Raw genomic sequence first — 56,357 nt, 5'->3', positions numbered from 1 at the left:
TTGATCGATACTCCAGTGACCAACCAACCGGAGCGATCAATGCAATTCCTCGACGATTCCCTGCACCCCGAGAATATGGACAAGGTGGTGATCACCGTGGCCCCGTATGGCCCGGAATGGATGCCGCAGGACTTCCCCGAAGACATCCCCGTCACCATGGAAGCGCAGGTCCAGAAAGCCGTGGACTGCTACAACGCCGGCGCCACGGTGCTGCACCTGCACGTGCGCGAACTGGACGGCAAGGGCTCCAAGCGCCTGTCCAAGTTCAACGAGCTGATCGCCGGCGTGCGCGCCGCGGTGCCGGACATGATCATCCAGGTGGGCGGCTCGATCTCGTTTGCGCCGGAAGACGACGGCCAGGCGGCCAAGTGGCTGTCCGACGACACCCGCCACATGCTGGCGGAGCTGCAGCCCAAGCCCGACCAGGTGACCGTGGCGATCAACACCACGCAGATGAACATCATGGAGCTGCTCTATCCGGAATACCTGAAGGGCACCTCGCTGGAACACCCGGCCTACCAGGCCGCCTATCGCGAAATGACCGTGCCGGCCGGCCCGGGCTGGGTGGAAGAGCACCTGCGCCGGCTGCAGGCCGCGGGCATCCAGCCGCATTTCCAGCTGACCGGCATCCATGCGCTGGAAACGCTGGAGCGGCTGGTGCGCGCCGGCGTCTACACCGGGCCGCTGAACCTGACCTGGATCGGCATCGGCGGCGGCTTCGACGGCCCCAACCCGTTCAACTTCTTCAACTTCGTGCATCGCGCGCCGGACGGCTGCACGCTGACCGCCGAATCGCTGCTGAAGAACGTGCTGCCGTTCAACATGATGGCGATGGCGATGGGCCTGCACCCGCGCTGCGGCATCGAGGACACCATCATCGACCAGCACGGCAACCGCATGACCTCGGTGCAGCAGATCGAGCAGTGCGTGCGCGTGGCGCAGGAACTGGGCCGCGAGATCGCATCGGGCCAGGAAGCGCGCGAGATCTACCGCATCGGCACCTGGTACGACAGCGCCGACGCCACGCTGGAAGCCAATGGCATGGCGCCCAACCGCAAGGCGGGGCAGAAGAACCTGCCGCAGCGCGCGGCGGCCTGACCGCCATCCCCGGAGCCAGCGATGCATCACGCCGAAGCCCTCGCCAATCCCTGCATCAACATTTGCCGGATGGATCTTGCCAACCGCTATTGCCAGGGTTGCGGCAGGACCCGGGTGGAAATCGGCCGCTGGCTGCGCATGAGCGAAACCGAACGCGCTCTGGTGCTGGCCGCGCTGCCGGCACGCCGCTCAACCAGCATCCATACTAGATAACGGAGACAACATGAGCACCCGCCCCGCCTTCCTGCTGCGCATCGCCGCCGCCGCGGCCAGCCTTGCGCTGGCCGTGCCCTCCGCGCTGGCCTGGACCGGCAAGCCGGTCCGGATGCTGGTGCCGGCCCCGGCCGGCGGCACCATGGACGTACTCGCCCGGCTGCTGGCGGACCAGTTGTCGGCCGACCTCGGCCACCCCGTGTTGGTCGACAACAAGCCCGGCGCCGGCGGCGGCATCGCCATCACCACCATGCTGGCCGCGCCCGCCGATGGCCAGACCATCATGGTCACCGCCAGCAATGTGCTGACCGAGATCCCGCATGTGCTCAAGCAGCCGTTCGACCCGCTCAAAGACATCAGGCCCGTCGCCGCCGTGGCGCGTTCGCGCATGGTGATGATCGGCGCGCCTGGCCTGCCGGCCAGGGACCTGAAGGGCCTGGTCAGCTACGCCCGGGCCAATCCGGGCAAGCTCAGCTTTGCCTCGTACAGCGCCGGCACCGCTTCGCACTACGCCGGCATGATCATGAACCAGAAGGCCGGGCTGGACCTGCAGCACGTGCCCTTCGCCGGTTCCGCGCCGGCGCTGACGCAGGTGATGGGCAATCAGATCGCGGTGATGTACGACGGCATGGTGACCTCGCTGCCGATGATCCGTGCCGGCAAGGTGCAGGTCTATGCCGTGGCGTCGAAGAGCCGCTCGGCGCTGCTGCCGCAGGTGCCGACCTTTGCGGAAATGGGTTACCCCGACATGGAGTTCAGCAACTGGGTGGGCGTGATTGCGTCGTCGAAGCTGTCGCCCGAACTGGCCGAGAAGATCCACGCGGCTGCCTACAAGGCCGCGGCTTCCGCCAAGGTGCGTGACCGGATGGAGGCGCTCGGCTATGAGCCGCTGCCGGCGCAGCCCCTGCCGCAACTGGGCGAATCCGTGCGCGCGGAGTTCGAGCGCAATGCCAGCATCGTCAAGGCGTTCAATATCCAGCCCTGAGTCAGTTCCCGGCAACGCAAAAGGGCAGCCTCATCCGAGGCTGCCCTTTCTTCTGCCTGCTGGCCGTCGCGCGGCACGTCGTGCATCGATTCGTCTAGAACGACAGCGAACCGAGCAGCAGTTGCCTGACGACCAGGGGACAGGCGTAAGCCTGCGGCGCCGCAGACACAGGGTTTGGTTGCACGTCCGCCTCCATCAGAACGGCACGTCGCCGATGATCCCGGCGCGCTCCATCTTGCGCACCGTGGGCGCATAGTCCTGCACCGCGTAATGCTGGGTGCAGCGGTTGTCCCAGATCGCCACGCTGTGCTTCTTCCAGCGCCAGCGCACCTGGTACTCGGGGACTTCCGCCTGCGCGCACAGGTAGTGCAGCAGATCGCCCGCGCCGGGCATGAAGTCCTTGCCGAAGCGGACCACGTCGTCGCGGTGGTAGTTGGCAAAGTGCGAGGTGAAGGCGTTGACGAACAGGACCTTCTCGCCCGTCTCCGGGTGGGTGCGCACCACGGGATGCTCGACCATCGGGAACTGCGCGGCCAGCGCGGCACGCTTATCCGGCGGCATATTGGCGCCGAAGGTGTGTTCGATGCTGTGCTTGGCGCGCAGGCCTTCGATGCGGGCCTTGATGTCCTGCGGCAGGCGCCGGTAGGCCTCGCCCATGTTCACCCAGATGGTGTCGCCGCCCACTGCCGGCGTTTCCACGCAGCGCAGCACGCAGCCCATCGGCGGCGCCTGGCGCCAGGTGGCGTCGCAATGGAAGGAGTTCTCGTAGTGCTCGACCTTGCTGTCGGGCGACTTGTAGATCTGCACCAGGCCCGGGTGTTCCGGGTCGCTGCCCACCACCGGGTGGTCTTCCAGTTCGCCGAAGCGGCGGGCAAAGGCAACGTGTTCGGCGCGGGTGATGTCCTGGTCGCGCAGGAACAGCACCTTGTGCTGCAGCAGCAGCGCCTTGATCTCGGCGAACAGGCCGGCGTCGCGTGACGCATCGGCCAGGCTGACGCCGAACAGTTCGGCGCCGATGGTGCAGGTCAGGGGTTCTGCATGCATGGTGTGGTCTCCTCTGTTGTTGTTCTCAGATGACGAAGATCGACGAACCGGTGGTGCGGCGCGCCTCCAGGTCCTGGTGCGCCTGCACCGCGTCTTCCAGCGCATAGCGCTGGTTGATGCCGATGCGGATGCGGCCCGCGCCCACGTGGTCGAACAACTCGCCCGCCAGCGCCTGCTTCTCCGCGGGGTCGGCGATGTAGTCGGCCAGCGCCGGGCGCGTCAGGAACAGCGAGCCCTTCATCGCCAGCAGCACCGGGTCGAACGGCGGAACCGGGCCCGATGCGGTGCCCACGCACACCATGGTGCCGCGCCGCTTGAGCGAATCCAGCGACGCCATGAAGGTGGTCTTGCCGACGCTGTCGAATACCACCGAGACCCCCACGCCGTCGGTCAGCTCGCGCACGCGCTTGGCCACGTCTTCGCGGGTGTAATAGATGATGTGGTCGCAGCCGTGCGCAAGCGCCACTTCGGCCTTGGCTTCGGTGGACACCGTTCCGATCACGGTCAGGCCCAGCAGCTTGGCCCACTGCGACACGATCAGCCCGACCCCGCCCGCCGCGGCATGCAGCAGGATGGTGTCGCCCTGGCTGAACGGATAGATGCGGCGCATCAGGTAGGCAGAGGTCAGCCCGCGCATGGTCATGGCCGCGGCGGTTTCGAAGGCGATGCTCTCCGGCAGGCGGATCAGCGGCGCGGCCGGCACCAGGCGCTCGGTGCTGTAGGCGCCCAGCGTGTTGACGAAGCCGGTGTAGGTGACGCGGTCGCCCGCCGCCACGTTGGTCACGCCCGGGCCGACGGACACCACCACGCCGGCGGCCTCCACGCCCATGCCGCTGGGCAGCGGCACGGGATAGGTGCCATTGCGGAAGTAGGTGTCGGCGTAGTTCAGTCCCACCGCCACGTGGCGGATGCGGACCTGTCCCGGGCCCGGATCGCCCACTTCCATCTGTTCGTAGCGCAGCACTTCGGGGCCGCCGGTCTCGTACATGCGGACAACGTTTGCCATGGTCTTGTCTCCTGGAATCTGGTTGGTGCAGAACACGCTGCAGCTGCAGGAAACTGTAGAGATTGCCGCCCCGGCCGGCTTTGCATTGGCTACCGATGACTTTGCATTTCATGCCATGCGGCTCTATGATCGCGGCTGCGGGCGGGCAGACCGCGCCCCCGACCGACATCTCACCGCAAGGCAACGCTGGCTTGGAAACCCTGATACGTGCAGCCGCACTGACCAACTTCCTCGAGGTTTCGCGTGACCTCGGCCTGGATCCGCAGCCGTTGCTGCGCCAGGCGCGGCTGCGGCGGGCCTGGCTGGACGATCCCGACCAGCGCGTCCCGCTCAGCGCCTGCGTGGCACTGCTGGAAGCCGCCGCGCAGGCCTCGGCCTGCCCGACCTTCGGGCTGCGCATGGCGGAGTCGCGCCAGCTGTCGGACTTTGGCGTGATGAGCCTCTTGATCAGCCAGCAGCCCACGCTGCGCGCCGCGCTGGCCACCACCATCCGCTACCGGCACCTGGTCAACGACTCGGTGGCGCTGCTGCTCGAGGATGCCGGCAGCGCCGTGATCATCCGGCAGGAAGTACTCAGCGACGCGCCCTCGCGGCAGGCCACCGAGCTGGCCATCGGCGTCGTGTTCCGCATGTGCGCGCTGCTGCTGGGCCCGCGCTGGCAGCCGATCGGCGTGAGCTTCACGCATGCGGCGCCGGCCGACCTGCGCATCCATCGCCGCCTGTTCGGTTGCCCGCTGGAATTCAACGCGGACTGCAATGGCATCATCTGCCGCGCGGCCGACCTCGACGCGCCGAACCCGACGGCGGACCCGGTCATGGCACGCTATGCGCAGCAGTTCATCGACACGCTGCCGCGCGCCAACCCGCAGTCCATCGGCCATGAAGTGCGCGCCGCCATCTACCTGATGCTGCCGATGGGCCGCGCCACCTGCGAGGCCGTGGCGCAGGGTCTGGGCCTGAGCCTGCGCACCATGCAGCGCCAGCTCGACGACGCGGGCGAGACCTTTACTGAGATCCTGAACGACGTGCGGCGCGAACTGGCGCGACGGTACGTGGAGAATCCGCGCTATTCGCTGCTGCGGGTGTCGCAGTTGCTGGGGTATGGGTCGGCCAGTTCGTTTACACGGTGGTTTTCTGCGCAGTTCGGGATGGCGCCCGCCAGCTGGCGCAGGGATCGCTCGCAGCGCTAGCGCGGGCGATGCCGTCAGCCTGGCGTGACCGCCGGGCGGCGTGCTTCGCGCAGCGCCAGCTCGGCATCCTTGATATTGCCCAGCGGCGCGAGAACGGCCGCATCGAACGGGCGCACCGGCTGACCCTTGCGCACCAGCACCGGCCAGTCCGGATTCGCCAGCGCGCCGCGTCCGAGTGCGACCAGCGTCGCGCCATCGTCCAGCAGGCCGGCTGCGCGCGATGGCTCATGCAGGCTGCCGTTGGCCATGATCGGCAGCCCCGGTGCGGCACGGCGTGCAAGCTGCACCAGCGTTGCGCCGTCGTCCGCGAAGGCGGGCTGCCAGGCCTGGTGCTCGGTCACATGCAGATAGTCCACGCCGCTCGCTGCAACGGCGGCGAAGACCGCGGCCACGCCCTCCGCGCCTTCGGGCCACTTGTAGGTGAAATCATTCACCTTCGCTTGCGAGATGCGCATGCCGACGACGAAGTCCGTCCCCGCCGCGGCGCGCACCGCGCCGATCGTCTCGCGCAGCAGGCGCGTGCGCTGCGCGATGCCGCCGCCCCACGCGTCCTGGCGCAGGTTGGTATGGCCGTTGAGGAACTGGTCGATCAGGTAGCCGTTGGCGCCGTGAATCTCCACGCCGTCGAATCCCGCTTCGCGCGCCAGCCGCGCCGCTTGCGCAAAGCCGTCGATGGCCTGCAGGATCTCGGCCTCGGCCATCGCGCGCGGCATCCGGAATGCGCCCGTGCCGCCATAAACGGTCAGTTGCAGGCCCCTCGGCTGCACGGCCGAAGGCCCGACCGTATCGTCGCGGAAGCGGTTGGCCTGCGACAGCGCCCCCGCATGCATCAGCTGCGCGACCATGCGCCCGCCCGACTGGTGGACCGCGTCCACGATGCCGCGCCAGGCCTGCACCTGCTGCGCATTGGTCAATCCCGGCTGGCCGGCATAGCCCTGCGCATAGGCCCGGTCGGTATAGATGCCCTCGCTGACGACCAGGCCAAAGCCCCCGCGCGCAAAACCCGCGTAGTAGCGGCGCATGGCGTCGGTGGGGACGCCATCGTCGGTGGCGCTGATGCGCGTCATCGGCGCCACCGCGAGCCGGTTGCGCAGCGGCACGCCGTTCAGCGCCAGCGTATCGAACAGTGAGGGCGCGGCGGGCGTGGTCATTGCGCGGCCTCCGTGACCACCGCGATGGCTTCGATCTCGATCATCGCGTCCGGCGAATACAGTGCCGAGACCTCGACGATGGTATCGGCCGGATAGGGGGCGGAGAACCACTTGCGGCGAAGTTCGACGATCTTCGGGAAGTGTTCCATCGACGTCAAAAAGATCGTCACCTTGGCCACCCGGTCCAGCCCCGAACCGCCCCCCTGCAGCGCACGCCTGAGATTGCTGAACGCCTGTTCGGCCTGCGCGTCGAAGTCGCCGCGGCCGACGATGGCGCCATCGTCGCCTACCCCGGCCTGCCCGGAAACGAACAGCAGGCCGCCGGCGCGGATGGCCTGGGACAGCAGGTAGGGTGCATAGGGATCGGGCTGGGTGTGGACTTGTTCCAGGTGCATTGCGGACTCCGGTGAATGGTTTAGTAGAATTCATCTGATCGACTGGCTCGCCGTCTGCTTGCCTGTCGATATTCGGAGTATCGAAGCTGCCATCGGCCGCGACAAATGGCCGCTTCTCAGCCGATACATGAGCCAAACTTATCCATGGAGACGCCTTGCGCAAACTGCCGGCCCTCGGCGCCCTGCGCGCCTTTGAAGCCGCCGCCCGCCGCGCCAGCTTCAAGCACGCCGCCGACGAACTGCACGTCACGCCGACGGCGATCAGCCACCAGATCCGCTTGCTGGAAGAGAGCCTGGGCGTGAAGCTGTTCGAGCGCCAGACCCGCAAGGTGCGGCTGACCGCGGCCGGGCACCAGCTGTTTCCGGCAGTGCGGGACGGCCTCGACGGCATGGAGCGCGCCGTGCTGGCGGTGCAGCGCAGCGGCCGCCCGCACGTGGCAACGCTGACTTCGACGGTGGCGTTCATGGCCAGGCGGCTCGCGCCGCTTGCCGGCCGGTTCCGGGCCGCGCATCCGGACTGGACGCTGCGCCTCGACGCCTCGGACCAGATCGTCGACCTGGACCAGGATGCCGACGCGGCGATCCGCTACGGCAGCGGCAGCTATCCGGGCCTGGTGGTCGAACCGCTGTTTCGCGACCGCTTTGCGCCGGTCTGCAGTCCCGCGCTGAAACCGGCCACCGCGCAGGACCTGAAGCACGCCACGCTGGTCCACTTCGAATGGAGCACCGCCGCGCGCGACGACGAGCGCGCGCCGGTCTGGCGCCATTGGCTGGCGCAGGCCGGCGTGGAAATCGCCGATCCGCAGGCGGGCCTGCGCTTCACCGACGAGATCCACGCGGTGCAGGCCACCATCGCCGGGCAGGGCGTGGGCCTGCTCAGCCTGACGCTGGTGGCGGAAGAACTGGCGTCGGGCGCGTTGGTGCAGCCTTTTGACCTGGCGCTGGAGAGTTTTCGCTATGACCTGGTGTACAGCGAGCGGGCGGCGGAGCGTCCGGCTACGCGGTTGTTGCGGGATTGGGTGAAGGCCGCGTTCGCCGCTTAGGGCCTGCCTGCGGTACCGTGACGCAACGTTGAACCACTGGTCAATATCGACCTGTCGCGCGGGAGCATCGATTGAACACATCCCCCACCGGTTTCTCGCCGTGGCTTCTGATTGACAGCCTGGCTGGCATGCGCGTCGCCTTCGACGCCAGGGCCTTCAAGCAGCCGGATCGACCGCGTCTAGCGGCGGGCTGCGTGCGCTGCGAGATCCCTCCGCCGTACACTATGACCCCCGTTCTCCGGAGACCCACCGATGCCCGCCCTGCGCACCCTCTACCCCGTAATCGAGCCCTATCAAACCGGCACGCTGGATGTCGGCGACGGGCACGTCGTCTACTACGAGCGCGTGGGCACGCCCGGCGCCAAGCCGGCGGTGTTCCTGCATGGCGGGCCCGGCGGCGGGATTTCGGCCGACCATCGGCGGCTGTTCGACCCGGCGCGCTATGACGTGCTGCTGTTCGACCAGCGCGGCTGCGGGCGCTCGACCCCGCATGCGGGGCTGGAGGCCAACACCACCTGGCACCTGGTCGACGATATCGAGCGGCTGCGCGTGCTGGCCGGGATGGAGCGCTGGCTGGTGTTCGGCGGATCGTGGGGCTCGACGCTGGCGCTGGCCTATGCGCAGAAGCACCCGCGGCGCGTGAGCGAGCTGGTGCTGCGCGGCATCTACACGGTGTCGCAGGCGGAGCTGGACTGGTACTACCAGTACGGCGTGTCCGAGATGTTCCCGGACAAATGGGCGCGCTTCCAGGCGCCGGTGCCGGAGGCCGAGCGCGGCAACATGATGGCGGCGTACCGCAAGCTGCTGACCGGCCCCGACCAGGACAAGCAGGTCGAGGCAGCACGCGCGTGGAGCGTGTGGGAAGGCGAGACCATCACCTTGCTGCCGGACGCGAGCAATAGCGCCAGGCATGACGACGGGCACTTCGCGCTGGCTTTCGCCCGGCTGGAAAACCATTACTTCACGCATCGCTGCTGGCTGGAAGAGGGGCAGCTGCTGCGCGACGCGCACAAGCTGGCCGATATCCCCGGCGTGATCGTGCACGGCCGCTATGACATGCCGTGCCCGGTGCGCTATGCCTATGCGCTGCACCAGGCCTGGCCGCAGGCCGATTTCCACCTGATCGAAGGCGCCGGCCATGCGTGGACCGAGCCGGGCATCATGGACCAGCTGATCGCCGCGACCGATCGCTTCGCGGCGCAGCAGTAGTCGCGCGCCGACCACCACCGAAGATCCCACCGGAGAGCACGATGGAGCTGTACGCCCACCCGTTTTCGTCCTATTGCCAGAAGGTCCTCGTGGCGTTGTACGAGAACGCGACCCCCTTCGAATTCCGCATGCTGTCGCCCGACCATGCGCAGCACATGGACGAACTCGGCAGGCGCTGGCCGCTGCGGCGCATGCCGATGCTGGTCGACGACGGCCGCGCGGTGTTCGAGTCCAGCATCATCGTCGAATACCTGGACCAGCATCACCGCGGCCCGGTGCGCTGGCTGCCGGAGTCGCCCGACGCGGCGCTGAAGGTGCGCCTGCTCGACCGCTTCTTCGACCAGTACGTGATGACGCCGATGCAGCGCATCGTGGCCGACTACCTGCGTCCCGCGGCGAACCGCGACCCGTACGGCGTGGCCGAGCACCGCAAGCTGCTGGACTCGGCCTATGCGTGGCTGGAGACCGAACTGGCGGCACGGCAATGGGCCGCGGGCGATGCCTTCACGCTGGCGGACTGCGCCGCCGCGCCGTCGCTGTTCTATGCGGACTGGGTGCAGCCGATCCCGCCGGCATGCGGCAACGTGCGCGCCTATCGCAACCGGCTGCTGGCACGGCCGTCGTTCGCGCGCGCGGTGGACGAGGCGCGGCCCTATCGCCCGCTGTTCCCACCGGGTGCGCCGGACCGGGACTGAGCGGCAAGGCCGGGCAGAGCCAGGTCGAACTGCGCCGCCATGGCGCGATAGCCGGCATCGCCCGGATGCAGGTGGTCGCCGCTGTCGAATGCCGGCAGCAGCGCCTGCGGGCGCGCGGGGTCGCGCACCGCCGCGTCGAAATCCACCACCGCATCGAACGCGCCGCCATGGCGGATCCAGTCGTTGACGGCCAGCCGCACGGCTTCCTTGCCCGGGCTGTCATAGCCGCGGATCGGCGTATCGCGCAGCGCCCCGGCAAACGGCGTGATGGTGGCGCCGATCACGCGCACGCCGCGCGCATGCGCCGCCGCGATCAGGCGGCGGTAGCCCGCGATCAGTTCGCCGGCCTGCGGCACGGCGTCGTGCGGCGCGAAGGTCGAGCCCGGCCACGCGACATCGTTGATGCCGATGGCCGCGATCACGGTGCGCACCTGCGGCTGGCTCAGCACGTCGCGGTCCAGCCGCGCCAGCGCGGACACGCCCATGCCGTCGCGCAGCAGCCGGCCGCCGGAAATGCCGGCGTTGAGCACGGCCACGCCGTCGGCGGCCAGACGCTGCGCCAGCAGGTCCGGCCAGCGCCGGTTGGTGTCGGGGGTGGAGCCGTTGCCTTCGGTGATCGAATCGCCGATCGCGACCACGGCGCCCGCGGCCGCCGGCGCTTCGACCTGCACCTCGCTCAGCAGCACGCGCGCGCTGAACGTCTGCGGCGCAGGCAGCATGGCTTGCGCGGTCGCGTTGCCCGCCGCCAGCCATGCGGTCTGGCGGCCATCCCAATGGAACGATTCGATCGCGGTGCGCTGCGGCAGGTAGAGGCTGAGCGCGAGTTCGCCCAGCGCCGGCGTCTCGAGCGCGATCGCATCGCTGGCCACGGACTGGCCCGCCGGGATGGTCACCATTGCGCTGCCGCCGAAGGTCACGGCGCGGCTGCCGGCGCGGTCGATGCGGCCGCCGCCGGCATGCGGTGCGAGCTGCGCGGCGCCGACCACGACCGGCTCCCGCCCGTAAGGGTTCGACAGCACCACGCGCACGCGCCCCGCACCCACGCTCAGCCGCACCACCTGGCGCACCGTCTGGTCCGCCAGCACGGCAGGCACGCCGGTCGGCAGCGGCAGGGCGTCGGGCTGCCATACGGGCTGCTGGCTCGCCATCCAGCTGGTCAGCCAGCCGCGCGCCTGCAACGGGCTGGCGAGCGCTGCGCTGCTGGCGATGGCGGTGGCGAGGGTCAGCGCCGCGGCGCGGCGCAGGAAACGAAGATCGGAAAACATGGGTCGGTCCTGGTGGGTGGACCGGCAACGGTGCCGGCATGGCGCCAAAATTAGGCCATTCCACTCATGCCAGGTAGCAGGCAAAATGGCATATTGCTCATTCCAATCCGGAATGATGACGAACAAGGAGCGGCATGGACACCATCCGGGCAATGCAGGTCTTCGTGCGCGCGGTGGAGCTGGGCAGCCTGTCGGCGGTGGCGCGCGAGCAGCAGTCGACGCAGCCGACTGTCAGCAAGATCGTCGCCGCATTGGAGCGCGACCTGGGCGTGCGCCTGCTGGCGCGCAGCACCACCAGCCTGGCGCCGACCGAGGCCGGACGGCGCTTCTACGCGCGCGCGCGGCGCGTGCTGGACGAATACGGCGAGGCCGTCGGCGAGGCGCGCGGCACCAGCGACCAGCCCGCGGGCCGCGTGCGCGTCAGCGCGCCCGCCAGCTTCGGCGTGCTGCGGCTCAATGCGCTGGTGCTGGCGTTCCAGCAGCGCTATCCGGAGGTCGAGGTGGAACTGCTGTTCGACGACCGCTTCGTCGACCTGGTCGAGGCCGGTGTCGACGTGGCGGTGCGCCTAGGCGCCACGCTGCCGCCGCATGTGGTGGCGCGCCGTATCGCGGTGTCGCAGCGCCTGCTGGTGGCAGCGCCGGACTACCTGGCGCGGCATCCGAGAATCCGGCAGCCGGCCGACCTGGCGCGCCACCAGATCCTGCGCTTCAGCTGGCTCGCCGCGGGCGACGACATCGTGCTGGACGGCCCCGGCGGGCAGGCGCTGGTGAGCGCGCCGTGCCGCTATCGCGTCAACAACTCGCTGGCGATGCGCGAGAGCTTTGTTGCCGGTGCCGGCTTTGGCATGACGCCGGCGTGGCTGGTGCAGGACCTGCTCGACAGCGGCGCGCTGCGGCGGGTGCTGCCGCGCTGGAGCGGCCCGGCGCAGGAGGCCTTCCTGGTCAGTCCGACGCGGCGCTACCAGCCGGCGCGGGTGCGGGTGCTGATGGACTTCCTGGCGGCCGGCATCGCGGCGCTGCCCGGCTTCGATGCGCCCTGACGGAACGCCGGCGGCAACTCAGCCGAACATGCCGCCGTTGACCGAAATCACCTGCCGCGTGATATAGCCCGCATCCGGCGACAGCAGGAAGGCAACCGTGGCGGCGACTTCCTCGGGCGTGCCCATGCGCCGCGCCGGGATCATGCGCAGCGCTTCGTCGCGCACGTGCGGCGCGACCATGTCGGTGTCGATCAGGCCCGGCGCGACGCAGTTGACGGTGATCGCGCGCTTGGCCAGTTCGATCGCCAGCGCCTTGGTGGCGCCGATGATGCCGGCCTTGGCCGCGCTGTAGTTGGCCTGGCCGCGGTTGCCCACCAGCCCCGACACCGACGACAGCGTGACGATGCGGCCCGGCTGGCGGCGCTGCACCATCGGCATCACCACCGGGTTGAGCACGTTGTAGAAGGCGTCGAGGTTGGTGTGCACCACCTCGTCCCATTCGGCGCCGGTCATGGCCGGGAAGGCGGCGTCGCGCGCCAGGCCGGCGTTGCAGACCACGCCGTAGTAGCAGCCATGCGCGGCGATATCGCTCAGCAGCGCGTTGGCGGCGTCTTCGCGGCGCGCCACGTCGAAGCACAGCACGCGCGCCTTGCGCCCGCACGCGCGCACCGCGTCGGCAACCGAGTCGGCCTCGTCGCGGCGCGCGCGGCAGTGCACCACCACGTCATAGCCGTCGCGGGCCAGCCGCAGCGCAATGGCGCGGCCGATGCCGCGCGACGAACCCGTGACTAGCACGGTGGGATGGCTCATGGCTGTGATCCTGGCAGAAACGCCTGCGCGTGCGCAGGCTGGCATACGGTGACATGGGCGCGATCCCCGCGCGCGCAAGCGCTGGCGCGGGGCATCAGACGCTGCAGAATTCTTCGAGCACCGCCAGCCGGCGCCGCGGTTCCTTGACGAAGGGGTTGTCGCGGTCCCACGCATAGCCGGCCAGGATCGCCGAGATCATGTCGCGGATTTCCGAGGTGGCGTTGGGGTGGAAGATCAGCTTCTGGAAACGCCCTTCATACCAGGCCTCGACAAACACGCGGAAGCAGTCCACGCCGGCCTTGAGCGGACGCGCGAAGTCCTGCTCCCAGTCCACGGTCTCGCCGCGCAGCTGGCGCACCAGGCATTGCGCCGCCAGGCTGGCCGACTTGAAGGCGATGGTGACGCCGGACGAGAACACCGGGTCGAGGAACTCGCCGGCGTTGCCGAGCAGCGCGTAGCCGTTGCCCCACAGCGACTTCACATTGGCCGAGTAGCCCGCGATCTGGCGCGCCGGCGTGTCCCATTGCGCGTCGGCCAGCAGCGCGGCCAGGCCTGGCTCTTCGGCCACCAGCGCCTGCAGCCGTTCGGTTTCGGTGCCGGTGTAGCGGTCCAGGAACGCTTTCTCGGCCACCACGCCCTGCGAGCAGCGCCCGTCCGAGAACGGGATGGTCCAGTACCAGACGTCCTGGTGCCGCGGATGCACGCTGATCAGGATCTTGTTGCGGTCGAACGCGCCGGTCGGGATGCGGTCCTGCACGTGCGTGAAGATCGCGCTGCGCACCGGAAAGCCCGACGGCGTTTCCAGCTGCAGCAGCCGCGGCAGGATGCGGCCGAAGCCGGAGGCGTCGAGCAGGAACTTCGCGCGCACGGTGTAGTGGCTGCCGTCCGGCGCGCGCACGGTGACCTGCGGCTGCGCGCCGCTGACGTCGACGTTTTCCACCACATGCGAGAAACGCACCTCGGCGCCCTGGCGCTCGGCCTCGCGGATCAGCACGTGGTCGAACTGCGCGCGCTGCACCTGGTAGGTGGTGCCCCAGCCGGGCGAGTACTTCTGGCGGAAGTCGAAGGCGGTGCGCTGCGTGCCGCGCGCGAACGCGGCGCCGTTCTTGTACTGGAAGCCGGCCTCCACCACCGCGCGCAGCATGCCGGCTTCCTCGATATACGCCATGCTTTGCGGCAGCAGGCTTTCGCCGATGGAGAAGCGAGGGAAGGTTTCTTTCTCGATCACCAGCACCGGAATCCCGTGCTTGCGCAGCAAGCCGGCAGCGACCGAGCCCGCAGGCCCTGCGCCGATGATGACGACGTCCGTGGTTTCCGTTTTCATAGGCTTCGGTTCCGGATCACATCCGGAACGGGAGGATTGGGGCGGCCGTCATTGTACTCAGGTCGCTTTCGGCCACGGCCGAAAGCGCTCGTGACGGCGCGCGCCGGTGCCTGTCCCCGGGGTGCTGCCGCGACCTTACCGCGATACCCGTGCGGGCGCGGCGCGCCCGTCAGACATGCGTCCCCAGCGCCCGGTTGATGCGCAGCGCCAGCAGCGTGCATGCGGCGCCGGACAGCAGGTAGCCGCTCACGGCGGCCAGGCCGAATTCCGCCGACAGCCCCAGCGCCACCAGCGGCGCGAAGCCGGCGCCGAACAGCCACGCCATGTCGGTGGTCAGCGCCGCGCCGGTGTAGCGGAAGCGCCGCTCGAAGTTCGACGTCACGGCGCCGGCGGCCTGGCCGTAGGACAGGCCGAGCAGGCCGAAGCCGACGAGGATGAACAGGTCCTGCGCCACCGGGCCGCCGCCCATCAGCCACGGCGCGAACAGGCTGAAGATGCCGATCAGGATGGCCATCAGCGCCAGCGTGGTGCGCCGCCCGATGCGGTCGGCGATCATGCCCGAGGCAATGGTGCCGAGGATGCCGATGAAGGCGCCGGCGATCTGCACCGCCAGCACATCGGTGACCGGCTGCGAGCCATTGAGCGCGACCCACGACAACGGAAACACCGTCACCAGGTGGAACAGCGCAAAGCTCGCCAGCGCGGCGAACGCGCCCAACAGCAGGTTGTAGCCCTGCTTCCTGACGATCTCGGTGGTGCTGATCGGTTCGAGCTCGTCCTCGTCCAGCAGTTGCGTGTATTCGTGCGTCACCACCAGGCGCAGCCGCGCGAACAGCGCCACCACGTTGATCGCGAACGCGACATAGAACGGATAGCGCCAGCCCCACGCGAGGAATTCGTGCGGCTCCAGGCTGAGGTTGAGGAACAGGAACAGCGAGCCGGCCACGATAAAGCCGGTGGGCGCGCCCAGCTGCCCCAGCATCGCGTACCAGCCGCGCCGTTGCGCGGGCGCGTTCAGCGCCAGCAGCGAGGGCAGCCCGTCCCATGAGCCGCCGAAGGCCACGCCCTGCAGCGTGCGGAACACCGCCAGCAGGATGATCGCGGTGTGGCCGAGCGAGGCATAGCCGGGCAGGAAGGCGATGCCGACGGTGGCGGTGCCCAGCAGGAACAGCGACGCGGTCAGCTTGACGCCCCGGCCCCAGCGGCGCTGGATGCGCATGAACAGCGTCGTGCCGAAGGGCCGGCCGATAAAGGCCAGCGCGAAGATGGCGAAGGCGTAGAGCAGCCCGTCGAGCCGGTCGGCGAACGGGAAATAGACTGCCGGGAACACCAGCACCGAGGCAATGCCGTAGACGAAGAAATCGAAGTACTCCGAGGCGCGGCCGATCACCACGCCGGTGGCGATTTCCGCGGGCGCGACATGCGCGGCGCCGGGCGCGGGAGGTGCTGTAGGAGACGCCCGGTGCTGGTGGGTCGCGGTGGTCATCGGCATACCTCCCCTGTCTGTGAGCGAGGGCGCTGCAAATTGCACCATGAAGAATGGCACTTGAGCGCCTACACTGCCATAGTTGCTCAGACCAGTCTAAGTCACTTGCGCCGCGGCGTACAAATGAATGACGCGGGCCCGAAAGCTATGCGATCTTCCGGTCAGACAATGTCCATGCACCGCCCGATCCGCTGGTTGTTGCTGCCAGTCCTGCTGTTGCTGGGCGGCTGCAGCGCCGTGCTGCTGTCGCCGGCCGGCGATCTCGCGGTCAGGCAACGTGACCTGATCATCATTTCCACCGGCCTGATGCTGCTGATCATCGTGCCGGTGATCGTGCTGACGCTGGTGTTCGCGTGGCGCTACCGCGCCGCCAATGCCGATGCGCACTACAACCCCGACTGGGACCACTCCACGGTGCTGGAGCTGCTGATCTGGTCGGCGCCGCTGCTGATCATCATCGCGCTGGGGGCCATCACCTGGGTCAGCACCCACAAGCTCGACCCGTACCAGCCGCTGACCCGCCTCGACGAGAGCCGCCCGCTGCCGCCCGGCACGCAGCCGCTGACCGTCGAAGTGGTCGCGCTGGACTGGAAGTGGCTGTTCGTCTACCCGGAGCAGGGCATCGCCACCGTCAACGAACTGGCCGCGCCGGTCGACCGGCCCATCCGCTTCAAGATCACGGCCTCCACCGTGATGAATTCCTTCTTCATCCCCGCGCTGGCCGGCCAGGTCTACGCCATGCCCGGCATGGAAACCCGGCTGCATGCGGTGATCAACCGGCCCGGCGTCTATGAAGGCTTCTCCGCCAACTACAGCGGCGCGGGCTTTTCGCACATGCGCTTTCGCTTCCATGGCCTGAGCGAAGACGAATTCGGCCGCTGGGTGCAGACCGTGCGGGCCGGCGGCGCGCCGTTGAGCCGGGCCGTCTACACGCAGCTGGCGCAGCCCAGCGAACGCGAGCCGGTGCGGCGCTATGGCAGCGTCGACGCCAACCTGTTCGATGCCATCGTGAACCGTTGCGTGCAGGCCGGACAGGTCTGCCAGAAAGACCTGATGGCCCGCGATGCGCAACGCGCCACGGGCCTGGGCGCCGCCGTCTGCACCGCCAGCAACACGCTGGGCGAGCCGCTGTTCGAAGCCGGCGCGGCCGGTGCCGGCAAGCTGCTGCGGTAGCGGCCGCGCGCGCAAGGGTCTGCGCAAGACCGTGCGCGACAGACCGTAACCTGGAACGCCGTTGTTGTCCTGGAGATCCACATGTCGGAGCGATCCGAACTCGCCACGCAACTCTTCGGCCGCCTCAGCTGGGAGGCCATCCCGCTGCATGAACCCATCCTGATCGCCACCTTCGCGGTGGTGGCGCTGGGCGGGCTGGCGCTGGCCGGCGGCGTCACGTACTACGGCAAGTGGGGCTACCTGTGGCGCGAGTGGTTCACCAGCATCGACCACAAGCGCATCGGCATCATGTACATGATCCTCGGCATCGTGATGCTGCTGCGCGGCTTTGCCGATGCCGTCATGATGCGCATCCAGCAGGCCATTGCCTTTGGCGACAACCTGGGCTACCTGCCGCCGCACCACTATGACCAGATCTTCACCGCGCACGGCGTGATCATGATCTTCTTCGTCGCCATGCCGCTGGTGACCGGGCTGATGAACTTTGTCGTGCCGCTGCAGATCGGCGCGCGCGACGTGGCCTTCCCGTTCCTGAACAACTTCAGCTTCTGGATGACGGTGGGCGGCGCCGTGCTGGTGATGATGTCGCTGTTCGTCGGCGAGTTCGCGCGCACCGGCTGGCTGGCGTATCCGCCGCTGTCCGGCATCCTGCAAAGCCCGGACGTGGGCGTGGACTATTACCTGTGGTCGTTGCAGGTGGCGGGGGTGGGCACGCTGCTGTCCGGCATCAACCTGCTGGTGACCATCGTCAAGATGCGCGCGCCCGGCATGACGCTGATGCGCATGCCGATCTTCACCTGGACCGCGCTGTGCACCAACGTGCTGATCATCGCCGCGTTCCCGGTGCTGACCGCGGCGCTGGCGATGCTGGCGGTCGACCGCTACCTGGGCATGAACTTCTTCACCAGCGACCTTGGCGGCAGCGCCATGATGTACGTGAACCTGATCTGGATCTGGGGCCACCCCGAGGTCTATATCCTGATCCTGCCGGTGTTCGGCGTGTTCTCCGAGGTGGTGGCCACGTTCTGCCGCAAGCGCCTGTTCGGCTATGCCTCGATGGTGTATGCCACGGTGGTGATCACGGTGCTGTCGTACCTGGTGTGGCTGCATCACTTCTTCACGATGGGGTCGGGCGCCAGCGTGAACTCGTTCTTCGGCATCACCACCATGATCATCTCGATCCCGACCGGGGCCAAGCTGTTCAACTGGCTCTTCACCATGTACCACGGGCGCATCCGCTTCGAGGTGCCGATGCTGTGGACCGTGGGGTTCATGGTCACGTTCGTGATCGGCGGCATGACCGGCGTGCTGCTGGCGGTGCCGCCGGCGGATTTCTCGCTGCACAACAGCCTGTTCCTGGTCGCGCATTTCCATAACGTGATCATCGGCGGCGTGCTGTTCGGGCTGATGGCCGGCATCACCTACTGGTTCCCCAAGGCCTTCGGCTACCAACTGGACCCGTTCTGGGGCAAGTGCTCGTTCTGGTTCTGGCTGGTCGGCTTCTACGTGGCGTTCATGCCGCTCTACGTGCTCGGGCTGATGGGCGTGACCCGGCGCGTCAGCCATTTCGAGGACCACTCGCTGCAGATCTGGTTCCAGCTGGCGGGCGTGGGCGCGCTGCTGATCGCGCTGGGCATCGGCTGCTTCCTGGTGCAGCTGGTGGTGAGCTACCTGCGCCGCGAGTCGCTGCGCGATGTCACCGGCGATCCGTGGGACGGGCGCACGCTGGAATGGTCGACCTCGTCGCCGCCGCCGCCGTACAACTTTGCCTTCACGCCGGTGGTGCACGACAACGACGCCTGGTGGCAGATGAAGGCGCACGGCTACCAGCGCCCGGCGCAGGGCTTCATCCCGATCCATATGCCCAAGAACACCGGCGCCGGCATCATCCTGGCCGGCCTGAGCACGCTGTGCGGCTTCGCGCTGATCTGGCATATCTGGTGGCTGGCGGCGCTGGCTTTTGCCGCCACCCTCGTCACCGCGATCGGCCATACCTTCAACTACCAGCGCGATTTCTACATCCCGGCCGACGACGTCCATCGCACGGAGGCAGAGCGCAACGCGCTGCTGGCCAGCCATGGCTGATACCTTCGTCCCCTTTACCGCCGATGGCGCCGACGGCGCGCGCCCGCACGAGGCCCCGCCGCCGCGCGCGAGCGCGCAGCCCGCCGAGCTGCGCTTCTACCTGACCGAGGAATACCACGTGCCCAACGGCACGCTGCTCGGCTTCTGGCTCTACCTGATGAGCGACTGCCTGATCTTTGCGTGCCTGTTCGCCGCCTACGGCGTGCTCGGCCGCAACTACGCGGGCGGGCCTTCGGGCGCCGAGCTGTTCGACCTGCCGCTGGTGGCGCTGAACACGTCGTTCCTGCTGCTGTCGTCGATCACCTATGGCTTTGCCATGCTGGAGACGCAGCGCGGTCGGCTGGGGCCGACGCAGGGCTGGCTCGCGGTGACCGGGCTGCTCGGGGCTGCCTTCCTCGCCGTCGAGATCTACGAGTTCGCGCACCTGGTCGGCGAGGGCGCCGGCCCGCAGCGCAGCGGCTTCCTGACCTCGTTCTTCGCGCTGGTCGGCACCCACGGCCTGCATGTGACCTTCGGCATCGTGTGGCTGGTCACGCTGGTGGTGCAGCTGCGCCGCCACGGGCTGATCCGGGAGAACAAGCGCCGCCTGATGTGCCTGTCGATGTTCTGGCACTTCCTGGACGTGGTCTGGATCGGCGTCTTTACCTTTGTCTACCTGATGGGAGTGCTGCCATGAGCGCGCATGACGACGCCCTGCCGGCCCACGGACATGGACACGGCCACGGCCATGATGAAAGCGAGATCCATATCTCGCTCGGCGGCTACGTGACCGGCTTCGTGCTGTCGGTGATCCTGACCGCGATCCCGTTCTGGCTGGTGATGGGCAAGGTGTTCGAGCAGTCCGGCACCACCGCGATGGTGCTGCTGGCGCTGGGCGCGGTGCAGATCGTGGTGCACATGATCTACTTCCTGCACCTGAACGCCAGGTCCGAGGGCGGCTGGAACATGCTGGCGCTGATCTTCACGCTGGTGCTGGTGGTGATCACGCTGACCGGCACGCTGTGGGTGATGTTCCACCTGAATTCCAATATGATGCCGGGCATGCATACCACCAAGACCTTGCCTTGACCGGTTCCACCGACGACCGCGCGCCGGTCGGAAATCCGCGCACAGACAACGCCGCCAAGGGCTCACCCGAATCCCCGCGCCCGCTGCCGACGGTATGGCTGACGGCGCTGGCACTGCTTGCCGCGGCCGCCATCGCCGGCCTGGTGGCGCTGGGCAACTGGCAGGTCGAGCGCCGCGCCTGGAAGCTCGGCCTGATCGCGCAGGTGGCAGAGCGCGTCCACGCGCCGCCGGTGGCGGCGCCCGCGCCGGCGCAGTGGCCGGGGCTGACCCGGGCCAATGCCGAGTACCGGCGCGTTCGCGCCAGCGGCACCTTCCTCGATGACCGCCAGACCCTGGTGCAGGCCGTGACCGAGCAGGGCGGCGGCTACTGGGTGATGACGCCGCTGCGGCTGGCCGACGGCAGCACCGTGCTGGTCAACCGCGGCTTCGTCGCCGAGCCGTTCCGCGCGCGCGTGGCGCCGGCCGGCAGCGGCGTCGGCGAAGTGGTGGGGCTGCTGCGCATGAGCGAGCCCGGCACCGGCCTGCTGCGCCACAACGACGCGGCGCGCGACCAGTGGTTCTCGCGCGACGTCGCGGCGATCGCCGCGCGCCGCGGACTGGACGGGAACCGGGTCGCGCCGTATTTCATCGACGCCGCCGCGGTGCCGCCGCCGGCCGGGGTGGATGCGAAGACCTGGCCCGCGGGCGGGCTGACGGTGACCACCTTCACCAACAACCATCTCGGCTACGCGCTCACCTGGTACGGGCTGGCGCTGATGGTGGCGGCCGGCGCGGCATACGTGGGGCGCGAGGAATACCGCAAGCGCCGCGCCTGACACCGCGCCTGACGCTGCGCCGGCATCGGCAAGCCCGGCCGGGTGGCGGCACAATGTGGGCTGACCCATCCCAAGGAGCCGCCATGCCCGACCTGTCCATGCCGTACCGCCGCCTCGGCGCCAGCAACCTGCGCGTCTCGGCGCTGTGCCTGGGCACCATGATGTTCGCCGACCAGACCGACGAGGCCGAGGCCGGCCGCATCGTCGCCAGCGCGCGCGACCACGGCGTCAATTTCATCGATACCGCCGACGTCTACACCAAGGGCGCGTCCGAGCAGATGGTCGGGCGCCTGCTGACCGCCGACCGCCACGACTGGGTGCTGGCGACCAAGCTCGGCAACCCGATGCAGGCCGCGCCCAACCACGGCCACTACTCGCGCGCGTGGATCACGCGCGCGGTCGAGGACAGCCTGCACCGGCTCGCGACCGACTACATCGACATCCTCTACCTGCATCGCGACTACCCCGGCGCCAACCTCGAAGAGCCGGTGCGCGCGATGGGCGACCTGGTGCGCAGCGGCAAGATCCGCTACTGGGCGGTGTCGAACTTCCGCGGCTGGCGCATCGCCGAAATCGCGCGGCTGTGCGGCGAACTGGGCGTGCCGCGTCCGGTGGCGTGCCAGCCGTACTACAACCTGCTGAACCGGCTGCCGGAGGTGGAAATCCTGCCCGCGTGCGAGCACTACGGCCTGGGCGTGGTGCCCTACAGCCCGGTGGCGCGCGGCGTGCTGACCGGCAAGTACGCGCCCGGCCAGGCGCCGGCCGCGGGTACGCGCGCGGGCCGCGCCGACCGGCGCATGATGGAGACCGAGTTCCGCGAGGAATCGCTGGTCATCGCGCAGCAGCTCAAGGCCCATGCCGAGGCGCGCGGGCTGACCCCCGGCCAGTTCGCCACGGCCTGGGTGCTGGCCAACCCGATCGTCTCGTCGGTGATCGCTGGCCCGCGCACGCTGGCCCAGTTCGAGGACTACTTCGGCGCGCTCGGCGCGGCGATCACGCCCGACGAAGAGGCGATGATCGATGCGCTGGTGTCGCCGGGCCATGCGTCGACGCCCGGCTACAACGATCCCGGCTATCCGCTGACGGGCCGGCCGGTGGCGCGCGCGGCGGCTGGCCGATAATCCGCCCGCGCTTTTCGGACGCGCCGCAAGTGGCGCCGGCGCTGCCTGGCGTGACGTCCGCTTGCAACGGCGCGCGCCGCGCGCGCGTGCTTGATGCACCGGGGCGCGACTCCTACTAATATCAAGTCAGGCGGGCGCGCGTAAGGCGCGCCCCGCGAAAACATCGCGCTTCGAGCCGGCGCATGAAGAGATTGCGCGCTGCGCCGGCCCATCAAGGAAGCCCAAACGTGTCGCGTCGTGGCTGGATTTTCGCTGGCTTGGCGGTCGCCCTCACCGGCGGCGCCTATGTCGTGTATAGCGTTGTCGCAAGCGAGGTGCGCAACTCGCACTGGCAGGCGCGGCTGATCGGCAGCCTGGGCCAGCGGCTGACCTTCGAGATCCAGCCGGGCGCCAGCGACAGCATCCGCTTCCCGCATTCCGGACCCTATGACGCCCGCATGGGCTATGGCAGGCTGCCGCTGTTCGCGCAGCGGCTGGAGCAGCGCGGCTACGTGCCCGCCGAACAGGCGCGCATGTCGCCCGACATGGTGCGGCTGATCGACGAAGGCCTGTTCGCGCCCTATCGCGAAAAGAACCAGGCGGGCCTGCTGCTGCGCGACTGCAACGGGCTGACGCTGGCGTTCGAGCGCTACCCGCAGCGCCAGTACCCGGACTTCGGCGCGGTGCCGCCGGTGCTGGTGAGCGCGTTGCTGTACGTCGAGAACCAGGGCCTGCTCAACCCGGAATATCCCAACATGAACCCGGCGCTGGACTGGCGCCGGCTGTCGCGCGCGGTGCTGGACCAGATGATCCGGCTGGCCGACAAGTCGCACGACGCGCCCGGCGGCAGCACGCTGGCGACGCAGATCGAGAAATACCGGCACTCGCCCGAAGGCCGCACCACCTCGATCCCGGAAAAATTCCGGCAGATGGCGTCGGCATCGCTGCGCGCCTACCTGGACGGCCCCGACACCCAGCGCGCGCGCGAGCGCATCGTGGTCGACTACCTGAACACGGTGCCGCTGTCGGCGCGCGCCGGCTTCGGCGAGATCAACGGCATCGGCGATGCGCTGTGGGTCTGGTACGGCGAAGACTTCAGCGAGGTCAACCGGCTGCTCAAGGAGATGGACCAGCGCGCGCCCGACCCGCGCCACGCGCAGGCGTTCAAGCGCGCGCTGTCGCTGATCATCTCGCAGCGCCGCCCGTCGTACCACCTGCGCCGCGACGATACCAACCTCGATGCGCTGACCGGCAGCTACCTGCGCCTGATGGCGGCCAACGGCATCATCACCGCCGAGTTGCGCGACGCGGCGCTGGCGCAGCCGCTGGACAAGGCGTCGGCGCCGCAGCGCCCGCCGGTGGAACCCTTCGTCACGCGCAAGGCCGTCAACCGCGTGCGCGCTGACATCACCCGGCTGACCGGGGTCGAGAGCCGCTACGACATGGACCGGCTCGACCTGACGGTGGACAGCACCATCAACCGCGAGGCGCAGCGCATCGTCGTCGACACGCTGCAGCGCGTGAACAACAAGGCCGACGCGCGCGCCATGGGCCTGTACGGCCACAACCTGCTGCGCGACCACGACGACCCGTCGAAGCTGATGGCCAGCTTCACGCTGTACGAACGCGTGGGCAATGCCAGCGTGGTGCGGATCCAGGCCGACAATATCGACCAGCCCTTCGACATCAACAGCGGCGCGCGCCTGAACCTGGGCTCCACCGCCAAGCTGCGCACGCTGGTGACCTACCTGGAGATCGTCAGCGAGCTGCACGCGCGCTATGCCGGCATGAGCAGCGCCGAACTGGCCGCGGTGCCGCTGGCGCGCCAGGACGCGCTCAGCCGCTGGGCGGTCGACTACCTGGCCAAGGCGCGCAAGCCCGCCGAGCGCGAGCTGATGGCGATGCTCGAGGCGGCGATGGAGCGCAAGTATGCCGGCGGCGCCGGCGAAGCCTTCTATACCGGCGGCGGCCTGCAGAGCTTCACCAACTTCGAGCGCGAATCGGGCCTGCGCAACCTGACCGTGCGCACCGCGTTCCAGCACTCGGTCAACCTGGTGTTCATCCGCATGATGCGCGACATCGTGCGCTACGAGACCTTCCACGCCAGCCCGGATATCGGCAACCTGTTCGAAGACCGCGACGCGCCCGGCCGGCGCGCCTACCTGGAGCGCTTTGCCGACCAGGAAGGCAGCGCCTACATGACCAACTTCTACCAGCGCTACCGCGGCAAGACCTCCGAGCAGCGCCTGGCCACGCTGCTGGGGCGGGTGCGCATGAGCACGCCGCACCTGAACGCGGTGCGCATGTCGGTGACGCTGCTGAGCGCGCGGCCCGCGCTGGACGAAGACAGCTATGTGCGCATCATGCGCGCGCGCCTGGGCGACAAGCAGCTCGCCGGCGAAGACCTGCCGGCGCTGTACCGCAAGTACGGCAAGGACAAGTTCAACCTGAACGACCGCGGCTACCTGTCGCGGGTGCATCCGCTGGAACTGTGGATGGTGGAATACCTGGACCAGCATCCGGACGCGACGCTGGCCGAGATCCTGCGCGCCAGCACCGCCGAGCGGCAGGAAGTGTACAAATGGCTGTTCCGCACGCGCAGCAAGGCCGGCCAGGACAACCGCATCCGCACGCTGCTGGAGCAGGACGCGTTCAAGCGCATCGCGCAGCGCTGGCAGCGGCTGGGCTATCCGTTCGACTCGCTGACGCCGTCGTATGCCAGCGCCATCGGCGCCGCCGGCGACCGCCCCGCGGCGCTGGCCGAGCTGGCCGGCATCCTGCTGTCAGGCGGCGTGGTCACGCAGAACGCGGCGGTGCGCAGCCTGGCGTTCGCCGACGGCACCCCCTATGCCACGCGCTACGTGCTGCAGCCCGGTCCGGGCAAGCGCGTGCTGCCGGCCGAGGTGGCCGAGCTGGCGCGCCGTTCGATGCTGGACGTGGTGGAGCGCGGCACCGCCAAGTCGATTCGCGGCGCGTTCACGGTGCCGGGGCGCGATGGCGCCACGCTGACCGTGGCCGGCAAGACCGGCACCGGCGACCAGCGCTTCCAGGTCTACGGGCCGGGCGGGCGGCTGATCTCGTCGCGCTCGGTGAACCGCTCGGCCACCTTCGTGTTCACGCTGGGCGAGCGCTTCTTCGGTACCGTGGTGGTCAATGTGCGCGAACCCTATGCGGCGCGCTACAGCTTTACCAGCGCGCTGGCGGTGCGGGTGCTGCGGGCGATTGCGCCGCAGGTTTCGGCGATGGCCCCGGGCGGCGACCGCGCGCTGCTGCGCTGCCGCGACGCGGCCCCGGGCCTGCGCCCGCCGCGCGCGCCGACCATGGCGGCGCCGGCCGACGGCATGCCCGGCCCGATCCTGGCGGACGGGCTGGAAGCCAGCCTGGAACCGGCGCTGCAGGCGCCGGCGCGGCAAGAGGTGGCGGCGATGCCGCCGCCGTCCGCGCCCCAGGTGCCGGGCCTGGCCGACAACAGCGACGCGGCCGGCGTGCGCCGCGCCAGTCAGGCCTTGCGGCGCACCATGCCGTAGATCACCAGCAGCACGATCGCGCCGATCACCGACGCGACCCAGCCGGCCGGCTCGCCGGGCTGGTACCAGCCCAGCGCGCGGCCGACGTAGCCCGCCACCACCGAACCCAGCACACCCAGGACGATGGTCATGATCCAGCCCAGCTTGTCGTCGCCGGGCTTTATCGCCCTGGCGATCAGGCCGACGATAAGGCCAACGAACACGGTGCCAATGAATGCCATCATGGTGCGCTCCTGTCAGTGGTCTGCGGTAACGGTCTGATGCACGCAGCCGGCCGCCTGTGCGGCCGGCTTCGCTTCATCATACACGCAGGGCGCGGCAGGCGGATGGCGTGCGGCGGCTACGCCCCGCCGCTCGCCGCACACGCTCACGCCGCCGCCAGACGGAACTGGCCCACGGCGCGGTGCAGCGCTTCGGCCTGGTCTTCCAGCGACGCGGCGGCCGCCGCGGCCTGTTCCACCAGCGCGGCGTTCTGCTGCGCCATCTGGTCCATCTGCGACACCGCCTGGTTGACCTGCTCGATGCCGCCGGTCTGCTCCTCGGTGGCGGCGCGCATTTCGCCCATCAGGTCGGTCACGCGCTTGACCGCGCCGACGATCTCGTCCATCGCCTTGCCGGCGTTCTCGACCAGCACCGCGCCGTCTTCGACGCGCTGCGCCGAGTTGCCGATCAGCGCCTTGATCTCCTTGGCCGCGGTGGCGCTGCGCTGCGCCAGCGTGCGCACCTCGCCGGCCACCACCGCGAAGCCGCGGCCCTGGTCGCCGGCGCGGGCCGCCTCGACCGCGGCGTTGAGCGCCAGGATATTGGTCTGGAAGGCAATGCCCTCGATCACGCCGATGATGTCGACCACCTTGCCCGACGCGCTCTTGATCTCGCCCATGGTGTCGACCACCTGGCTGACGATGGCGCCGCCGCGCACGGCGATGTCCGAGGCGCCCTCGGCCAGGTGGCTGGCCTGGCGCGCGTTCTCGGCGCTCTGGCGCACGGTGCTGGTGAGCTGCTCCATGCTGGCGGCGGTTTCCTGCAGCGACGCGGCCTGCTCCTCGCTGCGGCGCGACAGGTCGGCGTTGCCCGCGGCGATCTGCTTGGCCGCGCCCGCGATCGAATCGGCCGAGCCGCGGATGCTGCCGATCGCGCCGGTCAGGCGCGATTGCATGCGGTGCATGGCATGGAGCACGCTGTGCTCGTCGCCGGGGCGCACCTCGACCGCGCTGGCGAGGTCGCCTTCGGCAATACGGCCCGCGATCTGCGCGGTGGTGGCGGGCTCGCCGCCCAGCTGGCGCTGCAGGCTGGCCGCCACCCGCACCATCACCACCGACATCAATGCGCCCACCGCCAGCAGCAGGCCCAGCGCCTTCCACAATTCGGCCCGGAACGCCGCCTCGATGTCATCCAGGTACAGCCCGGCGATAAAGTTCCAGTCCCAGGGGCGGAAGTTGGCCACGTAGCTCAGCTTCGGCTGCGGCGCCTCGGCGCCCGGCTTGGGCCACAGGTATTCGACGAAACCCTTGCCGGCGCCCTTGCCGATCGCGGCGATGTCGCGGAACAGGTAGACGCCGTTCGGGTCCTTCATCCCCTCCATCGCCTTGCCGTTCATCTCCGGCTTGAACGGGTGCATCAGCACCACGGTGTCGGAGCGCATCAGCGTGAAATAGCCGTCGGCGCCAAAGCGCATCGCGCGCACGCGCTCGATCGCCTGCTGCTTCGCCTCGTCTGCGGGCAGCTTGCCGGCCCTGGCCAGCGCCTCGTATTCGGCCACCACCGAGACCGCGGTGTCGGTCACGTGAGCCAGGTCGAGCCTGCGCTCCTCCATGCGCAGCGTGCGGATGTGCCACGCGTTCCACAGCGTGATGCCGAGCAGGCAGACCCAGCTCAGCACCAGCGGTAACAGCAGTTTTTTCTTCAGGCTCAGGTTGTGCAGCATGGCTTGGACTCCTCCTTCTTCGCGCTTTGCGCTTCTCATCGGTGATGCGCATCGCCGCGCCGCGCCGGGCGGCGTGTGCGGGCCGGCCCGCGGGGAGACAGGCGGCCGACGGCGTATGCGTCTGCGGCATAACGGCGCAATACCGGCGTAACTTGATTGAGGTAGGTCAGCCACACTGGCGGTGTGGTTGATTGGCTGCAAAAGCCTGAAGACTGCTTGTGCGCGATGCGGCGCTTGCTGCTGCTTGCCGAGGCGCCGGCGTGCCGCCTGCCTCGCTTTACCGCCCCGGGAATTCAAAATCGGTCAGAATCTGCGCTGTCCTCCGCCCGCCGCCCCTTGCCCCCATGGCCACCTTGCCCAGCCCTTCCGACGACACCCGCGGCCACGACGGACCGCTCGCCGTGTTCCTGATCTTCCTGCGGCTCGGCCTGACCTCGTTCGGCGGCCCGGTGGCCCACCTGGCGTATTTCCGCGAGGAACTGGTGCGCCGCCGCCGCTGGCTCAGCGAGTCGGCCTATGCCGACGTGGTCGCGCTGTGCCAGTGCCTGCCCGGGCCGGCCAGCAGCCAGACCGGGATCGCGCTGGGGCTGGCGCGCGCCGGCTATGGCGGCGCGCTGGCGGCATGGCTGGGCTTTACGCTGCCGTCGGCGCTGGTGATGATCGGGTTCGCGCTTGGCGTGACCCACTACGGCATGGCCGCCGCGCCGGGCGCGCTGCACGGGCTCAAGCTGGTGGCGGTGGCGGTGGTGGCGCAGGCGGTGTGGGGCATGGCGCGCACGCTGTGCGTCGGCCCGGTGCGCATCGCCATCATGCTGGTCGCCGCCGGCACCGTGCTGGCGTGGCCGGGGCCGTGGGCGCAGGTGGCCCTGATGGCGGCCGCCGCGGTCGCCGGCATGGCGCTGTTGCGGCCGGCGCTGGCCGGCGCGCATGAACCGCTGCGCCTGCCGGTGACGCATCGCGGCGGCGTGCTCGCGCTGGCGCTGTTTGCCGCGCTGCTGGCCGGCCTGCCGCTGCTGGCGCAGTGGGGCGCCGCGCCGGCGGTGCGCGTGTTCGATGCCTTCTACCGCGCCGGCGCGCTGGTCTTCGGCGGCGGGCACGTGGTGCTGCCGCTGCTGGATGCGGCCGTGGTCGCGCCCGGCTGGGTCGGCAAGGAAGCCTTCCTGGCCGGCTACGGCGCGGCGCAGGCCATGCCGGGGCCGCTGTTTTCCTTTGCCGCCTTCCTGGGGGCGGCCATGCAGAACCCGCCCACCGGCGTCGCCGGCGGGCTGCTGGGCACGCTGGCCATCTTCCTGCCCGGCGCGCTGCTGGTGCTGGGCGCGCTGCCGTTCTGGGAAAGCCTGCGCCGCAACGTGCGCGCCCAGGCGGCGCTGGCCGGCATCAACGCCGGCGTGGTCGGGCTGCTGCTGGCGGCGCTGTGGCATCCGGTGTGGACCAGCGCGGTGCAGGGCCCGCTGGACATCGTGCTGGTGGCGCTGGCGCTGGTGGCGCTGATGCGGTGGAAGCTGCCGCCGTGGCTGGTGGTGGTGGCCAGCGGCGTGGCCGGGTGGGCGGTGGCGGCGATGGTTTGAGTTGGTTGGCCGCGGCCGGCTTGACGTTGTAATGCGCTGTAATCCGGCCCGCCGGCCGTCCGTTTGCGCTTTCAAATGCGAACGATTATCCTTCTCTCTTTCGCGCGCCATTGTGCATGCAATGGCACACCCTGACGCCGTATGCGCGTGCCAGGGGGCGCTTCCGCTACCCGTATGCAGGCAACCCCGGGCACGGCCCGACCAGGCCGCGCCTGCCGACCCACCGCAATGACCGACACCCAGCCGGCCGCCGGCCAGCAGCGCCGTGCCTTCTGGCTCAAGCATCTCCACCAGTGGCACTGGATCAGTTCCGCGATCTGCCTGATCGGGATGCTGCTATTTGCCGTCACCGGCTTCACGCTGAACCACGCCGGCCAGATCGAGGCGCGGCCCGCCGTGCAGACCCGGCACGCCACGCTGCCCACGCGCGTGCTCGACAAGGTGCGGGCCGAGGCCCCGTCCGGCGCCGCCGGTTCGCGCGAGCAGAAGGCGCCGGTGCCGGCGGTGCTGGCCGACTGGCTGGCGCAGGCGCTGGAGATCGACGCCGGCGGGCGCGAGGCCGAATGGTCCGCCGATGAAATCTACGTGGCACTGCCGCGCCCGGGCGGCGACGCCTGGGTCAGCATCGCGCTCGACAGCGGCGAGGCGCAGTACGAGAACACCTCGCGCGGCGCCATCTCGTACCTGAACGACCTGCACAAGGGCCGCAACACCGGCGCGGCGTGGAGCCTGTTCCTGGACGCGTTCGCGCTGGCCTGCCTGGTGTTCTGCGTGACCGGCCTGTTCCTGCTCAAGCTGCACGCCGGCGGGCGCGTGGCGACCTGGCCGCTGGTAGGGCTGGGGCTGGTGGTGCCGGTGCTGCTGGCGATCCTGTTTATCCATTGATCGGTCGCGCGCGATCGATCTGCTTCCTGCATCTCACTGACGAGGTTTCTCCGATATGCGCCGACTGCTCTCCGTCTCCCTGACCGGCATCGCCGCCGTGCCGCTGGCCGGCCCCGTGCTGGCCGCGGACCTGAACGTCAAGGTCGATATCCCGCGCCTGACCGTGGCCGAATACCACCGGCCCTATGTGGCGATGTGGGTCGAGCGCGCCGACCAGAGCCCGGTGCAGACCCTGGCGGTCTGGTACGACGGCAAGCTCAAGGACGGCGAGGGCACCAAGTGGCTCAAGGACATGCGCCAGTGGTGGCGCAAGGCCGGCCGCGACCTGCACATGCCGGCCGACGGCATCTCCGGCGCCACGCGCGCGCCGGGCGAGCACAGCGTCAGCTTCAGCGACGGCAAGGCGCCGCTGGGCAAGCTGCCCGCCGGCAACTACCAGCTGGTGGTGGAGGCCGCGCGCGAAGTGGGCGGGCGCGAGCTGCTGCGCGTGCCGTTCACGTGGCCGCCGCAATCGGCACAGACCGCCCGCGCCAAGGGCGAGCACGAACTCGGCGGCGTGACCGTCGACCTGAAGCCTTAACTTCCCGGAGCCCGACCATGAAACCTTCCCTGATGTCCGCCGCCTCTTCCCGCATGGCCGTGCGCGCCGCCGTGCTGGCCCTCGCCGCGCTCGCGCCGCTGGCCGCCCACGCGCACCGCCAGTGGCTGCTGCCGTCGGCCACCGTGCTGTCCGGCAGCGATCCGTGGGTGACCGTGGACGCCGCGGTCTCCAACGACCTGTTCTACTTCGAGCACGTGCCGATGCGGCTCGACAACCTGCAGGTGACCGCCCCCGACGGCAGCACCGTCAAGCCCGAGAACGCCGCCACCGGCAAATACCGCAGCACCTTCGACCTGCACCTGACCCAGCCCGGCACCTACCGCGTGGCGGTGGTCAACAACGGCCTGTTCGCCAGCTACAAGGTCGACGGTCAGGCCAAGCGCTGGCGCGGCACCGCCGAGACCTTCGCCGGCGCGATCCCGGCCAACGCGCAGGACCTGCAGGTCACGCAGGCCGAGGGCCGCATCGAATCCTTCGTCACTGCCGGCAAGCCCAGCGACAAGGGCCTGCGCACCGTCGGCCGCGGCCTTGAGCTGGCGCCGATCACGCACCCGAACGACCTGGTCGCCGGCGATACCGCCAGCTTCCGCCTGCTGCTCGACGGCAAGCCCGCCAGCAACCTGAAGGTGGCGGTGGTGCCGGGCGGCATCCGCTACCGCGACCAGCTGCAGGAATTCAGCGCCACCACCGACGCCGACGGCAAGTTCAGCGTCAAGTGGCCGGCCCCGGGCATGTACTGGATGGAAGCCGAGGTGAAGGACGACAAGACCACCTTCAAGCAGGCCAGGTCGCGCCGCGCCGTCTATGCGGTGACGGTGGAAGTGCTGCCGCAGTAAGCCGGTTGCATCGCGTGAACCGCGTCCTGGTACCCGTTGCGCTGAGCGCGCCGCCGCGCCCGCCCGCCGCCGATGCGCGCGTGCAGCGCTGGGGCGGGCCCACCATGGGCACGAGCTGGTCGGTCGCGGCACTGCTGCCGCGGGGGGCGGATGCCGGCGTGATCGGCACCATCGGCGCCGGCATCCAGGCCGTGCTCGATCGCGTGATCGCGCAGATGAGCAACTGGGAAGCGGATTCGGACCTGAGCCGCTTCAACCGCGCGCCGCCGGGCAGCTGGCATGCGCTGCCGGCGGACTGCTTCGCGGTGCTGCAGGCCGCGCTGCAGGTGGCGCGCGACAGTGGCGGCGCCTATGACCCCAGCGCGGGGCCGCTGGTCGACCTGTGGGGCTTCGGCCCGGCATCGGCCCATCACCCTGAGCGCCGCGTACCGCCGTCACCCGACGCGGTACAGGCAGCGCGCGCCCAATGCGGCTGGGCCCGCATCGAAGTCGACGCCGCGGGGCTGCGCGCCTGGCAGCCGGGCGGCGTGGCGCTGGACTTCTGCGCCATCGCCAAGGGCTTCGCCGTCGACGCGGTCGCGCGCTACCTGTGCGAACAGGGCCTGGACCACCACCTGACCGAGATCGGCGGCGAACTGCGCGGCCATGGCGTCAAGCCCGACGGCATGCCGTGGTGGGTCGCGCTGGAAGCGCCGCCGGGGGCGGGCAGCGACGGCGCGCAGCCAACGCTGGTCGCGCTGCACGGGCTGTCGGTGGCCACTTCCGGCGACTACCGGCGCTACTTCGACAGCGCCGGCCGCCGCTACGCCCACACCATCGATCCGCGCACCGGCTATCCGGCCAGCCACGCGCTGGCCTCGGTCACCGTGATCCACCCGCAGTGCATGCTGGCGGATGCGCTGTCCACCGCGCTGACCGTGCTCGGCCCCGACGCCGGCATGGCGCACGCGCGCCGCCACGGCATTGCCGCGCGCTTGCTGGTGCGCACCGCGGACGGTTTTGTCGAACACCTGTCGCCGGCCTTTGCCGCGATGCTGGCATGAGCGCCGGCCCCATGCCGTCCGTCTTCGCCGCTGCCGGCTGGCTTGCCGTGGCCGGCGGCGTGGCGTTGTCCGCGCTCGGGCCGTCGCGCCTGGCCATGGCTGCCGGGGTGGTCGCGGCCTACGCCGGGTTTTGCGGCGCGGTGGTGGCCCATCATCGCCAGCGGCGCGCCCGGGTCACGGCGCTGGCCGGCACCGGCGACGGCGCGACGCTGGTGGTCTATGCCAGCCAGACCGGGTTTGCCGAACAACTGGCACTGCAGACCGCCACCGCGCTGCAGGGCGCGGGCATGCCGGTGCAGCTGCTGTCGCTGGCCGAGGTCGATGGCCGGCGCCTGCAGGCGTGCCGCCAGGCCCTGTTCGTGGTCAGCACCACCGGCGAGGGCGACGCGCCGGACAGCGCCTCGGGCTTCGCCCGCCGGCTGCTGGCGGGTGCCGATGGCCTGCACCGGCTGCGCTACGGCATTCTGGCGCTGGGCGACAGCAGCTACGCGCGCTTCTGCGCCTTCGGCCATGCGCTGCAGGGCTGGCTGCAGCGCCAGCGCGCGCAGCCGCTGTTCGACCTGATCGAAGTCGACAACGGCGACGCCGGCGCGCTGCGCCACTGGCAGAACCACCTGTCGGCGCTGAGCGGCGGCGCCGAGATCGCCGACTGGGAGCGCCCGCGCTACCAGCACTGGCGGCTGGCGCAGCGCCATCACCTGAACCCCGGCAGCCACGGCGCGCCAGCCTTCCACCTGGTGCTGGCGCCGCCGGACGGCACCGCCCCGGACTGGCAGGCCGGCGACATTGCCGAGGTGGGCCCGTGCCACGCGCCGGCCGAGGTCGGGCGGCTGCTGGCGCAGCTTGGGCTCGATGGCGCGACCCCGGTGCGCTGCGATGGCCATGACACCACCCTTGCCGCGGCCATGGCCACGCGCATGCCGCTGCCCGCCCCGCACGCTGGCGCGATGCAGGGCCTGGCGCCGCAGCAGCTGGTCGATACGCTGGCGCCGCTGCCGCACCGCGAGTATTCGATTGCCTCGCTGCCGCAGGATGGTCAGCTCGAACTGCTGGTGCGCCAGACCCGCTACGACGATGGTGGCGAGGGCGGTGGCCGCCTGGGCCTGGCCTCCGGCTGGCTGACGGAGCACGCCGCACTGGGCAGCCACATTGCGCTGCGCATCCGCACCAACCGCGCGTTCCACCCGCCCGCCGACGACCGGCCGCTGATCCTGGTCGGCAACGGCACCGGCCTGGCCGGGCTGCGCGCCCAGCTGAAGGCCCGCGCCGCGGCCGGGCGCGGGCGCAACTGGCTGCTGTTCGGCGAGCGCTCGGCGCAGCATGACGCCTTCTTCGCCGGGGAGCTGGCCGGCTGGCGCGCCGACGGCACGCTGGCGCGCGTCGACCACGCCTGGTCGCGCGACGGCGGCGCGCCGCGCTACGTGCAGGACGCCCTGCGCATGCAGGCGCAGGCCGTGCGCGAATGGGTCGCCGACGGCGCGGCCATCTATGTCTGCGGCAGCCTGCAGGGCATGGCCGGCGGCGTCCATGACGCACTGGCCGAGATCCTGGGCGAGGACGCCTTGCACCGCCTGGCCGATGACGGCCGCTACCGGCGCGACGTCTACTGAGCCTTCCGGCCCGCGCTGCCGGCACGCCACGCGGCGTGCGGAGATCGGCCGCGGCGCTCGCGCCCCCGCCGGCCATGCACTATCTTCGGTGTGAACTGCAAGACATCTGCAGCCATCACAACACGAGGAGACCTGATGTTACGCACCCCCCGCCGCCTGGCCGCTGCACTGGCGCTGCTCGCTACCGCCGTCCCCGCCACCATCCCGGCCGCCATGGCCGAAGCGCCCGCCCGCCAACAAACCTTTGCCGTACCCGGACTGGAAAAACCCGCCAGCGTGCTGGTCGACCGCTGGGGCGTGCCGCATATCTACGCCGGCACGCTCTACGACGCCTTCTACGCGCAGGGCTTCATGGCCGCGCGCGACCGCCTGTGGCAGATCGACCTGTGGCGCAAGCGCGGGCTCGGCGAGATGGCGCGCGATTTCGGACCGGCCTATGCCGATGGCGACCGCATGGCGCGCGCGGTGCTGTTCCGCGGCGACATGTACCGCGAATGGCTGGCCTACGGCAGCGACGCCAAGCGCGTGGCCGAGGCCTTTGTCGCGGGCGTGAACGCCTACGTGGCGCTGACCGAGCAGAAGCCCGAGCTGCTGCCGCCCGAGTTCCGCAAGCTCGGCTACAAGCCGGCGCGCTGGCAGGCCGAAGACATCGTGCGCATCCGCCACCACGGCCTGACCCTGAACTTCACCGGCGAGATCGACCGCGCCCGCCTCTACTGCGAGGCCAAAGACCACGCCGCACGCGCCGACTGGCTGCGCCGCGAACTCGACCCGCAGATCGAACCCCGGCTCAACCCCGGCATCGACCCCTGCAGCGTGCCGGCGGCCGAACTGCGCCGCGCCTACGAACTGGCCACCGCCGCCGCGCGCTTCCCGAAAGAAGCCTGGAGCGGCGCGCAGGCCGCCGGCATCCCGCTGGACCAGCTCTACGCCGTGGTCGATGCCAACAGCGATACCGGCCGCAGCCTGGGCTCGAACAACTGGGTCATCGGCGGCAAGCGCACCACCACCGGCCGCCCGATCCTGGCCAACGACCCGCACCGCTCGCACGGCGCGCCCAGCCTGCGCTACATCAGCCACCTGAACGCGCCGGGGATGTCGGTGATCGGCGCGGGCGAGCCGTTCCTGCCGGGCATCTCGATCGGGCACAACGGCACCATCGCCTTCGGCCTGACGCGCTTCTACATGGACCAGGAGGACCTGTATGGCTACGAGCTGAACCCGGCCAACCCGCGCGAATACAAGTACAAGGGCCGCTGGGAGCCGATCGAGACCATCACCGAGGAGATCGCGGTCAAGGGCGAGCCGGTGCCGCGCAAGGTCAACCTGGACTTCTCCCGCCACGGCCCGGTGCTGGTGTCCGGCTCCGGGCACGCATGGGCGCTGCGCGCCGCGTGGCTGGACTACGGCATGGCGCCGTACTTCGGTTCGATGGACTACATGCGCGCGCGCAACTGGGACCAGTTCCGCGCCGCCATGAACCGCTGGGGCGCGCCGGGCGAGAACCAGGTCTACGCCGACACCAGCGGCAATATCGGCTGGATCCCGGGCGGGCTCACCGTCAAGCGCCCCAACTGGGACGGCCTGACGCCGGTGGCCGGCGACGGCCGCTATGAATGGGCCGGCTACCGCAACATGGACGAACTGCCGTGGGCCTATAACCCCGCGCCCGGCTATATCGTCACCGCCAATGAAAACAACATCCCGCCCGAGCACCCGGCAGCCAAGCTGGGCGTGGGCTACGAATGGAGCGACAGCTCGCGCGCGCGCCGGCTGAAGGCCGTGGTCGGCGCCAACCCGCGCAGCTCGGTGCAGGATTCGATGGCGTGGCAGAACGACACCGTGTCGCTGCCGGCGCAGCGCGTGGTGGCGCTGCTCAAGGACATGCGCAGCGACGACGCGCAACTGGCGCGCGGGCTCGACCTGCTGCGCGGCTGGGACGGCAACGAACGCGCCGACAGCGCCGCGGCGGCGTTGTTCGAGGTCTGGTTCAGCAAGCACCTGCGCCAGGCCGTGGTGCGCGCGGCCTTGCCCGCCGACGCCGCCCGGCTGGTCGGCGCCGGCGATGCCGCGCGCGTGGTCGCGGTGCTGGAGCAGCCCGATCCGTGGATGCCGGCGGCGCGCCGCAACGCGGTGATGCTCGAATCGCTGAAGTCCGCGATGGCGGAGGTGGAAGGCAAGCTCGGCCCCGACCCGCGCGCATGGCAATGGGGCAAGCTGCACACCGCGGTGTTCACGCATCCGATGGACCCGATCCTGAGCGACGCCGAACGCCGGCAGTTCAACGTCGACGCGGGCGCCATCGGCGGCTCGGCCTTCACGCCGATGAACACCAGCTACCGCAATACCGATTTCCGCCTGACCGCGGGCGCGTCGTTCCGCATGGTGCTGGATGTCGGCAACTGGGATGCCTCGCGCGTGATCAACACGCCGGGGCAGTCGGGCAATCCTGCCAGCGCGCATTACCGCGACCTGGCGCCGCTGTGGGCCAAGGGGGAGTATTTCCCGCTGGTCTATACGCGCAAGGCGGTGGAGAAGGCGAGCCGGGAGCGGGTGGAGCTGGTGCCGCAGTAATAACCCTCAACCGCTGCATTTCCCTGGGGCTTTCAACTCCCGCTTGGGTACTCCCTCTCCCGCTTGCGGGAGAGGGGGCAAACCAGCAGCGGGAACATTGCCTCGAACTTTCCAACTGCCGCTTGTGTACTCCCTCTCCCGCTTGCGGGAGAGGGTTGGGGTGAGGGCGGGGAGCGTCATACGAAGTGAAGGCTGTCGCAATTGCCACCGCCTGCCCTCTCCCCCGGCCCCTCTCCCGCAAGCGGGAGAGGGGAGCAAACCGGCAGGAGTGCGAACCCGTCGGGCTTACTTCAACAACCCCAACACCGCCTGCGCCCCCGCCTCCGACGACGCCGGATTCTGCCCCGTCACCAGCTTGCCCGCCACCGCCACGTGGCTGGCCCAGTCATCCCCACGCGTAAACCGCCCGCCGTTGGCCTTCAGCGCATCCTCCACCAGGAACGGCACCACCGCGGTCAGCTGCACCGCCTCTTCCTCGCTGTTGGTAAAGCCCGTGACTTCCTTGCCCCGCACCAGCGGCTGGCCGTCCGCGCCCTTCACATGCCGCAGCACGCCCGGCGCATGGCACACCGCCCCCACCGGCTTGCCCAGCCGGTCGAACCGCTCGATCAGCGCAATCGAACGCTTGTCTTCCGCCAGGTCCCACAGCGGGCCATGGCCGCCGGGATAGAACACCGCGTCGAAGTCGTCGGCCTTCACCTGGTCCAGCGTCAGCGTGCCAGCCAGTGCCTGCTGCGCGGCGCTGTCGGCGCGAAAGCGCCGCGTTGCATCGGTCTGCGCATCCGGGTCGTCGCTCTTGGGGTCGATCGGCGGCTGGCCGCCCTTGGGCGAGGCCAGCGTGATGTCGGCGCCGGCGTCCTTGAAGACGTAGTAGGGCGCGGCGAATTCCTCCAGCCAGAAGCCGGTCTTCTTGCCCGTATTGCCGAGCTGGTCGTGCGAGGTCAGCACCATCAGGATCTTCATGTTCATGCTCCGGTTTGCATCCGCGGTCGGCCGGGCCAGCCCCGGCATTGGCAATCATCCTACGCAGCTGGCCAGGATTCGAAAACCTCGAATTTTCGATCGCTGGCGTCCAGGCCATGAAGATCGCCGGCAACGGCCTGAATCGCCAGGTCGCAGGTGCCTTTCCCGCGTCAGGCGCGGTTGACCACCGGCACCAGCGCTCCCTGCACCGCGCGGGCGGCGTCGGAGGCAAGGAACAGGATCACGTCGGCCAGCGCGTCCAGCGCGACCCAGCGCGAGCTGTCGGCATCGGGCATGGCCTGGCGGTTCTCGGGCGTGTCGAGGATGCTGGGCAGCACCGCGTTGACGCGGATGCCCTGGTCGCGCAGCTCGGCCGACATCGACTCGGTGACCCGCGCCAGCGCGTCCTTCGACGCGCAGTAGGCGCCCATCTGCGCCAGCCCGCGCGCCGCCGAATTGGCGCCCACGTTGACGATGGCGCCGCCACCCGCGGCCAGCATGTGCGGCACCACTGCGCGCGCCATGTTCAGCACCGTGCCCACGTTCATGTCGAACAGCCGGTTCCAGTCGGCCGCGCTGGTCTCGTGGATGCCCGTGCCCATGGCGAAGCCGCCCGCCAGGTTGCACACCACGTCGATGCGCCCGCACGCCTGCACGGCCTGATCGATCGCACGGCCGAGGCTGTCGGCATCGAGCAGGTCGGCCTGCAGCGCCAGGTGGCCGCTGCCGCCCTCGGGCAACGGTGCGGCGTGGCGGTCCAGCAGCACCACGCGCGCGCCCGCCTGTGCGAAGGCGTGCGCGACCGCGCGCCCGAGATTGCCGCTGGCGCCGGTGACCAGTACGTTCTTGCCGTGGAAGTTCATTTGCGTGCTCCTGCGCCGTGGCGGCGCGCATGGTGGGGGTCAGGCTTCGCCTGGCCATTCTGCCTTTTCAACCATCGTGGCCGGCCGCGAAAAACGCAAGCCAGTCTACGCAACGGCACGTGACATAACTTTGCGAAAACGCCTCGGGGTAACCCTTGAAACGCACAGGAAGTTGCGCGCGGCGGTTACCGCTTGCGCCGCGCGCGCGCCTGCGTGGACATGGCAACGGGCGCGGCCGCTTCCTTCGCCGCGGCGTCCTCAAGGAACTGCACCAGCAGCTGCGCCGCCGGCGACAGCAGCGAGAAGTCGCGGCAGCAGATGGCAAAGCGCCGCCGCGCCCAGCCGTCGCGCAGCGGGATCACGCGCAGGCCAAAGGCCGTGGCCACCAGCGTGGCGATCTCGGCCGGGATGATGACGATGCCGAGTTGCGCGCGCACGCAGCGCAGCGCGGCGTCGAAGGTCGACACCACGGCGCGATGCGCGATGCGGCGGCCCTGGATCGCGGCATAGCGCGCCAGCATGATCTGCACCGCGGTCTGCGCCGGCATGGCGATCTGGTCGTAGTCCAGCGTGTCTTCGAAGCGGCAGGTATCCGCCCGCGCCAGCGGGTGCCCGGGATAGACCACGGCGGCGAGATGGTCGGCGCGGTAGGGGCGGGTCTGGAAGCCCTCCAGGTCGGCCGCGTCCCAGCAGATGCCCAGCGGCGCGCTGCCGTCGCGCAATGCGCGCACCACCTCGCTGCTCAGGCTCTCCTCGATGGTCACGCGCACGTCGCGGTGCTCGGGCAGTTGCATGAAGGCGGCGATGTCGTCCGGCAGCGATTCCGCCATGGTCGATACGGTCGCGAGCAATCGCACCTGCCCGCGCACGCCGGAGCCGTAGTCGGCCATGTCGCGCGCGACGCGGTCGGCCGCGGCCAGCATGGCGCGCGCATGCGCCAGCACGATTTCGCCGGCGGGGGTAGGGATCACGCCGCGGCGCCGGCGTTCCAGCAGCGTGGCGCCGACGGTCTGCTCCAGCTGCGCCAGGCGCTTGCTGATGGCCGAAGCGACGATATGTTCCTGTTCGCCGGCGCGCGCCATGTTGCGGGTTTCGCAGACGGCGACGAACAGGCGCAGCGTGGTGAGGTCGAGGTCTCGCATAGGGTAGTGGGGGCGGCGTCTCCGGATGCAAATGTTACGCGCGCAGCCGGGGCGCAAGTGGCGTAGTCTTCCGTGTGCGTGCTTCGCTGGTCCTAAGGTCGACCGGCAGCCGCGGTGGTGTTCTGAGCGGCCCGCTGCTACCGCCGCGACCCCTTCTGTTCAAGCGGCTTCTGCAACGTCTCTACCAGGAAATCAATGAAGGCACGCGCCCGCGCGGTCTGGTTGCGGCGCTGCGGGTAATAGACAAAGAGATCAGCGGAAGGCAGCTTGAACTGCGGCAACACGACTCGCAAGCGACCGCTTTCCAGGTACTTTGCCAGATCCCATTCGGAACGGATCAGGATGCCGTGCCCATCGAGCGCCCAGCCCAGGACGATATCCCCGTCGTTGCTGGATAGTGCCCCGGCAACCTTCACGCTGTCGTGACGCCCGGCACGCTCGAAGCGCCATATGGCGTGGGCTTCGTCGTTCTGTCTGTGAAGGATGCAGCGATGGTTACGAAGTTCGGATAGGGATTGCGGTGCTCCGAATTTGTCCAGGTAGGCCGGCGAAGCGCAGAGAAAGCGACGGTTCGACATAATCCGCCTGGCGCTCAGCCGATTATCCGGTAGCGTCCCGAACCGGATCGCCAGGTCGACCCCACTGTCCACCAGATCCACAGGGCGATCCGTCACTTCGAGCTGCACCTCCACCTGGGTATAGCGCTTCGCAAACTCGGACACCAGCGGCGCAATGGTGGTCCGTCCGAAACCGAGCGTGGCATTGACGCGCAACAGTCCGCGCGGCTCGGCACCGCTGCTCGCGACAACGCTTTCCATTTCGCGCAGGTCCGCAAGGATCCGCTGGGCATAGGCCAGGTAGGTCTCGCCTTCGTTGGTCAGGCTGACGCGCCGCGTGGTGCGATTCACCAGCCGTACCCCCAGCCGGCTTTCCATCAGGGCCAGCCGCTTGGTCGCTGCGGGCGGCGTCAGGTCCAGTTCGCGCGCCGCTGCTGCCAGCGAGCCGTGCCGGACAATGAGCACGAAGAATTCCAGTTCGGACGCGATCTCGGTCTTCACTTTGGGTGAATAATGAAATGAAAGTGATTCAATTGTAGTAGGCCTTTTCGCGCCTAAGCTACGAACTCCGACGCCCCCCGCGTTCCTGTCAGATGAGTCCGGAGACACATTGTGAGAATCGTAGCCATCCGCGAAAAGACCTTCCCCATCAGCTCGCCCATCCGCAACGCCTACATCGATTTCAGCAAGATGACGCTGAGCCTGGTCGCGGTGATCACCGACGTGATCCGCGACGGCAAGCCCGTGGTCGGCTATGGCTTCAATTCCAACGGCCGCTATGGCCAGGGAACCCTGATGCGTGAGCGCTTCATTCCACGCATTCTGGAAGCCGACCCGGAGTCACTGCTCGATGCCACCGGCAACAACCTGGATCCGCACAAGATCTGGGACACCATGTTCACGAACGAGAAACCTGGCGGCCATGGCGAACGTTCGGTGGCCATCGGCACCATCGACATGGCGGTCTGGGATGCGGTGGCCAAGATCGAAGGCAAGCCGCTGTTCCAGTTGCTGGCCGACCGCTACGGCAACGGGCAGCCCGACCGCAAGGTATTCGTCTACGCTGCCGGCGGCTACTACTACCCCGGCCAGGACCACGGCAAGCTGAAGGACGAAATGCGCAGCTACATCGACCGCGGCTACACCGTGGTCAAGAAGAAGATCGGCGGCGCTTCGCTCGACGAGGACCTGCGCCGCATCGACTCGATCCTGAGCGTGCTGCAGGATGGCCAGAAGCTTGCCGTCGACGCCAACGGGCGCTTCGACCTCGACACCGCCATCCGGTACGCCAAGGCGCTGTCCCAGTACGACCTGTTCTGGTACGAGGAACCGGGCGATCCGCTCGACTTCGAGCTGCAGGCCACGCTGCGCAACTACTACGACAAGCCGATGGCGACCGGCGAAGACCTGTTCTCGATGCAGGACGCGCGCAACCTGATTCGCTACGGCGGCATGCGCCCGGATCGCGACTACCTGCAATTCGACTGCGCCCTCAGCTATGGCCTGGTCGAGTACCTGCGCACGCTGGAGATGCTCAGGCAGCATGGCTGGTCCGCCAGCCGCTGCATTCCGCACGGCGGTCACCAGATGTCGCTGAACATTGCCGCCGGGCTGGGCCTGGGCGGCAACGAAAGCTACCCCGACCTGTTCCAGCCGTTCGGCGGCTTCCCCGATGGCGTCAAGGTCGACAAGGGCTACCTGACCATGCCGGACCTGCCCGGTATTGGCTTCGAAGGCAAGTCAGACCTGTACAGCGTGATGCAGCAACTGTCGGCCTGAGCCGCAGCGTTTTCCAGAAAACATAAACGGAGACAACCATGTGGAACAAGCAAGCGGCTATCCGCGCCGCCACCCTATGCATTGGCAGCGCTATCTTCGTCACATCCGGCGCCGCCCGTGCCGAATATCCGGAGAAGCCCGTCACCCTGGTTGTCCCGTTCGTGGCCGGCGGCCCGAGCGACAAGATCGCACGAGACGTCGCCGAATCGCTGCGAAAAACAATCGGCACCACGGTGGTCGTCGAGAATACCGCTGGTGCCGGCGGCACCATCGGCACGGCTCGCGTCGCGCGGGCGGCCCCGGATGGCTATACGTTGCTGGTCCACCATATCGGCCTGGCGACGGCGCCCGCGTTGTACAAGAAACTCGGCTACAAGACCTCGGACCTGGAATTCCTGGGGCTGATCAACGAGGCCCCGTCGACGCTGATCGGCAAGACCGCGCTGCCCCCCAACAACCTGCCGGAACTCAAGACGTTCATTGCCGCGAATGGCGCCAAGCTGAATCTGGCCAATGCCGGGGTGGGCTCGGCCTCGCACCTCTGTAGCCTGCTGCTGCAAAGCACGCTGAAAAGCGACATGACCTTCGTCCCGTACAAGGGCACGGCGCCCGCAATGTCCGACCTCCTGGGCGGGCAGGTCGATCTGCTGTGCGAGCAGGCCACCAACAGTACGCCGCAGATTGAAGCCCGGAAGGTCAAGGCATTTGGGGTGACAAGCCCCCAACGCTCGACGGTGCCGGCCCTGGCGGGTCTTCCGACACTCCATGAGGCCGGCCTGCCCGGGTTCAGCTTTACCGTATGGCACGCCATGTATGCCCCGCGCGGCACGCCGCCGGCCGTGCTCGAAAAGATCAACAAGGCCCTGCGCGCAGCGCTGAAGGACCCGGCGCTGATCGAACGCGAGGAGGCATTGGGCATCACGGTTGTCACTGACGACCGTCTCTCGCCGGCCGGCCACAAGAAGTTCTTTAACGAAGAAGCGGACCGGTGGGCGAAAGTCATCACCGGCGCCGGCATTCAGCCGGAGTGATGGCATAGCGTTCGCCGCCACACACGGCGCCCTGTCGGGCGCCGTTCAGCCTTTCCCCTTCGCCTCCATGGCATCGCCCGCGGCAAATTTACGAAGTCCAGGCCGTGGCGTCTTCCTGGCTTTCCATTTCGGCATCTTCGGCTGCGCAAATCACCGCTTCAGCTTGCGCGCAGAAACCCATAGAGTTCTTCCCATCGCCCCCGCCGAGGCGCCGAGAGTCCCGGAGAACCATGACCCACCCCTTCCCCCGCCAGGCCGTCATCCGCGAAGTCGGCTTGCGCGACGGCCTGCAAAGCATTCGCACCATCCTGCCCACCGCCAGCAAGCTCGCGTGGATCCGCGGCGCGCACGCCGCCGGCCTGCGCGAACTGGAAGTCGGTTCCTTCGTCCCCGCGCGGCTGCTGCCGCAGCTGGCCGATACCGCCGAACTGGTCGCGTTCGCGCGCACGCTGCCGGGCTTGTTCACCTCGGTGCTGGTTCCCAACCTGCGCGGCGCGCAGGATGCGCTGGACAGCGGCGCCGACCTGATGATCGTGCCGCTGTCGGCCAGCCATGCGCACAGCCTCGCCAACCTGCGCAAGACGCCCGATGAAGTCGTTGCCGAAGTGGCGCGCATCCGCGCCGCGCGCGATGCCAGCGGCGCCAGCACGCTGATCGAAGGCGGCGTCGGTACCGCATTCGGCTGCACGCTGCAGGGCCATGTCGATGCCGAGGAAGTGCTGCGGCTGATGCAGGCGCTGCTCGATGCCGGCGCCGATCGCGTCAGCCTGGCTGATACCGTCGGCTATGCCGATCCGCGCAGCGTCCGCGAGCTGTTCTCGCGTGCCGTCGATATCGCCGGCGAGCGCTTCTGGTGCGGCCATTTCCATGACACGCGCGGGCTCGGGCTGGCCAATGTCTGTGCCGCGCTCGACGCCGGCGTGACCCGCTTCGACGCGTGCCTGGCCGGCATCGGCGGCTGCCCGCATGCGCCCGGCGCCAGCGGCAACGTGGCCGCCGAAGACCTGGCCTACCTGCTCGGCAGCATGGGTATCGGGACCGGCATCGATATCGGCCGCCTGCTGGCGCTGCGCGAAGACGTGGCCGGCTGGCTGCGCGACGAGACCCTGCACGGCACGCTGTGGCGCGCCGGCCTGCCCAAGACCTACGCGGCCCGGCCCGCGGCCATCACTGCCTGACGCACGAAATGACCCAAGACAACAGCAATCCCCTGCCGCTCGCCGGCGTGCGCGTGGTCGAATTCACGCACATGGTGATGGGCCCCACCTGCGGCATGATCCTGGCCGACCTTGGCGCCGAGGTGATCAAGGTCGAGCCGCCCGGCGGCGACAAGACGCGCAACCTGCCGGGCCTGGGCATCGGCTTCTTCCGCGCCTTTAACCGCAACAAGAAAAGCGTGGTGCTCGACATCACCACCGCCGCAGGCCGCGCCGCCGCGGCGGAACTGGCGGGCCAGAGCGACATCCTGCTGGAGAACTTCCGTCCCGGCCTGATGCAGAAGCTGGGGCTGGACTACGCCACGCTGTCGCGCGTCTACCCGCACCTGATCTACGTCTCGCACAAGGGCTTCCTGCCCGGTCCGTACGAGCACCGGCTGGCACTGGACGAAGTGGTGCAGATGATGGGCGGCCTGTCGTACATGACCGGCCCGAGCGGCCGGCCGCTGCGCGCCGGCACCTCGGTCAACGACATCATGGGCGGCATGTTCGGCGCCATCGGCGTGCTCGCCGCGCTGCGCGAGCGCGACCGCACCGGCCGCGGCCAGGAGATCCAGAGCGCGCTGTTCGAGAACTGCGTGTTCCTCGCCTCGCAGCATATGCAGCAGTACGCGATGACCGGCGAGCCGCCGCCGCCGATGCCGTCGCGCGTGTCGGCGTGGAGCGTCTATGACGTGTTCACGCTGGCGCAGGACGAGCAGCTCTTTATCGGCGCGGTCAGCGACAAGCAGTTCGTCACGCTGTGCCACGTGCTGGAACACCCGGAGCTGGTCGACAAGCCCGAGTACGCCAGCAACACCTCGCGCGTCGCCGTGCGCCCGCGACTGCTGGAAGAACTGGGCGCGATCCTGCGCCACCATCGATCCGAAGAACTTGCGCCGAAGCTCGAGGCCGCCGGCATTCCCTATGCGCCGATCGTGCGCCCCGACCAGCTGCTCGACGATCCGCACCTGCTCGCCAGCGGCGGACTGGTGCCGATGCAGGCGGACGACGGCTCGACCACGCCCACGGTGCTGCTGCCGCTGCTGATGGGCGGCCGCCGCCCCGGCGTGCGCAGCCCGCTGCCCCGTGCCGGCGAGCACAACGAAGAGATCCTGGCGCGGCTTGGCAAGGACCGCCGCGCAAGCGCCTGACGGCAAGCCGCGCCACAGCGGTATCCGCCACGCCCTACGATAACGATACGGAGACAACGCATGCAACGCCGCACCCTGCTCAAGTCCGCGCTGGCATTTTCCGCCACGCTTGCCGCCACTCTTGCCGTTCCCGGCCTCGAAGCACTGGCCCAGGGCGGATCCGGCAAGCCCGTGCGCCTGATCCTGCCGATCAGCGCCGGCTCCGGCGTCGATACCATCGCGCGCGCCGCCGGCCCGGCGCTGGGCAAGGCCTTCGGCCAGCCGGTGGTGATCGAGAACCTGCCCGGCGCCGGCGGCATCACCGGCGCCGCCGCGGTGGTCAAGGCCCAGCCCGACGGCAGCACGCTCGGGCTGGTGTCGAACAACCACGTGATCAACCCGAGCGTGTTCCGCACCATGCCGTTCGACGCGATCAGGGACGTCACGCCGATCAGCGTGATCGGCACCACGCCGCTGGTGCTGGTGGTCAATCCCAGGGTGCCGGCGAAGAACGTGAAGGAACTGGTGGCGCTGCTCAAGGCGAAGCCCGACGCCTACAACTACGCGTCGTCTGGCAACGGCACCATCATCCACCTGGCGGGCGAGATGTTCCTGGACGAGGCCGGCGTCACGGCGCGCCACGTCCCGTACAAGGGCACCGGCCCGATGGTCAACGACCTGCTCGCCGGGCAGGTGGAAATGGGCGTGGTCGCGCTCAACGCGGTCGCGCCGCACCTGAAGGCCGGCACGCTGCGCGCGATCGGCCTGTGCGGCGACCAGCGCACGCCCGCCGCGCCGGACATTGCCACCATCGCCGAACAGGGCTTGCCGCGCTACAACGTCGCCGGCTGGTTCGCCGTCATCGGCCCGGCCGGCATGCCGGCGGCGGAAGTCAGGCGCACGCACGATGCCTTTGCCAGGGCCTTCACCTCGCCGGAAGTGCTGGAAGCGATGAAGAAGCAGGGCACGGTGATCGCGCCCGGCACGCCCGAGGCCGCCGCCGCGTTCTTCCGCAGCGAAGCCGCGCGCTACGCCGCGCTGGTGAAGAAGGCCAACGTCAAGGTCGAATAGGCCGGCCGGTTCTGTCCGCTTTCCGCTTTCCGCTGCCAGCGTGGCCACAGCCTTACCCGGGCTGGCCGCGATGGCACCCCTTTGTCCTAAACCGTACATCATGACTCTCTACAAACTTGGCGGGCTCGCGCCTGCCATCGCCGGCAACGCCTTTGTCGCGGCCGAAGCCACCATCATCGGCCGCGCGCAACTGGCCGAGCACGTGTCGATCTGGCCCGGTGCCGTGATCCGCGCCGACAACGAGCCGGTGACAATCGGCGCCGGCAGCAATATCCAGGAAGGCGCCGTGCTGCACACCGATCCCGGCTGTCCGCTTGTGCTTGGCGCCGGCGTGACCGTGGGGCACCAGGCCATGCTGCATGGCTGCACGGTGGGCGATGGCGCGCTGATCGGTATCCAGGCCGTGATCCTTAACAAGGCTTCGATTGGCGCGCAATCGCTGGTTGCCGCCGGCGCGCTGGTGACCGAAGGCAAGCAGTTCCCGCCGCGCTCGCTGATCCTGGGCTCGCCCGCCAAGGCCGTGCGCGAACTGACCGATGACGAAGTCAGGAACCTGCGTGCCAATGCGGAGGACTATGCCCGTCGCGCCGCGCATTACCGCACCGCGCTGGAAAAGATCGGCTAGGCCGCCCTCGCGCGCCTAGAATGTCCTGCATCGCGCCATGCAGGAGCAACGATGCCAGGCAAGCCCGTCAAGACCCCCGGCCCCGACCACCCCATCGCCATCACGCCGACCGCCGGCAGGGTGGTGGTCAAGGTGGCCGGCCTCACCATTGCCGACAGCGATGCCGCGCTGACCCTGCAGGAAGCGGGCTATGCACCTGTGCAGTACCTGCCGCGCGCGCATGTCGACATGGCGCAGCTGGCGCGCACCGCGCACGCCACCTACTGTCCGTACAAGGGCGATTGCAGCTACTTCTCGATTGCCGCCGGCGGCGAGCGTTCGCGCAACGCGGTGTGGAGCTATGAGGCGCCGCACGCCGCGGTCGCCGCGATCGGTTCGTACCTGGCGTTCTATCCGGACCGCGTCGACAGCATCGAGATCGTCAGGAGCTAATCCTCCAGCGCCGCGTCGACCATCGCCGCGGCCAGGCCGATCACCAGCGCAATGGCGGAGGCGATAAAGCATCGCACCGTCCTGCGGTACTCGGGCACCGCATCGTCTTCGACGCGCAGCGCACGGAACAGCGCGACGATCTGCAGCACCACCGCGACCAGCAGCGACACCGCCGCAAGCAGCGAGCGCCAGTCCCATTCGCCCGGGGCTTCAAAGCCCCAGAAGCGCCAGAACCCCAGCGAAAAGCCCAGCAGCACGGTGATGGCGGTGATGATGCCCTGGCGATAGCCGGTGGGGACCACTTGCGGCGTGGGCGGCGCCGGGGGAACCACGGCGGGCGGGGCGCGCGGGTCAGGCGGGGCGGCGGGCTGGCCAGCATCCATGGCAGGTCTCCGGTTGGCGATTGCCTGGATGCAAGTCTAGTCCCGATCAGCCCTTGCTGAAGATGCTGTAGAAGTCCGGCGCGCCGCTGTCCGGCACGCTCAGGTCGAGCGAGCCTTCGATGTGTTCGAGGTGTTCCGCCATCAGCGCGCTGGCGCGCGCGGCATCGCGCTGCTCGATGGCGTCGATCAGTTGCCGGTGCTCGTGCTCGGCGCAGGCGGGGGCGCCGGGGCGGTCGTACAGCGTGATGATGAGGCAGGTCAGCGACACCATCTCGCGGATCAGCTTTTCCAGGATGGCGTTGCCGGCCATCTCGGCCAGCAGGATATGGAATTCGCCCGACAGGCGGATCATCGCCGCGCGGTCGCCGCGGGAGCGCGCGTTGTCTTCTTCCATGGCATGGCGGCGCAGGCTGCGCACCTTGGCCGGCGTGGCGCGTTGTGCCAGTTCGGCGGCGAGCGCGGGCTCGACCACGCGGCGCGCCTGGAACACCTCGCGCGCCTCGTCCACGGTGGGGCTGGAGACAAAGGCGCCGCGGTTGGGCACCAGCGTCACCAGCTTCTCGTGCGCCAGGCGCGCAAACACCTGGCGGATGCGCGCCCGGCTGGCGCCGGTCACTTCGCACAGCCGTTCCTCGACCAGCTTGGTGCCCGCCAGCAGGCGGTGTTCCATGATGGCGTAGAGCAGGCTCAGGTAGATCGCCTCGGTGGCCGACGCCTCGCCGGCGGCGCCTTCCGGGCCAGCCTCGTCGTCCGCGGCGGCACTGGCTGCGGCTTTCTGCGCGGTTTTCGGGGCGGCCTTGACGGCGGCGCGGCGCGGGGCTTTGGTGGCGGCGCCGGGCGCCGCCTTTTTCGATGTGGTTGCCATATCAGGGTACGGACATTCAGCCTGTCGCCGGAACTGGCGACGAAACACGGCTATATCGTACACAACTATGGCAACAGCGAGGCCGCGGTTCAGGCCGGCGCGGTTTCCTTGCACGCGGCGCGTGCCGCGGTGGCAAGGGCCGCAGATTCGAACGGATGCACCTGCGCCCAGTGCCGGGCGATGTCGACACGGCGGCAGATCCACACCTTGTCGTGCCCCTGCACGTAGTCAAGAAAACGCTGCAGCGCGCGGAAGCGGCCCGGGCGGCCCAGCAGCCGGCAGTGCATGCCGATCGACAGCATCCTGGGGCTGTCCTGGCCGCCCGGGTCGCCTTCGTCATACAAGACGTCGAACGCGTCCTTCAGGTACTGGAAGAACTGTTCGCCGGTATTGAAGCCCTGCGGCGTGGCAAAGCGCATGTCGTTGGAGTCGAGCGTGTACGGCACCACCAGGTGCGGCTTCTTCTCGCCGCCGGTGACTTCCACCTCGGTCCAGAACGGCAGGTCGTCGCCGTAGTAGTCCGAGTCATAGAGCAAGCCGCCGTGCTCGACCACCAGCCGGCGCGTGTTGGGGCTGTCGCGGCCGGTGTACCAGCCCAGCGGCAGCTCGCCGGTCAGCTCCTTGATGATCTGCATGCCGATGCGCATGTGCTCGCGCTCGGTGGCTTCGTCGATGTTCTGGTAGTGGATCCAGCGCCAGCCGTGACAGGCGATCTCGTGGCCCAGTTCCACAAAGGCGCGCGTCAGTTCCGGATGGCGCTGCAGCGCCATCGACACACCGAAGACGGTCAGCGGCAGGCCACGCTTCTCGAACTCGCGCAGGATGCGCCAGACGCCGGCGCGCGAGCCGTATTCGTAGATGCCCTCCATGCTCATGTGGCGGTCGGGATAGGCCGCGGCGCCGACGATCTCGGAGAGGAATTGTTCGGAAGCGGCGTCGCCGTGCAGCACGCAGTTCTCGCCGCCTTCTTCGTAGTTGAGGACGAACTGCAGCGCCACGCGCGCGCCGCCGGGCCAGCGCGCGTGGGGCGGCCGGGCGCCGTAGCCGGTCAGGTCGCGGGGATAACGTGTCTGGAGCATGTTGCGCGATAGGGTCAGAGGTTCAGGAAACATCAGTTCAGCGCCTCAGTTCAGTGCATACGGCGCCAGCATGCCGGCATACGCCTTGGGCAGCGGCCGCGCCCAGTCGCCGCGCTTGCTGGTGGCCAGCCGCACCGAGACCATTGCCTCGGCCAGCTTGACCGCGCATGTGACGCCGTCGATCACCGGCGCGCCGATGGCATCGGCGATCTCGTCGCACAGGTCGGTCATGCCGGCGCAGCCGAGCACGATGCATTCGCTGCGGTCTTCCACCAGCGCGCGGCGGCAGGCCTCGGTGATGATGCGGCGCGCGTCCGAGCCCGGGCGCTCCAGCTCCAGCACCGGCAGGTCGCAGGCGCGCACGTTGCTGCAGAAGCGCTTCATGCCATAGCGCTCGGCCAGGTGCCAGGCAATGTTGCAGGTGCGCGCCAGCGTGGTCACCACGCTGAAGCTGCTGCCGACCATGCTGGCCATGTGCATCGCGGCCTCGGCGATGCCGATCACGGGGCCGCGCGCAACTTCGCGCGCCGCATACAGGCCGGGGTCGCCGAAGCAGGCGATGACGTAGCCGTCCACGCCTTCCTGCTCGCCCGCCAGGATTTCGTCGAGGATGCCGGGCACCGACAGCGCCTCGTCATAGTGGCTCTCGATCGAGGCCGGGCCCATGCGCGGGCTGACCGCGCTGATGCGGGTGCCGGGGTCGGCCACGGCGCGGGCGCACTGGCCGATCTTCCCGGTCATGCTTGCGGTGGTATTGGGGTTGATGATCTTCAGCTTCATGGACACGGCTCAAAGGAATATGCGGTCGAAGGAGAGATGTGGTTCAGGCCTGGCCGGCCGCCGGCGCGGCGGGCGCGGCCAGGTGGCCTGGCATCATGCGCGGCGCCAGCTGCCGGTACAGCACCAGCGCAATGCCCATGCCGATAAACCAGCTGTAGTTGGCCGCCGCCTGCCAGGCCGGCACCACCACGCACAGGATCGGGATGATGGCGGCGGGAATCATGGTGGCCACCGCCGCCGGGTTGAAGCCGTTGCGGTACCAGTAGCGGCCGCGCGGGTTGAGCGTGTACAGGTCGTCGACGTCGACATGCTGGCGCCGCACCAGATAGTAGTCGGCGATCAGGATGCCGAACAGCGGGCCGATGAAGGCGCCCAGCACGTCCAGCGTGTAGTGGATCACCGCGGGGTTGTTGTACAGGTTCCACGGCGTGATGAAGATCGACGCCACCGCGGCGATCATGCCGCCGGTGCGCCAGCTGATGTGCTTCGGCGACACGTTGGAGAAGTCGAATGCCGGCGAGACGAAGTTGGCGACGATATTGATGCCGATGGTCGCGGTCATGAAGGTGAAGGCGCCCAGCAGCATGGCGAAGGTGCTGTCGATATGGCTGACGGTCTCCACCGGGTCGGTGATCAGCTTGCCGAACACCGGCAACGTGGCCGAGGTGGTGATCACGGTCAGCAGCGAGAAGCCCAGGAAGTTGACCGGCAGGCCCCAGAAGTTGCCGCGCTTGACCGCCTTGAAATCCTTGGCATAACGCGAGAAGTCGCCGAAATTCAGCATCGGGCCGGAGAAGTACGACACCACCAGCGCGATCGCGCTCAGCATCACCGGCACCGCTTCCCAGCCGGTGTACTTGACGAAGCTCAGCGTGAAGTTCACGTTGTCCCAGCCGGCCTTGTTCACCAGCCAGACCGCCAGCGCGATCATCACCACGTACACCGCCGGGCCGGCCCAGTCGATAAACTTGCGGATGGTCTCCATGCCGGTCCAGAACACCAGCGCCTGCAGCACCCACAGCACCATGAACGAGGCCCAGCCCAGCGTCGACAGCCCGGCAAAGCCGTGCAGCTTCAGGTCCGCATACGGCGCCAGCGCCGGGAAGAAGTGCAGCGCCAGCACCAGGAAGGCGCTCGACGCCAGGTAGGTCTGGATGCCGTACCACGCCACCGCGATCAGCCCGCGGATGATGGCCGGGATATTGGCGCCGAGCACGCCGAACGAGGCCCGGCAGATCACCGGATACGGCGTGCCGGTCACCTGGCTGGGCTTGGCCACCAGGTTGCAGAAATACTGCACGATCACGATCCCCACCAGCAGCGACACCAGCACCTGCCAGCTGGTCAGCCCCAGCGCGAACAGGCTGCCCGCGGTGATATAGCCGCCGACGCTGTGCACGTCGGACATCCAGAACGCAAAGATGTTGTAGGTGCCCCAGGTCTGCTTGCGCAACGGGGCCAGGTCCTCGTTGGTCAGGCGTTCGTCGTAGCCGGGCTTGATCAGGGCGTTGCCGTGTGCGGCATGCCCGGCCTGCGGCTGCACTGCGTCGGCGGGTGTTGCGGTGGTTTGCAGCATCTGAGTCTCCTGGCAGATGTGTGTCTTGACGATAGGCGAACCGCGGCCCTTCGAGGCTCTTTGCGGTGCGCCAGGGAGGGGGTTTATGTGTCTACTAAATTGTCTACAAAATGGATTAAGGGTGTAGACGATGTTGTAGATCACGCATTCGTGATTGTCAACATTCGTTTTCCCTGAAGTCGGAAGCAGGCCGCCGCGGCGCGCAAGCCACCCGGCGCCGGACGAAAAAAAACCCGCTCCAGGGAGCGGGTGCTGGTGCGGGCGCGGGCCGGACGTCAGTACGCGATCTTCGCCGTCAGGCTGATGCTGCGCGGGTCCGCCGGCTGGATGTAGTTCTCGTACTGGAAGCCCCAGTAGCGCTTGTTGGTGACGTTGTTCAGCGCGGCGCGCAGCGTCAGGTCCTTGCCGGCGACGCGCGTGCTGTAGCTGGCGCCGAGGTTGAACACCGTATAGCCGCCGGCGTTCAGCGTATTGCCGGCGTTGAGCTTGGTGCTGCCGGTGTACTTGCCGTCGACGCCCAGGCGCAGGCCCGGCACGAACGGCACGCGGTAGCTGACGCGGCCGGCCATGATGAAGCCAGGCGCGCCGGCGACGCGGTTGCCGCTGTTGGCCACGCCCTTGTCGTAGTACGAATCGAGATACATCGCGCTGGCGCCGAACTCCCATTGCGAGCCCAGCCGGTACACGCCGGCCAGTTCCAGGCCCTGGTAGATCGAGGTGCCGTCCTGCTGGCGCGTCGGCACGCCGGCGCTGATGCTGTCGTACTCGGCGCCGCGCTCGATGCGGAAGGCGGCGGCGGTGGCGCTCCACGCGGCCTGGTCGGCCTTGACGCCGATTTCATACTGCTTGCTGCGGATCGGGCTGAGCAGCTGGCGAGCGTTGGTGTAGCCGTCCGGCACGATCGAGCCGGGCTCCAGCGCCTCGACATAGCTGGCATAGACGGTCGCCGTGGGCACCGGCTTGAACATCAGCGCCAGCGTCGGCGTGACCACGCCGTTCTTGCTGTAGCTGGAGCTGACCGGCACATAGCCGTTCTGCTCGAAATTGGTCACGCGCAGGCCGGCCAGCACCGACCAGCGCTCGCTCAGCTGCACGGTATCGCTGGCGAACACCGATTTCTGCGTGATGTCGCTGTTGCGCACCTTGTTGAAGGCGGTCGAGCTGTAATAGGTGTTGGTGTTGGGCGCGAAGATATTGCCGGTGCCGATGACCGCGCCGAAGCCGTTGTTGTCATAGCGGTCGATCTGCTTCTGCCACGACAGTCCCGCCACCAGCTGGTGCCGGAACGGGCCGGTGCGGAACTTGCCCTCCAGCATCGCCTGCCATTGCCCCACCTGCTGGTTCTGCGCGGTGTCGTAGCGCTGGTCGATGTAGTCGCCGGCCTGGTTCAGCAGGTTGTAGGTGCTTTCATTGCGGCTGCGGTTGACCTTGGTGAAGCTGTAGCTGGTGCTGACCGCCCAGTCCGGATTGATCTGGTAGCGCAGGCCGGTGCTGTACAGCTGCAGGTTGGTGTTCAGGTGCTGGTCGGCGCCGGCGAAATTGCGGATGCGCCCTGACACGGCGCCCGGCAGCGCGGTATCGCCGTAGCTCCACAGGCTGAACGACGGCATCTGGCCGGTGGCGCGGCGGTCCTGGTAGATCGAATCGAAGGTCCAGGTCAGGTCCCTGGTCAGGCGCGCGTCCAGGCCCAGCGACACGCTGTCGCGCCGGATATTGCGCGCGTTGTAGGGGGTGCCTTCCTCGTGCGTCGCGTTCAGGCGGTAGCCGAACATGTCGCCGGGGCCGGCGCGGCCGCCCAGGTCGACGTGCTCGCTCCAGACATTGGCGGCGCGGTAGCCCAGCTCGAACGACGCGGTAAAGGTGTCGGTCGGCTTCTTGGTGACGTAGTTGACGATGCCGCCCGGCGTGGCGAAGCCGTACATGAAGCCCGGCAGTCCCTTGAGCAGCTCGACCTGCTCCATATGCTCGTAGGGCAGCGTGATGCCGTAGGCGACGAACGGCAGGCCGTTGATCTTGAAGCCGTTCTGCCAGTCGATCTGCAGGCCGCGCACGCTCAGGTAGCTGGACCAGCTGTTGTAGCCGTTGCCGTTGTCGCTGACCGACGCATCCATGGTGAACACATCGCCAAGCTTGGCCACCTGGCGCTCGGCCAGGTCTTCGCCGGTGACGATGGTGGTGGAGTAGGGCGTGTCCAGCTGCGTGCGCGAGCCCAGCGCGCCGGTGCTGGCCTTTTTCTCAAGCTGCAGGCCGGAATCGTCCACCGCCGAGGCGCTCACGGTGACTGCCGGCAGCGACGCGGCATCGGCCGGCGCCGCGGCTTGCTGCGCCAGCGCGGCCGTCGCCGGAAAGCCGGCGAGCACGGCAAATTGCGCCAGCACGGCGAGATGGCGGGGTTGGGGTGCGCGCGCACGCGCGGCGCTTCGGACTTGGCGGCTCATGAGGAGAACAGCAGAAGACAGGCAGACCTGTATGTAAATGTCAATACAAATGCGAATAATTCGCATTTACGAAAAGACCGAATGATGCCCATCCCGCGGGTGTGGCGTCAAGCAGCGAAACCGGTGTTGGGAAGAAAGCAACGGACGGTGGGAACATCCCCGAAGGGGACGTGAAAGACGCTGGATTCCCGCCTGCGCGGGAATGACGGTAGTGTTCGATGCCTTAACTGGCATTGGCGTCCGCGCGCGGTGTTCCGCGCAGTGTCCCGAACGCCCGGCAGAACATTCGCCTCGTACTCGCCGCCAGTCGCGGCATGATCCGCGCCCGCGGCCGCCGCGGGCAGCGGATTTCGGCAGCCCATGCCGTGTGCCTCTCCCTAGAATTTTCGTTCCGGTCCGCGCGCTGTCGCGCCGGCCGCATCGAGAGCGCAACCATGAACCTGCCCCACCCCGAATTCCGCAATACCGCTGCCAGGCGCGGCGAACCCCGGCAGCGCATGCTGCGCGGCGCCGAGATGATTGTCGAAGCCCTGCTCGCCGAAGGCGTGCGCACGGTGTGGGGCTATCCGGGCGGCGCGGTGCTGCCGATCTACGACGCCATCGCCGGCCAGGCGTTGTTGCGCCACCTGCTGGTGCGCCACGAGCAGGCCGCCGTGCATGCCGCGGACGGCTATGCGCGCGCCACCGGCGAGGTCGGCGTGGCGCTGGTGACGTCCGGCCCGGGCGTGACCAACGCCGTCACCGGCATCGCCACGGCCTACTTCGATTCGATCCCGCTGGTGGTGCTGTCGGGCAACGTGCCGACCTCGATGATCGGCGAAGACGCGTTCCAGGAATGCGATGCGGTCGGCATTACGCGGCCCATCGTCAAGCACAACTTCCTGGTGTCCGACATCGGCAGCCTCGCCGTGACGCTGAAGAAAGCCTTCCACCTCGCGCGCAGCGGGCGCCCGGGACCGGTGCTGGTCGATATCCCGAAGGATGTCGCGCTGGCCACGGCGCCGTTCCACTATCCGGACAAGGTCGAGATGCGGTCATACCGGCCAGCCATGGACGGTCATGCGGGGCAGATCCGGCAGGCCGCCCGCTTGCTGCAGGAGGCGCGCCGTCCGTACCTGTACGTGGGCGGCGGCGCGGTGACGGCCGGCGCGTCCGCCGCGGTGCGCGAACTGGCGACGCTTGCGGATGCACCGGTCACCACCACGCTGATGGCGCTGGGCGCGTTCTCCGCCGCCGATGCGCGCTACCTCGGCATGCCGGGCATGCACGGCACCTACGAGGCCAACCGCGCCATGCAGGAATGCGATGTGCTGGTCGCTATCGGCGCGCGTTTCGATGACCGCGTGATCGGCGATGTCGCGGACTTCTGCGCCACGCCGCGGCAGATCATCCATATCGACATCGATCCCGCCAGCATCGGCAAGCGCGTGCGGCCCACCGTGCCGATCGTCGGCGACGCGCGGCGCGTGCTGGATGCGCTCAACGCCGCGCTGCGCGAAGCGCAGGCGCCGCTGGCCGACCATGCCGACTGGTGGCAGCGCATCGCGGGCTGGCGCGCGCGGCGTTGCCTGGCCTATGCGCGCGATGGCCGGCGCATCAAGCCGCAGTATGTGATCGAGACCCTGAGCCGGCTGGCCGGCGATGCCATCATCTGCTCCGACGTGGGCCAGCACCAGATGTGGGCCGCGCAGCATTACGGCTTCACGCAGCCGCGCCGCTGGATCAACTCGGGCGGGCTCGG

50 protein-coding genes (1 of these 50 running past the window's edge) are annotated in these 56,357 nt (G+C 68.9%); 30 read left to right on the top strand and 20 right to left on the bottom strand.

What is annotated here, in order from left to right:
• Positions 1-39 precede the first annotated feature (39 nt).
• From CBM2594_RS25185 to CBM2594_RS25175, 3 genes are read left to right on the top strand one after another with little or no spacing between them, the layout of a single operon-like run.
• Positions 40-1,098 (top strand): 3-keto-5-aminohexanoate cleavage protein, encoded by a 1,059-nt coding sequence (locus CBM2594_RS25185; RefSeq protein ID WP_116359485.1) that lies wholly within the window; start codon positions 40-42, stop codon positions 1,096-1,098.
• Between the two features lie 21 nt (positions 1,099-1,119).
• A complete protein-coding gene (locus CBM2594_RS25180) occupies positions 1,120-1,311 on the top strand; it encodes a DUF1289 domain-containing protein (RefSeq protein ID WP_116359484.1) in 192 nt (63 codons plus the stop codon).
• Positions 1,312-1,321: 10 nt separating this feature from the next.
• Positions 1,322-2,296 carry a Bug family tripartite tricarboxylate transporter substrate binding protein gene (locus tag CBM2594_RS25175; protein WP_116359483.1) on the top strand — a complete coding sequence of 325 codons (975 nt, stop codon included), beginning with the start codon at positions 1,322-1,324 and terminating at the stop codon, positions 2,294-2,296.
• Positions 2,297-2,491: 195 nt separating this feature from the next.
• Here the strand turns inward: CBM2594_RS25175 and CBM2594_RS25170 are convergent, their stop codons facing one another.
• Both CBM2594_RS25170 and CBM2594_RS25165 read right to left on the bottom strand, forming a co-directional pair.
• The gene (locus CBM2594_RS25170) at positions 2,492-3,340 is read right to left on the bottom strand and encodes a TauD/TfdA dioxygenase family protein (protein WP_116359482.1); all 849 of its coding nucleotides are present in this window, start codon (positions 3,338-3,340) and stop codon (positions 2,492-2,494) included.
• A 25-nt stretch (positions 3,341-3,365) separates the two neighbouring features.
• Positions 3,366-4,346 (bottom strand): quinone oxidoreductase family protein, encoded by a 981-nt coding sequence (locus tag CBM2594_RS25165; RefSeq protein WP_116359481.1) that lies wholly within the window; start codon positions 4,344-4,346, stop codon positions 3,366-3,368.
• Between the two features lie 191 nt (positions 4,347-4,537).
• On the opposite strand from CBM2594_RS25165, the gene CBM2594_RS25160 reads away from it, so the two are divergent.
• The gene (locus CBM2594_RS25160; RefSeq protein ID WP_116359779.1) at positions 4,538-5,536 is read left to right on the top strand and encodes an AraC family transcriptional regulator ligand-binding domain-containing protein; all 999 of its coding nucleotides are present in this window, start codon (positions 4,538-4,540) and stop codon (positions 5,534-5,536) included.
• 14 nt (positions 5,537-5,550) lie between these two features.
• On the opposite strand, the gene CBM2594_RS25155 is transcribed toward CBM2594_RS25160, so the two are convergent.
• Positions 5,551-6,687, bottom strand: coding sequence for an oxidoreductase (locus tag CBM2594_RS25155; protein WP_116359480.1), 1,137 nt, complete (start codon positions 6,685-6,687; stop codon positions 5,551-5,553).
• Positions 6,684-7,082 (bottom strand): RidA family protein, encoded by a 399-nt coding sequence (locus tag CBM2594_RS25150; protein WP_116359479.1) that lies wholly within the window; start codon positions 7,080-7,082, stop codon positions 6,684-6,686. The genes CBM2594_RS25155 and CBM2594_RS25150 overlap by 4 nt, the downstream gene beginning before the upstream one ends.
• 155 nt (positions 7,083-7,237) lie before the next feature.
• On the opposite strand from CBM2594_RS25150, the gene CBM2594_RS25145 reads away from it, so the two are divergent.
• From CBM2594_RS25145 to CBM2594_RS25135, 3 genes are all read left to right on the top strand, one after another.
• Entirely contained in the window at positions 7,238-8,125 is an 888-nt protein-coding gene (locus CBM2594_RS25145; protein WP_116359478.1) for a LysR substrate-binding domain-containing protein, read from the top strand.
• A gap of 252 nt (positions 8,126-8,377) precedes the next feature.
• A complete protein-coding gene (gene pip / locus CBM2594_RS25140) occupies positions 8,378-9,334 on the top strand; it encodes a prolyl aminopeptidase (protein ID WP_116359477.1) in 957 nt (318 codons plus the stop codon).
• Positions 9,335-9,375: 41 nt separating this feature from the next.
• A complete protein-coding gene (locus CBM2594_RS25135; protein WP_116359476.1) occupies positions 9,376-10,029 on the top strand; it encodes a glutathione S-transferase family protein in 654 nt (217 codons plus the stop codon).
• On the opposite strand, the gene CBM2594_RS25130 is transcribed toward CBM2594_RS25135, so the two are convergent.
• Positions 9,987-11,294: an SGNH/GDSL hydrolase family protein gene (locus tag CBM2594_RS25130; protein WP_116359475.1), complete on the bottom strand. Its 1,308-nt coding sequence runs from the start codon at positions 11,292-11,294 to the stop codon at positions 9,987-9,989. The genes CBM2594_RS25135 and CBM2594_RS25130 overlap by 43 nt on opposite strands.
• Positions 11,295-11,428: 134 nt before the next feature.
• Here CBM2594_RS25130 and CBM2594_RS25125 point away from each other — a divergent pair, with 134 nt between their 5' ends.
• The gene (locus CBM2594_RS25125; protein ID WP_116359474.1) at positions 11,429-12,334 is read left to right on the top strand and encodes a LysR family transcriptional regulator; all 906 of its coding nucleotides are present in this window, start codon (positions 11,429-11,431) and stop codon (positions 12,332-12,334) included.
• 18 nt (positions 12,335-12,352) lie between these two features.
• Here CBM2594_RS25125 and fabG read toward each other — a convergent pair whose 3' ends face one another.
• The 3 genes from fabG to CBM2594_RS25110 all read right to left on the bottom strand — a co-directional run bounded on the left by fabG (position 12,353) and on the right by CBM2594_RS25110 (position 15,894).
• Entirely contained in the window at positions 12,353-13,084 is a 732-nt protein-coding gene (gene fabG / locus CBM2594_RS25120; protein ID WP_116359473.1) for a 3-oxoacyl-ACP reductase FabG, read from the bottom strand.
• Positions 13,085-13,178: 94 nt separating this feature from the next.
• On the bottom strand, positions 13,179-14,408 hold the full coding sequence (locus CBM2594_RS25115; RefSeq protein WP_116359472.1) for an NAD(P)/FAD-dependent oxidoreductase: 1,230 nt from the start codon (positions 14,406-14,408) through the stop codon (positions 13,179-13,181).
• A gap of 169 nt (positions 14,409-14,577) precedes the next feature.
• Positions 14,578-15,894 carry an MFS transporter gene (locus tag CBM2594_RS25110; RefSeq protein WP_116359778.1) on the bottom strand — a complete coding sequence of 439 codons (1,317 nt, stop codon included), beginning with the start codon at positions 15,892-15,894 and terminating at the stop codon, positions 14,578-14,580.
• Positions 15,895-16,062: 168 nt separating this feature from the next.
• Here CBM2594_RS25110 and cyoA point away from each other — a divergent pair, with 168 nt between their 5' ends.
• The 7 genes from cyoA to CBM2594_RS25075 all read left to right on the top strand — a co-directional run bounded on the left by cyoA (position 16,063) and on the right by CBM2594_RS25075 (position 25,662).
• Positions 16,063-17,067: a ubiquinol oxidase subunit II gene (gene cyoA / locus CBM2594_RS25105; protein ID WP_198048208.1), complete on the top strand. Its 1,005-nt coding sequence runs from the start codon at positions 16,063-16,065 to the stop codon at positions 17,065-17,067.
• Between the two features lie 81 nt (positions 17,068-17,148).
• Entirely contained in the window at positions 17,149-19,152 is a 2,004-nt protein-coding gene (gene cyoB / locus CBM2594_RS25100; RefSeq protein WP_116359470.1) for a cytochrome o ubiquinol oxidase subunit I, read from the top strand.
• Complete coding sequence (cyoC, locus tag CBM2594_RS25095) at positions 19,145-19,828, top strand: cytochrome o ubiquinol oxidase subunit III (RefSeq protein WP_232346749.1); 684 nt, start codon at positions 19,145-19,147, stop codon at positions 19,826-19,828. The genes cyoB and cyoC overlap by 8 nt, the downstream gene beginning before the upstream one ends.
• Positions 19,825-20,220 carry a cytochrome o ubiquinol oxidase subunit IV gene (gene cyoD / locus CBM2594_RS25090; protein WP_116359469.1) on the top strand — a complete coding sequence of 132 codons (396 nt, stop codon included), beginning with the start codon at positions 19,825-19,827 and terminating at the stop codon, positions 20,218-20,220. Before cyoC ends, cyoD begins: the two co-directional genes overlap by 4 nt.
• Entirely contained in the window at positions 20,217-21,035 is an 819-nt protein-coding gene (locus tag CBM2594_RS25085) for an SURF1 family protein (RefSeq protein WP_116359468.1), read from the top strand. Before cyoD ends, CBM2594_RS25085 begins: the two co-directional genes overlap by 4 nt.
• Positions 21,036-21,118: 83 nt before the next feature.
• Positions 21,119-22,156, top strand: coding sequence for an aldo/keto reductase (locus CBM2594_RS25080; RefSeq protein WP_116359467.1), 1,038 nt, complete (start codon positions 21,119-21,121; stop codon positions 22,154-22,156).
• A 227-nt stretch (positions 22,157-22,383) separates the two neighbouring features.
• Positions 22,384-25,662 (top strand): transglycosylase domain-containing protein, encoded by a 3,279-nt coding sequence (locus CBM2594_RS25075; RefSeq protein WP_116359466.1) that lies wholly within the window; start codon positions 22,384-22,386, stop codon positions 25,660-25,662.
• Here CBM2594_RS25075 and CBM2594_RS25070 read toward each other — a convergent pair.
• Positions 25,635-25,886: a GlsB/YeaQ/YmgE family stress response membrane protein gene (locus tag CBM2594_RS25070; RefSeq protein ID WP_116359465.1), complete on the bottom strand. Its 252-nt coding sequence runs from the start codon at positions 25,884-25,886 to the stop codon at positions 25,635-25,637. The genes CBM2594_RS25075 and CBM2594_RS25070 overlap by 28 nt on opposite strands.
• Positions 25,887-26,029: 143 nt before the next feature.
• Positions 26,030-27,586, bottom strand: a complete 1,557-nt coding sequence (locus tag CBM2594_RS25065; protein WP_116359464.1) for a methyl-accepting chemotaxis protein — start codon at positions 27,584-27,586, stop codon at positions 26,030-26,032.
• Between the two features lie 344 nt (positions 27,587-27,930).
• On the opposite strand from CBM2594_RS25065, the gene chrA reads away from it, so the two are divergent.
• From chrA to CBM2594_RS25030, 7 genes are all read left to right on the top strand, one after another.
• A complete protein-coding gene (gene chrA / locus CBM2594_RS25060; protein WP_116359463.1) occupies positions 27,931-29,154 on the top strand; it encodes a chromate efflux transporter in 1,224 nt (407 codons plus the stop codon).
• A gap of 228 nt (positions 29,155-29,382) precedes the next feature.
• Positions 29,383-30,039 (top strand): PepSY-associated TM helix domain-containing protein, encoded by a 657-nt coding sequence (locus tag CBM2594_RS25055; protein WP_116359462.1) that lies wholly within the window; start codon positions 29,383-29,385, stop codon positions 30,037-30,039.
• Positions 30,040-30,094: 55 nt separating this feature from the next.
• A complete protein-coding gene (locus CBM2594_RS25050; RefSeq protein ID WP_116359461.1) occupies positions 30,095-30,619 on the top strand; it encodes a DUF2271 domain-containing protein in 525 nt (174 codons plus the stop codon).
• A 17-nt stretch (positions 30,620-30,636) separates the two neighbouring features.
• The gene (locus CBM2594_RS25045; RefSeq protein WP_116359460.1) at positions 30,637-31,476 is read left to right on the top strand and encodes a DUF4198 domain-containing protein; all 840 of its coding nucleotides are present in this window, start codon (positions 30,637-30,639) and stop codon (positions 31,474-31,476) included.
• A 14-nt stretch (positions 31,477-31,490) separates the two neighbouring features.
• Entirely contained in the window at positions 31,491-32,519 is a 1,029-nt protein-coding gene (locus CBM2594_RS25040; RefSeq protein WP_232346748.1) for an FAD:protein FMN transferase, read from the top strand.
• Between the two features lie 11 nt (positions 32,520-32,530).
• Complete coding sequence (locus CBM2594_RS25035) at positions 32,531-34,129, top strand: flavodoxin domain-containing protein (RefSeq protein ID WP_116359458.1); 1,599 nt, start codon at positions 32,531-32,533, stop codon at positions 34,127-34,129.
• Positions 34,130-34,264: 135 nt separating this feature from the next.
• Positions 34,265-36,703, top strand: coding sequence for a penicillin acylase family protein (locus CBM2594_RS25030; protein ID WP_116359457.1), 2,439 nt, complete (start codon positions 34,265-34,267; stop codon positions 36,701-36,703).
• 285 nt (positions 36,704-36,988) lie between these two features.
• On the opposite strand, the gene CBM2594_RS25025 is transcribed toward CBM2594_RS25030, so the two are convergent.
• The 4 genes from CBM2594_RS25025 to CBM2594_RS25010 form a co-directional block, all read right to left on the bottom strand.
• Entirely contained in the window at positions 36,989-37,666 is a 678-nt protein-coding gene (locus tag CBM2594_RS25025) for a DJ-1/PfpI family protein (RefSeq protein ID WP_116359776.1), read from the bottom strand.
• Between the two features lie 170 nt (positions 37,667-37,836).
• Positions 37,837-38,529, bottom strand: a complete 693-nt coding sequence (locus CBM2594_RS25020) for an SDR family NAD(P)-dependent oxidoreductase (RefSeq protein WP_116359456.1) — start codon at positions 38,527-38,529, stop codon at positions 37,837-37,839.
• Between the two features lie 185 nt (positions 38,530-38,714).
• Complete coding sequence (locus tag CBM2594_RS25015) at positions 38,715-39,671, bottom strand: LysR family transcriptional regulator (protein ID WP_116359455.1); 957 nt, start codon at positions 39,669-39,671, stop codon at positions 38,715-38,717.
• A 137-nt stretch (positions 39,672-39,808) separates the two neighbouring features.
• The gene (locus CBM2594_RS25010; protein WP_116359454.1) at positions 39,809-40,729 is read right to left on the bottom strand and encodes a LysR family transcriptional regulator; all 921 of its coding nucleotides are present in this window, start codon (positions 40,727-40,729) and stop codon (positions 39,809-39,811) included.
• A 111-nt stretch (positions 40,730-40,840) separates the two neighbouring features.
• Here CBM2594_RS25010 and CBM2594_RS25005 point away from each other — a divergent pair, with 111 nt between their 5' ends.
• The 7 genes from CBM2594_RS25005 to CBM2594_RS24975 all read left to right on the top strand — a co-directional run bounded on the left by CBM2594_RS25005 (position 40,841) and on the right by CBM2594_RS24975 (position 47,495).
• The gene (locus CBM2594_RS25005) at positions 40,841-42,007 is read left to right on the top strand and encodes a mandelate racemase/muconate lactonizing enzyme family protein (RefSeq protein WP_116359453.1); all 1,167 of its coding nucleotides are present in this window, start codon (positions 40,841-40,843) and stop codon (positions 42,005-42,007) included.
• 38 nt (positions 42,008-42,045) lie between these two features.
• Positions 42,046-43,038 carry a tripartite tricarboxylate transporter substrate-binding protein gene (locus tag CBM2594_RS25000; RefSeq protein ID WP_116359452.1) on the top strand — a complete coding sequence of 331 codons (993 nt, stop codon included), beginning with the start codon at positions 42,046-42,048 and terminating at the stop codon, positions 43,036-43,038.
• A 230-nt stretch (positions 43,039-43,268) separates the two neighbouring features.
• On the top strand, positions 43,269-44,216 hold the full coding sequence (locus CBM2594_RS24995) for a hydroxymethylglutaryl-CoA lyase (RefSeq protein WP_116359451.1): 948 nt from the start codon (positions 43,269-43,271) through the stop codon (positions 44,214-44,216).
• Positions 44,217-44,224: 8 nt separating this feature from the next.
• Positions 44,225-45,388 carry a CaiB/BaiF CoA transferase family protein gene (locus tag CBM2594_RS24990; RefSeq protein WP_116359450.1) on the top strand — a complete coding sequence of 388 codons (1,164 nt, stop codon included), beginning with the start codon at positions 44,225-44,227 and terminating at the stop codon, positions 45,386-45,388.
• Positions 45,389-45,448: 60 nt separating this feature from the next.
• Complete coding sequence (locus CBM2594_RS24985; RefSeq protein WP_116359449.1) at positions 45,449-46,438, top strand: Bug family tripartite tricarboxylate transporter substrate binding protein; 990 nt, start codon at positions 45,449-45,451, stop codon at positions 46,436-46,438.
• A gap of 100 nt (positions 46,439-46,538) precedes the next feature.
• Positions 46,539-47,063 (top strand): gamma carbonic anhydrase family protein, encoded by a 525-nt coding sequence (locus CBM2594_RS24980; protein ID WP_116359448.1) that lies wholly within the window; start codon positions 46,539-46,541, stop codon positions 47,061-47,063.
• Positions 47,064-47,114: 51 nt separating this feature from the next.
• On the top strand, positions 47,115-47,495 hold the full coding sequence (locus CBM2594_RS24975) for a DUF427 domain-containing protein (RefSeq protein WP_116359447.1): 381 nt from the start codon (positions 47,115-47,117) through the stop codon (positions 47,493-47,495).
• On the opposite strand, the gene CBM2594_RS24970 is transcribed toward CBM2594_RS24975, so the two are convergent.
• From CBM2594_RS24970 to CBM2594_RS24945, 6 genes are all read right to left on the bottom strand, one after another.
• Complete coding sequence (locus CBM2594_RS24970) at positions 47,492-47,878, bottom strand: MHYT domain-containing protein (RefSeq protein WP_232346747.1); 387 nt, start codon at positions 47,876-47,878, stop codon at positions 47,492-47,494. The genes CBM2594_RS24975 and CBM2594_RS24970 overlap by 4 nt on opposite strands.
• A 46-nt stretch (positions 47,879-47,924) precedes the next feature.
• Positions 47,925-48,743, bottom strand: coding sequence for a GntR family transcriptional regulator (locus CBM2594_RS24965; RefSeq protein ID WP_116359446.1), 819 nt, complete (start codon positions 48,741-48,743; stop codon positions 47,925-47,927).
• Between the two features lie 89 nt (positions 48,744-48,832).
• Entirely contained in the window at positions 48,833-49,822 is a 990-nt protein-coding gene (puuE, locus tag CBM2594_RS24960) for an allantoinase PuuE (RefSeq protein WP_116359445.1), read from the bottom strand.
• Positions 49,823-49,867: 45 nt separating this feature from the next.
• Positions 49,868-50,602 (bottom strand): aspartate/glutamate racemase family protein, encoded by a 735-nt coding sequence (locus tag CBM2594_RS24955; protein ID WP_116359444.1) that lies wholly within the window; start codon positions 50,600-50,602, stop codon positions 49,868-49,870.
• A 43-nt stretch (positions 50,603-50,645) separates the two neighbouring features.
• Positions 50,646-52,178 carry an NCS1 family nucleobase:cation symporter-1 gene (locus CBM2594_RS24950; protein WP_116359443.1) on the bottom strand — a complete coding sequence of 511 codons (1,533 nt, stop codon included), beginning with the start codon at positions 52,176-52,178 and terminating at the stop codon, positions 50,646-50,648.
• Positions 52,179-52,453: 275 nt separating this feature from the next.
• Positions 52,454-54,616, bottom strand: a complete 2,163-nt coding sequence (locus tag CBM2594_RS24945; RefSeq protein WP_116359442.1) for a TonB-dependent siderophore receptor — start codon at positions 54,614-54,616, stop codon at positions 52,454-52,456.
• 434 nt (positions 54,617-55,050) lie between these two features.
• Here CBM2594_RS24945 and ilvB point away from each other — a divergent pair, with 434 nt between their 5' ends.
• Positions 55,051-56,357: the 5' portion of a biosynthetic-type acetolactate synthase large subunit gene (ilvB, locus tag CBM2594_RS24940; protein WP_116359441.1), read on the top strand. It continues 472 nt past the right edge of the window; 1,307 of the gene's 1,779 nt are visible here — the first part of the coding sequence; it begins with the start codon at positions 55,051-55,053; its stop codon lies off the right edge, out of view.

Origin of the sequence: Cupriavidus taiwanensis (assembly GCF_900249755.1) — a bacterium.
GTDB classification, from domain to species: Bacteria; Pseudomonadota; Gammaproteobacteria; order Burkholderiales; family Burkholderiaceae; genus Cupriavidus; species Cupriavidus taiwanensis_D.
This window is presented reverse-complemented; position numbering and strand designations above follow the sequence as displayed.

What these genes read in the sequence shown, in the direction of transcription:
- CBM2594_RS25185 (WP_116359485.1), top strand. Translation starts at nt 40, where the DNA reads ATGCAATTCCTCGACGATTCCCTGCACCCCGAGAATATGGACAAGGTG.
- CBM2594_RS25180 (WP_116359484.1), top strand. Translation starts at nt 1,120, where the DNA reads ATGCATCACGCCGAAGCCCTCGCCAATCCCTGCATCAACATTTGCCGG.
- CBM2594_RS25175 (WP_116359483.1), top strand. Translation starts at nt 1,322, where the DNA reads ATGAGCACCCGCCCCGCCTTCCTGCTGCGCATCGCCGCCGCCGCGGCC.
- CBM2594_RS25170 (WP_116359482.1), bottom strand. Translation starts at nt 3,340, where the DNA reads ATGCATGCAGAACCCCTGACCTGCACCATCGGCGCCGAACTGTTCGGC.
- CBM2594_RS25165 (WP_116359481.1), bottom strand. Translation starts at nt 4,346, where the DNA reads ATGGCAAACGTTGTCCGCATGTACGAGACCGGCGGCCCCGAAGTGCTG.
- CBM2594_RS25155 (WP_116359480.1), bottom strand. Translation starts at nt 6,687, where the DNA reads ATGACCACGCCCGCCGCGCCCTCACTGTTCGATACGCTGGCGCTGAAC.
- CBM2594_RS25150 (WP_116359479.1), bottom strand. Translation starts at nt 7,082, where the DNA reads ATGCACCTGGAACAAGTCCACACCCAGCCCGATCCCTATGCACCCTAC.
- pip (WP_116359477.1), top strand. Translation starts at nt 8,378, where the DNA reads ATGCCCGCCCTGCGCACCCTCTACCCCGTAATCGAGCCCTATCAAACC.
- CBM2594_RS25135 (WP_116359476.1), top strand. Translation starts at nt 9,376, where the DNA reads ATGGAGCTGTACGCCCACCCGTTTTCGTCCTATTGCCAGAAGGTCCTC.
- CBM2594_RS25130 (WP_116359475.1), bottom strand. Translation starts at nt 11,294, where the DNA reads ATGTTTTCCGATCTTCGTTTCCTGCGCCGCGCCGCGGCGCTGACCCTC.
- CBM2594_RS25125 (WP_116359474.1), top strand. Translation starts at nt 11,429, where the DNA reads ATGGACACCATCCGGGCAATGCAGGTCTTCGTGCGCGCGGTGGAGCTG.
- fabG (WP_116359473.1), bottom strand. Translation starts at nt 13,084, where the DNA reads ATGAGCCATCCCACCGTGCTAGTCACGGGTTCGTCGCGCGGCATCGGC.
- CBM2594_RS25115 (WP_116359472.1), bottom strand. Translation starts at nt 14,408, where the DNA reads ATGAAAACGGAAACCACGGACGTCGTCATCATCGGCGCAGGGCCTGCG.
- CBM2594_RS25110 (WP_116359778.1), bottom strand. Translation starts at nt 15,894, where the DNA reads ATGACCACCGCGACCCACCAGCACCGGGCGTCTCCTACAGCACCTCCC.
- cyoA (WP_198048208.1), top strand. Translation starts at nt 16,063, where the DNA reads ATGTCCATGCACCGCCCGATCCGCTGGTTGTTGCTGCCAGTCCTGCTG.
- cyoB (WP_116359470.1), top strand. Translation starts at nt 17,149, where the DNA reads ATGTCGGAGCGATCCGAACTCGCCACGCAACTCTTCGGCCGCCTCAGC.
- cyoC (WP_232346749.1), top strand. Translation starts at nt 19,145, where the DNA reads ATGGCTGATACCTTCGTCCCCTTTACCGCCGATGGCGCCGACGGCGCG.
- cyoD (WP_116359469.1), top strand. Translation starts at nt 19,825, where the DNA reads ATGAGCGCGCATGACGACGCCCTGCCGGCCCACGGACATGGACACGGC.
- CBM2594_RS25080 (WP_116359467.1), top strand. Translation starts at nt 21,119, where the DNA reads ATGCCCGACCTGTCCATGCCGTACCGCCGCCTCGGCGCCAGCAACCTG.
- CBM2594_RS25070 (WP_116359465.1), bottom strand. Translation starts at nt 25,886, where the DNA reads ATGATGGCATTCATTGGCACCGTGTTCGTTGGCCTTATCGTCGGCCTG.
- CBM2594_RS25065 (WP_116359464.1), bottom strand. Translation starts at nt 27,586, where the DNA reads ATGCTGCACAACCTGAGCCTGAAGAAAAAACTGCTGTTACCGCTGGTG.
- chrA (WP_116359463.1), top strand. Translation starts at nt 27,931, where the DNA reads ATGGCCACCTTGCCCAGCCCTTCCGACGACACCCGCGGCCACGACGGA.
- CBM2594_RS25055 (WP_116359462.1), top strand. Translation starts at nt 29,383, where the DNA reads ATGACCGACACCCAGCCGGCCGCCGGCCAGCAGCGCCGTGCCTTCTGG.
- CBM2594_RS25050 (WP_116359461.1), top strand. Translation starts at nt 30,095, where the DNA reads ATGCGCCGACTGCTCTCCGTCTCCCTGACCGGCATCGCCGCCGTGCCG.
- CBM2594_RS25045 (WP_116359460.1), top strand. Translation starts at nt 30,637, where the DNA reads ATGAAACCTTCCCTGATGTCCGCCGCCTCTTCCCGCATGGCCGTGCGC.
- CBM2594_RS25035 (WP_116359458.1), top strand. Translation starts at nt 32,531, where the DNA reads ATGCCGTCCGTCTTCGCCGCTGCCGGCTGGCTTGCCGTGGCCGGCGGC.
- CBM2594_RS25030 (WP_116359457.1), top strand. Translation starts at nt 34,265, where the DNA reads ATGTTACGCACCCCCCGCCGCCTGGCCGCTGCACTGGCGCTGCTCGCT.
- CBM2594_RS25025 (WP_116359776.1), bottom strand. Translation starts at nt 37,666, where the DNA reads ATGAAGATCCTGATGGTGCTGACCTCGCACGACCAGCTCGGCAATACG.
- CBM2594_RS25020 (WP_116359456.1), bottom strand. Translation starts at nt 38,529, where the DNA reads ATGAACTTCCACGGCAAGAACGTACTGGTCACCGGCGCCAGCGGCAAT.
- CBM2594_RS25015 (WP_116359455.1), bottom strand. Translation starts at nt 39,671, where the DNA reads ATGCGAGACCTCGACCTCACCACGCTGCGCCTGTTCGTCGCCGTCTGC.
- CBM2594_RS25000 (WP_116359452.1), top strand. Translation starts at nt 42,046, where the DNA reads ATGTGGAACAAGCAAGCGGCTATCCGCGCCGCCACCCTATGCATTGGC.
- CBM2594_RS24995 (WP_116359451.1), top strand. Translation starts at nt 43,269, where the DNA reads ATGACCCACCCCTTCCCCCGCCAGGCCGTCATCCGCGAAGTCGGCTTG.
- CBM2594_RS24990 (WP_116359450.1), top strand. Translation starts at nt 44,225, where the DNA reads ATGACCCAAGACAACAGCAATCCCCTGCCGCTCGCCGGCGTGCGCGTG.
- CBM2594_RS24985 (WP_116359449.1), top strand. Translation starts at nt 45,449, where the DNA reads ATGCAACGCCGCACCCTGCTCAAGTCCGCGCTGGCATTTTCCGCCACG.
- CBM2594_RS24980 (WP_116359448.1), top strand. Translation starts at nt 46,539, where the DNA reads ATGACTCTCTACAAACTTGGCGGGCTCGCGCCTGCCATCGCCGGCAAC.
- CBM2594_RS24975 (WP_116359447.1), top strand. Translation starts at nt 47,115, where the DNA reads ATGCCAGGCAAGCCCGTCAAGACCCCCGGCCCCGACCACCCCATCGCC.
- CBM2594_RS24970 (WP_232346747.1), bottom strand. Translation starts at nt 47,878, where the DNA reads ATGGATGCTGGCCAGCCCGCCGCCCCGCCTGACCCGCGCGCCCCGCCC.
- CBM2594_RS24965 (WP_116359446.1), bottom strand. Translation starts at nt 48,743, where the DNA reads ATGGCAACCACATCGAAAAAGGCGGCGCCCGGCGCCGCCACCAAAGCC.
- puuE (WP_116359445.1), bottom strand. Translation starts at nt 49,822, where the DNA reads ATGCTCCAGACACGTTATCCCCGCGACCTGACCGGCTACGGCGCCCGG.
- CBM2594_RS24955 (WP_116359444.1), bottom strand. Translation starts at nt 50,602, where the DNA reads ATGAAGCTGAAGATCATCAACCCCAATACCACCGCAAGCATGACCGGG.
- CBM2594_RS24950 (WP_116359443.1), bottom strand. Translation starts at nt 52,178, where the DNA reads ATGCTGCAAACCACCGCAACACCCGCCGACGCAGTGCAGCCGCAGGCC.
- CBM2594_RS24945 (WP_116359442.1), bottom strand. Translation starts at nt 54,616, where the DNA reads ATGAGCCGCCAAGTCCGAAGCGCCGCGCGTGCGCGCGCACCCCAACCC.